Source organism: Novosphingobium sp. 17-62-19 (assembly GCF_002256775.1).
Taxonomy (GTDB): Bacteria; Pseudomonadota; Alphaproteobacteria; order Sphingomonadales; family Sphingomonadaceae; genus Novosphingobium.
Genome location: NZ_NCII01000012.1, coordinates 1 through 48,497 on the forward strand (window position 1 = coordinate 1; position 48,497 = coordinate 48,497).

The window sequence follows — 48,497 nt, forward strand, 5'->3', positions numbered from 1 at the left end:
CATAATCCCATCGTCAGCCTGCCCGCCGTGGCAGCCTGACCTGATCCCGATCCTACCTTGGATCGACGGCTCTTACACCACCCAGTGGGACACGACCCTCGATGCGACCCGAACCTAACTTTAGATGCGTTCACAACCTAACTTTAGTAAACTAACGTTACGGCTGTGCGCCCATAGTGGCAAGGCAGTTGGACTGCCTTTCGCCACCAAATTGGGCGAGTTTCCGCATCTGATCGCTTACGTAACGCCGTGCATAAGCTTTTTCAGAGGGACAGCTATGACGAGCAGCACAGCTCCGATGCCGACGGAGACCCAGCCGATGGTTGTGAACACCCCGACATAAGTATCGAGACTGACTTTAAGGTTGGTGACCTGGCCGCCAACTGTCTCTACGCTGGCAACCTGAGCGACCATGCCCGCAACATATTGCGCGACCGCAATGGACAGGAACCACACGCCCATCATCATGCCGACGATGCGAGCCATCGACAGTTTGGTGATCATCGACAGGCCAACCGGCGAGATGCACAATTCGGCCATGGAGTGGATCAGATAAAGCCCTGCAAGCCACATCAGGCCAACTTTGAACTGCGCATCGGCGAACTGTGCGCCCCACACCAACAGCAGGAAACCACCACCAACGCCCATCAGCGCAATGGCAAACTTCACCGGGATTGAAGGCTCCACCCCGCGCCGCGCCATGGCATTCCACATCACGCTGAACAGCGGGGCGAGCGTGACGATAAACAGCGCATTGAAGATCTGCGTTTGCCCCGCAGGCATGACATAGACCGGGTCATTTCCGAAGCCGAGGCTGCGGGCATAGGCCATACCGCCGAAGCCTGCGAGCATGACCAGACCAAAGGCCATTGCCATCTTACGCTTGGTTTCAGGCGTTTCACCATTGCCGAAGAACCACGTCAGCGCCCACCCAAGCCCTCCGAGCAGCAAGGCGAAGAACAGGTAGTAACTGGCCGGCATTTCGCGGAACATCGCGAAAAGGGGCCGCGTCCAGCCCACTTCGAGCATGGTGTTGCGTTCAGCGAACAAGGTGAGCGATGATCCGGCCTGCTCGAACAAAGTCCAGAACACCGTGTTGAATACGATCAACACCATCGCAGCCAGCATCATCTGGAATTCGACCCGGTTGCCCGCAGTCAGCGCCCAGATCAGAATGCCGGGAACCGCGATCAGGAAAGTGCCGAACATCATCTTGCCCATAATCGGCAAGCCGAAGAAATAGCCGACAAGGCCCTCGCCCGCTTCGGGCGGCACATAGGCCATCAAGTTGGTGAACAAGAAAAAGAACAGCGGCACACAGATGACTGCCGCACCATAGATCAGCCAGTCTTTGCGCGGATCGGCCCCGGCAGGGCGCTCGCCATAGCCATCAAGGCGGCCACCATCGAACTGGAACAGCACCCACGAGAAGGTCATGCCGAGCGCCGCAAGGCCGAAGCCCGCCCACCAGCCGACAGCTTCTGCAAGGATCGGGCAGAAGAACTGCGAAATCAGCGAGCCGAGGTTGATACCCATGTAGAAGATCGTGAAGCCGGAATCGCGGCGGCGGTCTCCATCGGCGTAGAGCGTGCCGACGATGGTGGAAATATTGGGTTTGAAAAAGCCGTTGCCGACAGTGACCAGCGAAAGGCCGATCAGCAGAATGCCGATGTGGAAGGGTGAGCGTTCGCCATCGGATTCAAAGCCTCCGGGCGCCACACGCTTTGCTTCGGCTCCATCGGCTGCCTTGAGCGAGACTGACTTGTCATCGTTGCCGATGATTTCGAGCCGCTGACCGCTCATTTCAAGGGAGCGCACTTCCTTACCGGCGACTTCAGCTACGGTCACTTCATAGCGCTGCCCCTCGATTACCGCATAAGGCTTCGCCGCCTCACCACCGAAGCACAGCATGAAATAGCCAATGGCCATCATGATCGCGCCGAACTTTACCGAGCGTTTGGAGCCAAGGTAGCGGTCTGCGATCAGTCCGCCGATCAGCGGGGTGAGATAGACCAGTGCGGTGAAGCCGCCATAGATGCCAGTGCTGGTGGCATCGTTGAACAGGAAGTGCTTGGCGAGATAGAGCGTCAGGATCGCTCGCATTCCGTAGTAGCCGAAGCGTTCCCACATTTCCGTGGTGAACAGGCGCTTCAGTTGCGCCGGGTGGCCGAACCATTCGCCAGAAGCAGGGCCAGTGGCCGGTTGGGCGCCGTTGATCGGGGCGGTCGTCAAGTTATCCTGAGCCATGCGGGCGAGCGGCCTCGTGGTTGTTGTGTCAATTGTGCAGGCACTGCGCCTCTCCCGCGCAGCAAAGCCAGGCGCTTTAGTGCCACGTTCGGCAATGGCAAGAAACTATTTTCATTCGCAACCAATTGGCGCGGGCAATTGGCGCGGGCAACTGGTGCAGGCAGGGCTGCCGGGTGCGCAATAGCATGAGACCTGTGGGCATTGTGCGCCTGACTGTATTATGGCAGTGCATCACCGTGAGCCAAATCAAATCATGAATCAGGCCAGCCGCCCGGTCTATCTGCGTCTGCGCGACGAAATCTGCGCCGCCATTCTTGATGGCCAATATCCCGAGGGCGCGATGCTGCCATCGGTGCGGGCCTATGCTGCGCAGCAAGGGGCCAATCCGCTGACCGTAGCCAAAGCCTATCAGCAGTTTCAGGATGAGGGGCTGGTGACCGTGCAGCGCGGTATCGGCATGTTTGTGGCGCCCGGCGCGGTAGCCGCCCTGCGCAGCCGCGAGCGCGAAGTATTTGTGCGCGAGGAATGGCCTGAGATTGCGAAGCGAATGCAGCTACTTGGACTTACGCTACGTGACGTAACAGAAAAGGCCTGAACTGGTCCATTTTTGGGCACGGGTGATACTATCAACCGATTGTAATGATCGTTCTATCGTGGCAAGTGGACAAAACGCGCCTGTAACGGGGGTTCAGGCGCGGGGATCGTCAATAACTTGGGGGGCATTCCACAGGAATGCCAGGCGGAGGGAATATCATGATACGATCGGAGCTGCTTCAGGCACTCACCAAAGAGAGCCCGGGGATGCGCAGCGAAGAAATCGAGCGCGTTGTCGACGTCTTCTTTGACGAGATCGCAAAGCGTCTCGCCGATGGAGGGCGCGTCGAACTACGCGGCTTTGGCGCCTTTTCCACACGAGAACGCGATGCCCGCAAGGGCCGCAACCCGCGCACCGGCGAAACCGTGGAAGTGCCGGGGAAGCGCGTTCCCTATTTCAAGGCTGGCAAGGAAATGCGGGTACGGCTGAACGCCGACTGACGTTTATCTGTCGAAAAAACAGCAACGGGCGCGGTGACGAAAGTTGCCGCGCCCGTTGCGCTGTGGCAGGCGCATAAATGCGCGGACGTGGCGGAATGGTAGACGCCAGGGACTTAAAATCCCTTGATCCTTGATCGTGCGGGTTCGAGTCCCGCCGTCCGCACCACAACCGGCACGCATGAAAAAGCCCGACACGCAGAAGCGTGCCGGGCTTTTTCATGAAACCATAGTCCAATCAGAAGTTGGCGCGCACGCCGCCCTTGAAGGTCCGCTGGTAGGTTTCGAACTGCAGCAAGCGGCGCTGGGTTGGGCCGTTGCGATAGGCAGTGAAATCAGCGTTGTTGAGGTTCACCACTTCAAAGAACAGCTGGAACGCCTTGTTCACGCGATACTTGGCCGACAGATCGATCTGGAACAGCGGGCGGACATAACGATCTGCTTCGGCATCTTCGCCCAGTTCATCAAGGAACTGATCGCGATAGCTGGCGGCAGCGCGCAGCGAGATCGGGCCCTTTTCATAGCCGAGCACGAAGTTTGCGGTGTGCTTTGATGCTTGGGGCAGCGGGATGCGACGGCCAAGAATTTCGCCGCGCGCATTGGTGTAGGTGTAGTTCACACTGGTGACCAGGCCATCGAAAGGCGCTGGCAGCGTTGTGAAGGCCTGACTGTAGCTGAATTCGGCACCGAACACTTCGGCATCATCACCATTCAGCGGAATATCGGCTTCGGTAAAGTCAATCCCGGCGAACGTGCCATCAATCTGGCGCGTATCGACGATGAAATCCGTTATCTTCTTGTAGAACAGCCCCCCCTGAATCACTGACTGGTTGGAGAAGTAGTATTCCAGCGTGGCATCGAAGTTCCATGCCTTGTAGGGGCGCAGATCAGGATTGCCGAAGGAGCCTTCACGTTCGCCGTCCTCGTTCTCTGAGAGGGTGAAGCGCGGAGCGAGCTTGCCGAAGCTGGGGCGCGACAACGAGCGGAAAGCGCCGAGGCGGGCCACGACCTTCGGCGAAAGATTGGCGCGAAGATTGAAGCTCGGCAGGACATTGGTGTAGCTGCGCTGGAAGTTGACCGGGGTGACGAAGAGCGTGTCTTCATCCAGCACCACGCCATTGCGGGTGCCGCCTTCTTCGACGATATCAGTACGGCTGCCGGTCAGGTTCTGCTTGGTGTGTTCAACGCGGACCCCACCGATCACACGAATGGCCCCGGTATCAAGGCGGCCCTGCACATAGCCTGCGTAGATATCTTCCTTGGCGCGGAAGCTTTCCGACGCGCCCACAAAGTCGCTTTCGAGGTCGTTGCGTTCATACTGCGAATCCGGCGTGCTGGCAGCAAAAGCGCGCACCAGTGCCAGATCGGGCAGCGGGCCAAGGTCTGCCAGAGTGTAGGTCTGACTGCCAAGCACGTCGGCCAGGGTCAGGCCGCCGTCGACATCTTCGAACAGATCGATGATGAAGTTCTGGCGCTTGTCACGCAGGCGCACCTTGCCGCCTGCCTTGATTTCGAGATCACCGCCATCAAGTGCGATTTCGCGCGCGATGTCGGTGCGGAAGCTCCATTCCTTGTCCTTGGCATCTTCACGCGTGGTGCGTTCGAGCAGGGTCAGGCCGTAACCGCCAGGATTGAGGAAGCCGGCGCTGCCGAAATTGATGTTGTAGGCAGGGCGCTGCAGATCGTCGTAGTCTACCGTGACGCCAAGCGCGCCCGGCGTCTGGAAACGACGCTGGAAGCGGATTGGATCGATCGAACCGTTCTCCTGCTGATCGGCGTAGGAGCGTGCAACGTCATACGTGATGGTCCACGGACCGGTTTCGGTCTTGCCGCCGGCCGAGACGGTGGCGATCGACTGGACTTCGCGGCGATCCTTGAGATCGCGGCGAACCTGAATGCGACCGTCCGCTGAATCGAAGGTGACGGCGTTGTCGCTCGACGAAGCCGGTTCGGCATCGAAGCCGAAGACAAGGCGGCGGCGCAGTTCGGTATCATCAAACTTCGAGTAGAGCCCGCGCAAATAAAGCGTGGTGGTGGACGAAGGACGCCAATCGAGGCTGAGGTTTCCACCCCAGCGATTACGCTGGACGTCGTAGTCACGGTATTCGAGGTCTTCGGCGTAATCGACGCCATTGTCGCCGGTTACCCAGCCGTCTGCTTCGATATTGTCAGTGGCATAGCGGCGACGATTCCAGCTCGCGCCACCGGCGATTCCGAAGTTTTCGGTGATCGGTTGCGAGAAGTTGCTGGAGAATTTGGGCGACCACTCTTCGGAAAGCTCATTGTAGCCGCCTTCGGCAACAAGGCCGATGAAGCCCTTCTTGCGGTCGAAGGCCGAAGTGGTCTGGATGTCGATCGAGCCACCGATAGTATCGCCATCCATGTCGGGCGTGAGCGACTTTTTGATCTCGATCGATTCGATCAGTTCGTTGGGCACCACGTCGAGCGCCACATCGCGGTTGTCACCACCGGTGGACAGCACGCGGTTACCGTTGATCGACGAGGAGTTCAGGCCGGGAGCCAGACCGCGGACCGAAACGAAGCGGCCTTCGCCCTGATCGTTCAGCACGTTGATGCCAGGCGCGCGGCGCAGCGATTCGGCCACGTTCTGATCGGGGAACTGGCCGATCGAGTCACGCGTGAGCACCGTCGTGACAGTATCTGACGTGCGCTGGCGGGCGATAGACGACAGCAGCGTTGCCTGCTGGCCCATCACGAGGATCATGGAACCCGCGCCTTCTGGTGCCATTGCGAAAGCGAGCGCTTGTTCGCCACCATCGACCACAGTTACGGACTTTGTCGATGGCTCCGCACCGGCGAAGCGCACGGTGACATCATAGGTGCCAGCGGGCACGCCAGTGATGCGGAAGCGGCCTTCGCCATCGACCTGAGCGACGCGATCGACGCCGCTGATGCGCACTTCGGCACCTGCCAGCGGACGGGTGCCGGTATCGTCAACAACAGTGCCGGTAATAGTGTTAGCGAGTGCGGGAAAGGCAGACGTTGCCATAAGCACCGCAAGAACCCGGCTTGCGATGCGACCTTTGCGCATGTTCATCGTTGGAAACTCCCTGTGTTCCGGGAGGCCTATGACGGCATTTCATGACAGCCATGGTGCAGTTCAGTGACGAACTGGCGACGTTTTTGTGATCAATTCGTGACGGCACGTGGGTATTCTTTGGATTTGCAGACCTTGCGGACCATTTGCCACGATCCGATTTGAAAAAAGGGCTTTCCTATGCGCTACATCCTTGTTCTCGGTATCGCATCGACACTGGCTGGCTGTGCCGGAATGCAAGAGCCGCCTCGTCCGTTCTACCCCGCCGCCGATATCCAAGCCACGGGCGAGACTGCGCCAGTGGGCACCGGCAACAAGGCCGATGCTGCGGACGATCCAGCGATCTGGCGCAATGCGGCCAATCCCGCCGCCAGCCTGATCTTGGGGACCGACAAGAAGGCCGGGCTTTATGTCTATGGGCTGGACGGCAAGGTGCGCGATTTTGTGGCAGCCGGGCTGCTCAACAATGTGGACCTGCGCGAAGTTGCGCCGAGCCGCATTCTGGTGGGGGCGAGCGACCGGACCGATGGCGCGGTGCCCAAGATTGCACTGTTCACGCTGGATGGGGCGACAGGCAAATTGACCGCGCTTGGGACGCAAGCCTTTATGGCTGCGGGACGTCCGCCGGTGGAAGCCTATGGCTTTTGCATGGGCAAGGCGCTTGGTGCCGGAGAACTCGCGCGGGCCTATGTGGTGCTGAAGGACGGCGAGGTGGCCGAAAGCCGTTTGGTTGAGGTGAGCGGAACGGTCCGTGCGGAATATGTGCGTTCGGTGAAGTTTGCCACGCAATCCGAAGGCTGCGTCGTGGATGACCGGACAGGCATTCTTTACGTCGCCGAAGAAGACACTGGCATCTGGAAGGTCGATCTGAAGCCTGCAACGCTTAACGCAGAGGCCTTTGCCATGGTTGGGCCGGACAAGGGACTGGTCGATGACGTGGAAGGCCTTGCACTGGCCCCTGAGGGCGAGCGCGGCGGGTTCCTGGTGGCATCAAGCCAGGGCGACAACGCCTATGTGCTGTTTGATCTGGCCACCGCGGCACCGGGTGGACGGTTCCGCATCTCCGCCGGGCGTTTTGGCGCGACAAGCGATACCGATGGAATCGAACTGGCTTTGGGCGATTTTGGCCCAGCGTTTCCGGGGGGGCTGTTCGTGGCGCAGGATGGGGACAATGCCCCGGCACCACAGAACTTCAAGTTGCTTGGCTGGAGGGAAGTTCTTCAATCATTACAAAGATAAACTACCTTAAAATCTCCCAAAATGTGCGCTGGGTAACTTCACGGTAGGACTTTGTGGGTTAGCTTCCCTTGTCCGAGACTTGCGCGAGTCCCGGAATCGGGGACCTGTGCGCAAGGGGATAGGGCTTGGCCCAGCCAGAAGACCACATACCGGAGGCCACAAACGGCGGTGAAGACAGCCGGGGAGCGGACCAGCGCGCCGCCCCCCGCTTCATGCTGTTGATCCGGGCTGCCAAGCTGATTGCTGACGATACGAGCGAATTTCTTTGCGTTATCCGGGACGCTTCATCCACCGGTCTGAAAATTCGCCTGTTCAACCCGCTGCCACCCCATCGCACGCTGGCCGTGGAGATGAGCAATGGTGACCGCTATCCGATAGAACTCGTCTGGAGCGAAGGCGAATTTGCCGGCTTCCGTTTTGGCGACGATGTGGATGTGCACCGCCTGCTGGATGAAAGCCATGGGGCCTTTCCCAAACGTCAGGTGCGATTGCGCATTCTTCTGGATGGCATCCTGCATTCAGGCGGTGAGGCCGTGCGCGTGGCGTTTCAGGACATTTCGCAACAGGGCGCGTGCATCGAAAGCGACAAGTGGCTGCTGATGAACGAACTGGTGCGGATCGAAACCGATGTTATGCCGCCGCTCTATGCCAAGGTGCGCTGGCGTAGCCATCCGCGCTATGGTGTGCTGTTTGAACAGACCTTCAAGCTGGACGAACTGGCGCGGATCGCAGCGCCCCTGCAAACCGGGGAGCACGAACATGATGCGCGCAACCACCCGGAACGCTTTCGGCGAACTTGATCCGTGAGTCTCAGGCGTGATCCGCAAGATTTGGGTGAACGCTGCGACGTTCGCCAAACCCGCGCACATCGTTAACCATCCTTTATCCATTTTCCTCCACCTCTGATCCCGGCAAAGAGCGCTTTAGACGGGGGTTTTAATGGTTAACGGGACGATTCGCGCCACAAGTGCGACTTCAGCGAACCAGAGCCGCAAGGTTGACGTTGCAATCATCGGCGCAGGGCCGGCCGGTCTTACCGCCGGATACCTTCTGACGAAGCGTGGCTTCTCGGTGGCGATCATCGAAAAGGATCAGACCTACGTCGGAGGCATCAGCCGCACGGTGGAACACGAAGGTTACCGCTTCGACATCGGCGGGCACCGCTTCTTCTCGAAATCGCAGCAGGTGGTTGATCTGTGGAACGAGATCCTGCCGGATGACTTCATCCAGCGCCCACGCATGAGCCGCATCTATTACGAGGGCAAGTTTTACTCCTATCCACTGCGCGCGTTCGAAGCGCTGTGGAATCTTGGGCTCGTTCGCTCAACCCTGTGCATGGCAAGCTTTGCCAAAGCCAAGGCGTTCCCCAACCGCACGGTAAAGAGCTTTGAAGACTGGACGATCAACCAGTTCGGCAGCAAACTCTATTCGATCTTCTTCAAGACCTATACCGAGAAGGTGTGGGGGATGCCCTGCGATGAGATGAGCGCAGACTGGGCCGCACAGCGCATCAAGGGCCTCTCGCTCTGGGGCGCCGTCACCGATGGTCTCAAGCGCAGCCTCGGGCTGAACAAGCGCCCGAACGACGGGATGCAGACCAAGACCCTGCTTGAAACCTTCCGCTACCCGCGCCTTGGGCCGGGCATGATGTGGGACGCCGCGCGCGACAAGATCCTGGCCACGGGCAAAGGCGAAGTGCTGATGGGCCATTCCTTCAAGCAGCTTGCTGCCGATGGTCAGGGTGGCTGGCGCTTGTCTGCGACTGGCCCTGAAGGCGACCTGATGATCGAGGCGGGCCATGCCATCAGTTCTGCCCCGATGCGCGAACTGGGCGCGCGCTTACACCCGCTGCCAGCGACCTCGCTTGAAGGTAGCCGCTTGCGCTATCGCGACTTTTTGACCGTTGCACTGAAGATCCGGTCGGAAGAACTTTTCCCCGACAACTGGATCTACATCCACGACAGCAAGGTGAAAGTCGGCCGCATCCAGAACTTCCGTTCGTGGTCGCCCGAAATGGTGCCCGATGAAAGCGTGGCTTGCGTAGGGCTGGAATACTTCTGCTTTGAAGGCGACGATCTGTGGGATTCGACCGACGATGATCTGATCGCGCTGGCAACAAAGGAAATGGCGATCCTTGGTCTCGTCAGCCCGGACAAGGTGATCGGTGGCGTAGTAGTGCGTCAGGAAAAGGCCTATCCGGTCTATGACGACGAATATGCCGCCAATGTGGCTGCGATGCGTACCGAACTCGAAACGGCGCACCCCACGCTGTACCTGGTCGGCCGCAACGGTATGCACCGCTACAACAACCAGGATCACGCCATGATGACCGCCATGCTCACGGTGGAGAACATCGCGGCGGGCGCACGCATCTTTGATACGTGGTGCGTAAACGAAGATGCCGAGTATCACGAAGCGGGTGACGAGGGCGCGGAAAACGCGATCCCGGCGCGTGCCGCACTGAGCGAGGATCAGGCTGCGGCTTTGGCCTCGGTGCGCGCTGTGCCTGAGCGGATTGTACCTGAAAAGCCTGCCAAGGCTGCCTGACTGTAACTCTGGTGTCTGAATTGAACGGGATGATCCTGCCGATGATCGACCGCCTGCGCCGCATCACGCTTTTGCGCTACCTGCTTGCCAGCGTGGGCGCGCTGGCGGTGGACATGGGTTCATTCCTTACGCTGCTTGCATTAGGGACGATACCCGTTGCAGCATCGGCTGCGGGCTATTCGCTGGGCATCGTGGCGCACTGGCTCTTGTCCAGTCGCACCGTGTTCACTGACGAAGTTGCTTCGGAGCGCGGTGCACGCAACCGGCAAAAGGCGTTGTTCGTGGGGTCTGCGCTGTTGGGATTGGGCCTGACAACGCTGATCGTGGCAGCAGGCACAATGATCGGCGTGGATTCGCGCCTTGCCAAAATTGCAGCAATCGGCGCCAGCTTCACCGCGACATGGCTATTGCGCAAGCGAGTGGTCTTTCAGTGAGGCTTTGCCGATGTGGGGGGTGATCGACGGTCCTTCGTCTAGGAGTTCCGACACATCCACGCCATGGGCTGCCGTGCTTGCGGTATGGCTGCTGGGTACCGCGCTGATGCTGTTCGCGGGCTGGGGCGGTTTCTCGCCCGCACACTTCCTCGATGGCGATGATGCGTTGCGATTGCAGCAAGTCCGTGATCTGCTGGCCGGGCAAGGCTGGTTTGACCTTACACAGTATCGTATCGCGCCGCCAGATGGCGTGCCCATGCACTGGACGCGCGTGGTGGACTTGCCGATTGTGGCGGTAATCGTACTGCTGCGTCCGGTGTTAGGTATGGCGCAGGCCGAAGTGGTGGCCATCGTGCTGGTGCCTCTGCTGACTTTGCTGGCGGCAATGGCGCTGACAGTCCGGCTGGCCGCCCGCCAGTTCGGAGCCAGGGCAGGCGCCATTGCGGCGCTGCTGGTGCTGACTGCCGTGCCCGCATCGTTCCGCATGATGCCGCTGCGGATTGATCATCACGGCTGGCAATATGTGCTGGCGCTGGTGGCGCTCAACGGCATGGCGTCTCGTTCAGTTCTTGGCGGCGGCGTGGTGGCGGGGTTGGCGCTGGCCCTGTCGCTGTCGATCTCGCTGGAGGCCTTGCCGCTGACGGTGATCTTCGCGGCTGTTTGCGCGCTGCGCCTGCTGCGCGGCGATGACCGCTGGCTGGTGAGTTTCATGGCGAGCCTGGCACTGGGCGGGCTGGCGCTGTTCCTGATGACACGCGGATGGGGAGATGTTGCTGACTATTGCGACGCGCTTTCGCCTGTTCATCTGGCGGTGTTTGCGTGGGTTGCAGGCGTGTGCGGGCTGCTTTTGCCCCGGTTGAGGGCGCGGCCTCCGGCACTCAGTGTTGCTGTGCTTGCCATTGCCGGGATCGGCGGTGCCGCGATCATGGGCCTGCGCGCACCGCAGTGCTTGTCTGCCGATGCCTTTGGCGCGCTTGATCCTTTGGTCAAGACTGTCTGGCTGGGGTCGGTGGTAGAAGGGTTGCCATTCTGGCGACAGGGGCTGGTTCTGGGCGCAACTATGGTGTTGTTGCCAGCGCTGGGCCTGCTGGCCTGCTGGCGGCTGTGGCGCATGGCGCAGGGCAAGGATGTGCGCGAGTTCTGGATGGACATGGCGCTGCTATTGGCCGGGGCCACGCTGATCGGCCTGCTGGTGGCGCGCGCCTCTGCGGTGGCGTGCCTGTTCGCAGCGGTTCCGGCGGCGTGGCAGATTGAGGAGCAGATTGCCCGCTGGTCGGCTGACCGCCTGTTGCTGCGCCGCCTTGCACGCGTGCTGCTGATCATGGCGCTGTTCGTGCCGGGGGCGGTAGTTGGAGTGGCCGGGTCGACGTTTGATACCGCCAAGCCCAAAGCGACGTCGGCCACAAAGGCGTGCAATTTCGCCGCGCTCGCGCCCGAAATTGCAGCCATGCCGCAGGCAACAATCCTGTCCGGGCTGGACATAGGGCCGACACTGCTTGTTACCAGCAATCACACCGTAATCGCCACCGCGCACCACCGCGCAAGCGCCGCGATGCGCGACCTGATTGTTGCCTTCCTCGGCCCGGATCATGGCGCGCGCGCAATCATGGCGCGGCGCGGCGCGACGCTTGTGGTGATCTGTCCGAGTGGCGGCGAAGCAGGTGTCTATCGCAAACGTGCGCCGGACGGTTTCATGGCCCACCTCGTGAAAGGCCGCACGCCTGATTGGCTGGAGCCGGTACTGGTCGATCCGAAATCCGGGGTAAAGGTTTGGCGAGTGCGCTGAAGCGCGGTCAGCTTACCATTGTGGCCACGTCAAACGCCACGGACATCCGCTCACCCGAACCGAACCGTCGCGTACCGTGATAGAACGTGCTGGGGAACAGCACCGCACTGCCCGCCAGCGGGGCGAACGTGGCAAGGGGGGGCAAATCCAGTCCGAGGTCTGGCGGCGAACGACCAAGTTCGAGGCACCCGGCACCGTCCGCCCCGGCATCGGGGGGCACCACCAGATGCGCGGCGGATGACAATATGCCTTGCGGATGGATATGCTCGGTATGACGGCCCCCTTCTGTCATGCGGATCGACCAACTGCCGCGCAGGAACCATGGACGGTCACGGTGCCGAAGGAGGGGGTGGGTTTCATCGGCAGGTGGCAGGTCCGCGCGGAAATCGGCAAGCATGTCGTCGATTGCCGCACGCAGGGTGCGCAGTTCCGGCTCCATCCGATCGAACAGCCCCCCCCACGTCTGGCTGCCACTGCGCACTGACTGGCCGATCGGGGGGAGTGAATTTGCGTGCAAATCACGCAGGAGCGTGACCAGATCTGCCAGAAACGCAGGCGAAAGGCCAAGCGAGCGCTGCGCATAAAGGCCGGGCTGGCAATGCAGCCACTGCGCACGCGGGTCGTCCAGCATCCGCCACGCCAAATCTCGCAGCGCCCATGCTGAAATCATGTCCGGGCTTTGCGCAACAATTTCTGCCAAGAGCACCTCGGCGCGGTCAGGTGTGCGTTGGCGCAGGCGATGACGGGCTTCCGCCAGTTTGAATTCCGCGGTTTCCACGGTGAACGCCGAGAAGATTTCGTCGGTCCGCGCAAGATCACCTGCCGCACCGGCGTGTTCCGCCTCCGCAAGTGCAAGCGCCAGATCGTCAGGCTGCGCCGAAAAAGCGCGTCCGGCTACAGCGGCAGCCTCGGCGTGACGGTCGGTGCCGGAAAGCGCAGCGGCCCAGGCGAGCGGAATGGCCGGATCATGTGGAGCGGCGGCAGCGGCCTGTGCAAAGTGATCGCAAAACCGGTCGGTCTCTCCAGCACCCCACCGCAACTGGGCGAGAAAAAGAAGGCCATCGGTCCATGCCGGCAATTGGCTGACCAGCGTTTCGGCAAGCTCACGCGCTTCGACCATCCGGCCCGAACAAGCCAGAGCCTGCGCATAACCCAGAAATGCGGCTGCATCCGCACGATTGTGCGGAAGCGCCTGTTCAAAGCGGGCGCACATGTCCGTCTCGCCGCGCTCCAGCGCCACCCGTGCACGCCCATGCAGGCCACGGGCATGGCTGGCTTCGATCCTGAGCAGCGCGTCATAGGCGCGGGCGGCTTCATCCAGCTTGCCCAGTTCCCGCGCGGTCGCCGCCCGGACGGCCCAATATCGTGAAGCCTTGGCGAAAGACTTTTCCTGCCTGACCAGCAATGCCAGCGCATCAGTTGCACGCCCCAGACGTGAGAGCGAAATGGCGCTGTTGCACAAGGCTTCCGCGTGATGTGGATCGGCAGCCAGTGCGGCCTCAAAACGAATCAGCGCGTCATCATGCCGGCCTGACGAGGCCAGAAAGCTGCCGAAGCTGTTGAGCAGCGGAGCGCTCCCGGGAAAAGCAGCGATGCCTTGCGCAAAGATCGCATCGGCCTCTGCCAGATCGCCCGCAGCCTTTGCCGCCATCGCGCGATCACGCCATTGCTGCGCAGTAAGCGTCATCGGTCCCGTAGCCAGCCCGTTATCGCATAGCGGGCGCGGGGAGCGAACGGCGGGACATACGTCACCTGATGCAATTGAGGCACACGAAGCAGGTTGAGCGTGTTGAAACGGGGCTTCCAGCCGCAGATCACATCGCCGTCCTCGTCAAGGAAGTTGAGGTAACCACCCCAGTCTGGCTGCCAGTCTGCTGATGTCAGGTTAAGGACATAGGCAACACGCCAGCCCTCCATGACATGACTGTCGTTGTGCACGGAAAGAAAATCGCCCGGTCCGTAAAGCGTCGCCTGCGCATCGGCTTTCACCAGTTCGGGAATGCCGGTCACCTCGCGGACAAGGTCAAGGAACGGCGTATCGTTGAGATGCTCCAGCACCAGATCATGCGGCCCCGAGGCACCCCCTGCCTGCAAGTAAGCGTCGAGGATCGCGTACTGGGTAAAACGCACGGCATATTCACCTTTGGCGGCGGAACGGTGGATCGTATCGATCAGTTCGCGCTGCTTCGGCGGCGGCATGACCGAAATCTGGCGCGCATCAATCCGCTGCGCCCCGCTACGGCCGACTTGCCACGCAATGCCCCAAGGCGTTTGCCGAGCAATGATGTCCTGAAGGTTCGCCGCGGATTCAGGCGTTAACAGGTTGCGAATCTGTACACGGCCATCGCGGGCAAACCGGCGAGCGGCCACACCACGGTCGATCCCGGAATCGAGGTCGAATATCCGGATCATCTGTTGCAGGGCTTCATGGTTTGTTGATGCTAGTCCGGCGTGACTGCGCAAGTCAATTGTGCACGCAAATGTACGCAGGGTGGTTGCAGATGAAATTTAACCTCACCGGGAAAGATTTGCGAAGATGCACCGCACCTGAACGCAATATTGTGGCTAAAATACCCGCCCTTGCGCGCCAAATGCTGTCAATGCGGCAATTTGGCAGGATTCGCGTGGTGTTGCACGGTTGCAACATCCCATTGCCTTAGGCGGTTTGCCATGTTGCATTAGCTTTACAGCATTCCCGCAGTGTGGCGAAAGAGTCGATAGTTTGCGGGCGGTCGGTTGTTGCAGGCGAAACTTTTCGTCAAGGACCCAAGCCATTGCAATCTACAAGACAGGGTTGGGCTGGCGCTTCCATCGGGCGCGCTGTCAGACTTAACAGGAGGACTGATTAGTGATTCAATCTAGCATACTCAAGCGCGCGGCGCTGAAGCGCTCGACGGCGGTTGCCGCCGTCACCCTCGCGCTGGTATCGCCAGCCGCTTTTGCACAGGAAGCTCAGGCTGAAGGTGAAGAGCCGGCACAAGCCATCGTCGTCACCGGTTCGCGCATTGCGCGCTCTGACGTGACCAGCGTTGCCCCGGTTTCGATCGTGGGTGCCGAAGAATTTCGTCTTTCTGGTACGGTAAACGCTGAAAACGTCCTCAACGCCCTGCCGCAGGTCATTCCGGGCACCACCTCGTTCTCGAACAACCCCGGTGGCGGCGTCGCCACGCTTGACCTTCGCGGTCTGGGCGCCCAGCGCACCATGGTGCTGGTCAATGGTCGCCGCTACATGTTCTACGGCACTGACCAGACCGTCGATCTCAACACCATCCCGACTTTCCTGCTGAAGAATGTTGAAGTTGTGACCGGTGGTGGTTCGGCCGTGTACGGTTCGGACGCACTCGCTGGCGTCGTCAACTTCCAGCTGCGCGACAATCTGCAGGGCCTCGAAGTGGGCGTGCAGCAGAGCCTGACTGGCCAAGGTGACGGCCGTCGCTTCAACGCCAATATCGCACTTGGCACCGAATTTGCCGACAATCGTGGCAACGTGACGGTCTACGGCGAATACAACAAGCGCGGCAGTGTGTTCCAGTCGGCGCGCGATTTCTCGCGCGTTGCATTGGCCGACAGCGGCGGTGCTCTTGCTGTGCAGGGGTCGCCCGGCGTGCCGCAGGGACGTCTGGTTGCCTCCCCGAACCTTCCAATTGGCACTGGTTCAAATTGTGACTCTACCCGAGGGGCCGTGGTAAACTGCTTCCCGATCGCTGCCGGGACCAATTACCCAGGCCTTGGCGCGTTCTTTGCGACGCCGGGCACGAGCCGTCCCTATACCGGCGCAGACAGCTATAACTTCGCACCCGTCAACTATCTGATGGTTCCGCAGGAGCGCTGGCTGCTTGGTGGCTATGGTGATTACGAAATCAACGCAAACGCCAAGGCCTACTTCGAATTCTCGTACGTCAACAACCGCGTCGAGAACGAACTGGCCGCAACTCCGGTCACACAGAATGTGGACTTCCAGCTGAGCGCTATTCAAGGCCTCGTTTCGGCCAGCGATTTTGCCCAGATGACGCAGATCGCCAATAACCAGCAGGCTGCGATCGCAGCGGCTGCAGGTCTTGGTGCGGCCAATCCTTACGGCGCATTCACGGCAGGCACCGGGCAGTTTGGAGCGCTTCAGCCAGGTTCGGTCCGCCTTCAGGTGAACACCCGCACCACCGGCATCTCCTCGCGTAACGCTTCAGACGATCGCAGTGCATTCCGCGCTCTTGGCGGTGTGCGTGGCGATATCACTGACAGCATCCGCTACGATGCCTACTACATGTACTCGCGCACCCGGAACTCGCAGATTCAGGAAGGCAACGTTTCGCGCAGCGCCTTCACGCGTCTGGCCGGCAACGGTACCTGCAATGTGTTCGGCTTTGAACAACTGAGCGATGCCTGCCTCAACTCGATCGCAATCCTTGCTCAGAACACCGTGATCTCGGAACTGCAGGTTGCACAGGCCAGCGTCACCGGTGACCTGTTCAAGTTTGGTTCTTCCAACGAACCAGTCCGCTTTGCTGTAGGCACCGAATGGCGTCAGATGGGCAGCGAGTTCATTCCTGATACTGCACTGTCTTCAGGCGACGTTGTCGGCTTCAACGCCGGTCAGCCCACCGAAGGCAGCTACACCGCGACCGAATTCTTCGGCGAACTTTCGGTGCCGCTAGTCCAGGACAGCTTCATCCACCGTCTCGAAATCGATGGTGCGGTCCGCTACTCTGACTATTCGCTTCAGGCAGTTGGTGGCGTGTGGGCTTATTCGGGCGGTGTTCGCTTCGCTCCGGTTCGCGACATCACGTTCCGTGGCCAGTATCAGCGCGCCATTCGTGCACCGAACGTGGGCGAACTGTTCGGCGGCCAGTCGGTCGGCTTCCCGACGGCAACCGATCCTTGCGCGACACCGACCGCAGAAACTGATCGCGCCACTTGCATTGCAACCGGTGTGCCGTCCTCTTCGTACGGTGCCGGTCTCGTTCTGCAGCCGGCAACGCAAATTCAGGGCGCATTCGGCGGAAACCCGAACCTGAGCGAAGAAGTTTCGGACACCTGGACGGCTGGTGTGGTCATTCAGCCGAGCTTCGTGCGTGGTCTGACACTGCAGGTAGATTACTTCGACATCAGCATCGACAAGTCGATTGCGACCGCTGGCGGTGGTGTGAATAACATCCTCAACCTGTGCTATAACGTCATCAAGAACGCCAACAGCGCAATCTGCGGCCTGATCAGCCGTGACAGCCAGGGCATTATTTCTGGCCCGCCGTTTGTGGTCAGTGCCAACAACGCGAACCTCGCGTCGTTGGAAACGCGCGGTGTCGACTTCCAACTCGACTATGCCACCCGCGTGGGCTTTGGCATGTTCGGTGAAGAATCGCGCCTCGCCTTCAACCTGCTGGCAACCTACACCGACAAGTACACGTTCACTCCGCTTGTTGATCTGCCAGAAGACAACGTGCAGTGCGCAGGCAAGTTCGGCCTGAACTGCGGCGATCCGATCCCGAAGTTCAAGGCGAACAGCCGTCTGAGCTGGATCGACGGCCCGCTGACCACGTCAGTCCGCTGGCGCCATGTTGGCGCTACGGATGATGACACGGGTGGCCGTGTCGTTAATCGCATTGGTGCCTACAACGTCTTCGATCTGAGCCTGTCGGCTGAAGTGTCCGAAGGCGCAACCATCAATGTTGGCGTCAACAACCTGTTCGACAAGGCTCCCCCGATCATCGGCAGCAACGCGCAGCAGGCCAACACCTACCCGAGCACCTTCGACGTGCTTGGTCGCGACTTCTTCGTATCGGCTCAGTTCCGCTTCTGATCTGATTTGAAGTCTGCATAAGGAGGGGCGCCGAACCATGGTTCGGCGCCCCTTTTTGCGTTTGAAGGTATGACGCTACGGCGAGAGCTGGTCGTAGCCCGGCGGATCAGGCCGCAGGGTTCAGCAGCAGCAGCGGATCAAGGCGGCTGCCACCCCACTTGATCGACCAGTGCAGGTGCGGCCCGGTGGCGCGGCCCGTAGCGCCGATGCGGCCGAGCGGATCACCTCGCTTAACGCTGTCTCCTTCCTTCACCAGCAGCGACGATCCGTGCAGGAACGCGCTGTTGAGACCCATGCCGTGATCGAGCATCAGCAGGTGGCCTTCGAGGCTGAACGCCTTGTCCGCCGCTGCGAGAATCACCACGCCGTCAGCAGGGGCGACATAGACCGTACCGGCGCCACCTGCGATATCGAGGCCCGAATGGTAGGCGGCAGGCTCACCCTTGTAGATGCGCTGCGATCCGAAGCGGCCTGACAGGCGTCCGGGGGCGGGGCGCACGAAGTTCTGCCGCCACCCTTGCGCGCCGGTATCAAGGCTGCGCGCCGCGCCGATGCGCGCGAGTTCTGCCTTGCGCAGACGCATATAGGCCTCGTCGGTCACCCCACCGGGTTTGCGTGCGACATTGATGTGTTCGATGTTCCATGCGCGAGGGGCGATGGTCAGCGTCTCTGCTGCGGGTTTGCCGTTGGCGAACGATGCAACGAGATGGGCTGAGGTGCCTGCGTCCCGATCAAATGCAACCAGGAACGCACCGTCAGGGGCAAAAGGCACTGGTTTGCCATCTAGCGTGAGTGCCGACGCGCCGGGCGCAAGGCGTCCGCGCAACCAGCCGCCTTGTGTCAGACGGCCGCCGGGTTCGAGCGTGATCGGCCTAACCGGCGTATTGCCCAGCGTAAGCCCGGCGAGCAGCGTGGCAGACCCGGTGAGGAACTGGCGGCGCGGGAGGATCATATCCTGCGGTTTACCCCTCAAGGTGGCGCTTCGTCGAGATTTCAGCCGTGGCATAAGCCTCCTGCCGCTGCGCGCACCAGTAACGCAAGGCGTCGAGCGGGATCTGTGCGCCGCTCACCGCGCACAGAACGTGATCACCGCCCGAAAGCTGGCGGAAGCTGCCGGGGAGGTAGTGAAGGCGCGCAAGGCGACCGGATTGGGACATCAACATGAGCACAATGTAGCGGCTCTGCGCGCTTAGAACAATTCCTGCTGTCCGGCGCGCGGCGCAGGCGGACGCGGTTTGGGTGCTGGGCGAGGTGTGGGGGCCGTTCCACCAGTGCTGACATCAAGCGTGCCGTCTGCGAATTTCAGCGTCAGGCTAGGCCGATTGGCGGCAGTCGCGCGGTCCTTGACCAGTTGACCGTCAGCGTCGGTGACAAGCACATAGCCGCGCTTGAGCGGGGCTTCCGGGTCCAACGACAGGCGCAAGCGGTCCAACGCCATCACCTTTGCACGCGCATGTTCGATGCGCTGGAGCAAAACTTCGGGACGCAACCGGCGAGCGGCGAGCCGTTCGGCCTCGCGATCCACTCGCGCGGTGAGCAGTGAGGGCCTCAGCGCTCCGGCATGGCGGGCCAGCAATGATCCGGCAATTTCGGTGCGGTGCAGCAGCGCGCGACGCAAACGCTCGGCCAGATCGTCGACGCGCTGGGCCTGACCTTGCAGCAAGGTCTGCGGCTGAGGCAGCCGCTGGCTGCGGGCCTCAAGGCGCTCCTTGGCCTGAGCAAGCTGGCGGGCAAGGGCGCGACGCTGCCGGGCATTTAGATCGGCAACGAAGGCCGCAAGTTCGGCTTGCACCGGCACCGCCAGTTCGGCAGCAGCAGTGGGCGTGGGTGCGCGCAAATCAGCCGCGAAATCGCTCAGCGTTGTGTCCGTCTCATGCCCCACGGCGCTGATGATCGGGATGGTGCAATCCGCCACGGCGCGGACGACTTCCTCTTCATTGAAGCACCACAAGTCTTCGATGGAGCCGCCACCGCGCGCAACGATGACCAGATCAGGGCGCGGGATGGAGCCCCCCTCTGGCAAGGCCGAAAAGCCACGCACGGCATTGGCCACTTGCGCACCTGCGCCCTGCCCCTGTACCAGCACCGGCCAGACGACGACCCGCGTGGGAAAACGGTCCGACAGGCGGTGGAGAATGTCGCGAATGACTGCGCCGGTGGGCGATGTGACTACGCCGATAACGCGCGGCAGGAATGGCAGCGCCTTTTTGCGCGCTGGATCAAACAGACCTTCGGCCTCAAGCCGCGCCTTGAGCTTTGCCAGCAGCGCCAGCAGCGCGCCTTCGCCCGCAATCTCCATGCGGTCGATGACGATCTGGTAGTTCGAACGACCGGGATAGGTTGTCAGCTTGCCGGTGGCGATCACTTCCACGCCGTCTTCAGGGCGGAAGTTCAGGCGCTGCACATTGCCGCGCCACATCACGCCATCAAGCCGCGCACTCTCGTCCTTCAGGCTCACGTAGAGATGGCCAGAGGCGGCGCGTTTAACGCCCGAAAGCTCGCCCCGCACGCGCACGAAGCCGAAACGATCTTCAACCGTGCGCTTCAGCAACGCCGAAATCTCGGAGATGGAAAGCGCCGGAGCGTTGTCGCCAGCCGATTCCCTCGCTAGTAGCCCGCCCGAGCCACTTGTATCGTCGTCATCATAGGGCGCGGAAGGGAATGCCATGAATATCCTGCTGCTGGGATCGGGTGGGCGCGAACATGCCCTCAGCTGGAAACTGGCGCAATCGCCGCTGCTGGACAAGCTCTATGCTGCACCCGGCAACCCCGGCATCGCCGATCATGCACAGATCGTTGTCTTGGACGTGACCGATCATGCGGCGGTGGTGACCTTTTGTGAAACAAATCGCATTGGCCTGATTGTGGTCGGCCCGGAAGCACCACTGGTGGATGGGCTGACGGATTCGCTGCGCGGAGCAGGCTTTTCGGTGTTCGGACCAAGCCGCGCAGCGGCGCAGCTGGAAGGGTCTAAGGGCTTTACCAAGGATCTGTGTGCGCGGGCTGATATTCCAACTGCAGGCTACGTCCGCGCCAGATCGCTGGACGAGGCACGCGCCGCCTTGGCCGATTTTGGCGCACCGGTGGTGATCAAGGCCGATGGACTGGCAGCGGGCAAGGGCGTGGTGGTGGCCATGACCATGGCCGAAGCCGAAGCCGCCGTGGACGACATGTTCGACGGCGCATTCGGGTCTGCGGGCGCCGAAGTGGTGATCGAGGAATTCCTGACCGGCGAGGAGGCGAGTTTCTTCGCCCTGACCGATGGCGCAACGATCGTATCGTTTGGCTCAGCGCAGGATCACAAGCGCGTGGGCGATGGCGATACGGGCCCCAATACCGGCGGCATGGGCGCCTACAGCCCGGCCCGCGTGCTGACCCCCGAACTGGAAGCGCTGGCGATTGCGCAGATCGTGGCACCCACTGTGAAGGCCATGGCGGACGAGGGAACGCCCTATTCCGGCGTGCTCTATGCCGGATTGATGCTGACCGAGCAGGGTCCAAAGCTGATCGAATACAACGCACGCTTCGGGGACCCCGAATGCCAGGTGTTGATGATGCGGCTTGAGACCGATCTCGTTGAACTGCTGCTGGCCTGTGCCGACAACAAGCTTTCCAGCATCCAGCCTCCGCGCTTTTCGTCCGATGTGGCGATGACTGTGGTGATGGCAGCGCAGGGCTATCCGGGCACGCCGAAGAAGGGCGGCAGGATCGATCATATTCCAGCAGCGGAAGCGGGCGGGGCAAAGGTGTTCCACGCGGGTACTGCGCTTTCAGCCGACGGAGTCCTTTCGGCCAATGGCGGGCGCGTACTGAACGTGACGGCCAAGGGGCAAAGCGTGAAAGCTGCGCGCAATGCAGCTTATGCAGCGGTCGATACCATCAGCTTCCCCGAAGGCTTCTGCCGCCGTGACATAGGCTGGCGCGAGATTGAACGGGAAGAGGCAGAGGGCTGACGCCCTCCTGCCTCAGATCACTCCGTTGGCTGCCATCGCAGCCAGTTCTGCCTCGCTCAGCCCGAGCAATTCGCCATAGATCTCGGCATTGTGCTGGCCTACCTTCGAAGGCGCAGGCCGACGCACCGAGCCGGGTGTGGCCGACAGTTTAGGGAAGCTCGACTGCATCTTGAGCGGGCCGAAGCGTTCGGTCTCCACCTCGATGATCGCCTCGCGCGCCTGAAAATGTGGATCGGCCAACATGTCGGGCGCGCGATAGACGCGGCCTGCGGGGATCGAATGCTCGATCATCAGCGCATCCACCTCCTCAATGGTAAGGGTGCGCGTCCACGCGTTGATCAGGGTATCCAGTTCGTCCTGATTCTCGCCACGGGCAAGGTGGGTGGCATAACGCGGATCATCCCCCAGTTCGGGGCGACCCATCGCTGTGGCAAGTCGCTTCCACAGCGAATCCTTGTTCGCGCCGATCATGAATTCGCCGTCCTTGCAGGAATAGACGTTGGACGGGGCAATGCCCTTCAGCACAGAACCGGAGCGTTCGCGGATATACCCGCTCCGGTCATATTCGGGCACAAGACCTTCCATCACCTGCAGCACGGATTCATACAGGGCGGCATCGACCACCTGCCCGCGCCCGGTCTGCGCGCGCTCGTGCAGCGCCGCCAGAACGCCCATGCAGCCGTATGTGGCGGTCAGCGTGTCGCCGATGGAAATGCCCATGCGACTTGGCGCGCGGTCGGGCTCGCCCACGATATAGCGCCAGCCGCCCATCGCTTCGCCAATGCCGCCGAACCCTGCGCGATCCGAATAAGGGCCGGTCTGGCCATAGCCCGACATGCGCGCGATGATCAGGCCCGGCTGTTCTGCCAGCAGAACGTCTGGGCCAAGGCCCCATTTCTCCATCGTGCCGGGCTTGAAGTTCTCGATCAGCACATCTGCTTGGGAGATCAGCTTGCGCACAAGTGCCTGCCCCTCGGCCACGCGCAAGTTGGCGCTGACTGAGCGCTTGTTGCGCGCGATCACTTCCCACTGCACCTTTTCCGCGCCCTGGCCCCATTCGCGCATGGGGTCACCGGTTACCGGCGGCTCCACCTTGATCACATCGGCACCCATATCGCCCAGCAACTGGCCGCAGAACGGACCTGCGAGAAGCTGGCCGAGTTCGACAACGCGGATGTTGCGCAAAGCGCCGGGGTTATTGCCGGAATTGTGGGCAGTCATTGTAATTACTCCGCCGCTTCCAGAAGCGGCCATTCAGGTTGGATCGGCGCAGGGAGGCCAGTTTCCGCCTCACAATTGGCGCGCAAAGCTTCGATCCCCGGCCCGTAGTTGAAAAGCGGAAGTTCACCACGGCTGCTGCGAAGTTCGGCGCGCAAAGCCTCGGTTGCCTCTACATCAATCACGCCATTATCATCTGCGACCACGCCATAAGCCTTTGCGCCTTCAACGGTGACCAAGCCCTGCCGGATTTCGAGACCAACGAGAGCGGGATCACGCGCCAGAGCATCGCCCCAACCGCCGCCGCCCCATGTGATGAAGTGCAGCATGTCGCCAGCTTCCACGTCTACGTCTTCGACCTTGTTGCCGACGATGATCTGCGAGCCATCAGCCTTTTCGAGAATCTTGCGCGCGCGTGCGCCCGGCTCGCCACCATTGACGCCCCATGGCGGCACGAACCAGCGGTCATCGTGGATCGCGATGGTGCCTTTGGACAGGAACCGGTAGGTCATGCGGATGCCGTTGCCGCCGCGATGGAGGCCCGCGCCGCCCGAATCCGGCTCGCACTCGTAGCGTTCGATCACCATCGGGAAGTAGCGCTCAAGGAATTCGTTGGGCACGTTGGTAAAGCCCGGCCAGAGCGAATGGCCGTCCGGCCCATCGCCCATCGGGCGGCCCGGAATGCCGCCGAAGCCGATCTGGAACAGTTGAAACCATTCGGCATTCTTGCCCGCGCGCTCATCATCGCCCGAATAGAACAGGTGCGGGCTTGAAGAGAACCCGGCAGCGTTGAGGAATTCGGGCGTCTTCTGGCCGAGCAGTCCCCCCAGAATGTCAAAGATACGGCCAAGCGCGTGGGTGCGGCCTGAAAGCGCGGCAGGGAATTTGGGCTTGAGCAGCGATCCTTCTGGGATGCGCACATCGATCAGATCGTAGAACCCGTCGTTGAACAGGATCTGCGGATCAAACACCATGATCATGTAGATGCCAAAGAACATCTTGAACATGTTCTCGTTCAGCAGGAAATTGATCGAGGCGACCGATTGCGGATCGGTGCCCGTGAAATCAAGCACAACGCGGCCGTCCTCTCGCCACATCGTGCATTTGATCTTGTAGGGGCCAAAGCCCATGCCATCATCGCAAATGTAGTCTTCGAAGCTGACCGGCTCTTCCGCGATGGCCATGCCGATCAGCGCCTTCATTGCGCGATGGTTGCGCGCCAGCAGTTCCTGCGTGGCCGAGACATAGACGTCATCGCCGAACCGCTCGGCCATTTCCACCACGCGACGCGCTGCCACGCGGCAGGCGGCGATCAGAGCGTTAAGGTCTGCCGCGCACCAGTCAGGCTTGCGGGTCTGGTGCATGACGAGGCGGATCAGGTCTTCGTTGTATTCGCCCTTCCTCCAGATCTTCACCGGCGGGATGCGCACGCCCTCTTCGAAAATTGAGCGCGCGTTGATCGGCATGGAGCCGACGACCTTGCCCCCGATGTCGGACTGGTGGCCGAACATCGACGTATAGGCGATCAGGCGTCCGTCCTTGAACACCGGCAGCAGGACCAGCCAGTCGTTCGAATGGCTGACCGCGCCGCCGACCGAATAGGGATCGGACAGGAAGATCATGTCGCCGTCTTCGAGCGTGCCTGCATAGTTATCGAGGAAGCCGCCGATGAAGCTGCCGAACTGGCCGACGATCATCTTGCCGGTGTGATCGGCAATCAGCGGGAAAGCATCGCCCTGCTCGCGGATGCCGGGCGACATCGCGGTGCGCACCAGCGTGGCGTCCATCTCGATGCGCGCGTTGCGCAGCGCGTTCTCGATAATGTCGAGTGTGACGGGGTCGATGGGGATGCGGTTGAAGGGCGTTTCGTTGGTCTGGATGATGGTTGCAGGCATGGCTGATGCTCCCTCAGGCCAGATGAATCAGGATGTTACCGACAGCGTCGACCGTGCCGGTGCAGCCGGATTCGATCAGCGTTGTCGAATCCATTTCACAGACGATGGCCGGGCCGGGGATCACATCTCCGGCCCGCAGCTTGGCGCGATCGTAGATCACGGCGGGCTGTTCGCGCCCATCCATCCACAGCACGTGATCGCGCATCTTGGCAGCGATGGGATTGCCATCGCCCTTCTCCAGTTCCGCTGCGGGCAAATCGAGTGCGCGGCCCATGGCGACGGCGCGCAGGTTCACGATCTCGTGCGGGGTGTCCATGTTGAAGGTGAACAGGCGTTTGTGTTCGGCATCGAAGCGCGCGAGGATTCCCGCGATGCCATCGCTGGTGAGCACATCGGCGGTGATCGTCAGCGGCACTTCGAAGGCCTGTCCTGCATAGCGGACATCGACTTCGAACGCGCTGGTGATCTCGTCCTCAGGCACGCCATCGGCGACAAGTTCGGCGCGGGTCTGCGCGGCCATTTCGTCGAGGATCGCGATGAGGTCGACCGCTTCGGTCTGGCTGGCAAGGCGGCTGAACGAACGTGCGGTTTCGGTGCGCATCCGCGTGGTGGCATCGCCCAGCGCGCAGAGCACGCCGGGGCTGACCGGCGAGATTGCAGGCCATGATCCCATAAGGCGGGCCACCGCGTTCACGTGGAGCGGCCCCGCTCCACCAAAGCCCATCAGCGCAAAGTCTCGCGGATCGTAGCCCTGCTGCACCGAAATCATGCGCAGCGCGCCGAACATGTTCTCGTTGACGATATCGATGATCCCGCGCGCGGCGGCCATCAGATCGATGCCGAGTGCATCGGCAATGGTCTGCACCGCCTTCTTTGCGCCCTCTCGGTCAAGGTTGAACGTGCCGCCAAGCAGGTTCTCGGGCAAGTAGCCGAGCACCACGTTGGCGTCCGTCACCGTGGGCAGCGTGCCACCTTTGCCATAGGCCACCGGCCCCGGCACCGCACCCGCGCTCTGCGGGCCGACGCGTAATGCGCCGGTCAATTCAGGTACATAGGCGATGGAGCCGCCCCCAGCGCCTACCGTCTTCACATCCAGAGCAGACGCGCGGACGGAGAGATGGCCCACTTCGGTGGTGCGCTGGCGACGCGCTTCCAGGTTCTCGATCAGCGCGACGTCGGTGCTTGTGCCGCCGACATCGAGCGTGAGGATGTTCCTGATCCCGGCATTGCGCCCGACCCAGATCGCGCCGGTAACGCCGCCCGCAGGCCCGGACATAAGGATATTGACCGGATGCTCCTCGGCCTTCTGCGCGCTCATCAATCCGCCGTCGGACCGCAGTAGCGAGAGCTTGCCCTCCATCCCCGCATCGGCAAGGCGCGAGCGCAAGTTCGAAACATACTTGCTGACGATCGGGCGCACGGCGGCGTTGGCCACGGTGGTCAGCGTGCGCTCGTACTCCTGCATTTCGGGCAGGACTTCGTGGCTGAGCGAGACAGGCAGGCCCGGCAGGATTTCGGCGGCGAGTTCGCCCACGCGGGACTCATGCGCGCCGTTGGTATAGGCATTGATCAGGCTGACGGTGATCGCCTCCACGCCATTGGCCTTCAGGACTGAAAGCTGCGCGCGGATATCGGCATCGTCGATGGGGCGGATTTCCTCGCCCTCGGCGCTCATGCGGCCCTTGATCGTAACCGTATCTTCCAACGCGGCGAGCGGCTGCGGCTTGGGCCAGACGATCCAGCCCGCCAGCCCGCCCGGCACGAAGCTGCGCGCGATCTGCATGACATGCCGGTAACCCTCGGTGGCAACAAGACCAACTCGCGCGCCCTTGCCTTCCAGCACAGCGTTGGTCGCAACGGTGGTGCCGTGGAGGAAGAAGTCCACATCGCCGGGCGTAATCCCCGCCGCCGCGCAGATCGCAGTGACCCCGTTGAGGATGCCCTCGGAGCTGTCATGCGGCGTCGATGGCGTCTTGTGCCGCCAGAACGCGCTTGATGCCGTGTCGAACAGCAGGAGGTCGGTAAACGTGCCGCCCACGTCCACGCCAAGGCGATAACCCATGCTCTCAGTTCTCCTGAACAGGTTTCGGGAAGGCAGGCGCCTGCGCCACCATTCCGGGAAGTTTTCGGCCCATGACCCCTGCGAGCCAATGGTTGGCCTCGATCAGTGCGGACAGGTCCATACCGGTCTGAACGCCAGCGCGGTGGAGCATATAGACCACGTCTTCACTCGGCACATTGCCCGCCGCGCCCGGCGCAAAGGGGCAGCCGCCAAGACCGCCCAGCGCCGCATCCACCACACTCGCGCCGGCTTCGACCGCCGCCCAGACATTAGCGATGCCGGTCCCACGCGTGTTGTGAAAGTGGACGCGCACCGGGGTCGGAGCGACCGCCTCAACAACGCGGCGGACAAGCCGTGACACTTTCGCCGGATCAGCCACGCCGATGGTGTCAGCCAGCGCTACCTCGATGGGCTTGGCTTCTGCCAGTGCGCAGGCCATGGCAACGACACGGTCCTCGCTGACTTCACCCTCGAACGGGCAACCGAATGCTGCGCCGATCGTCGCCTGTCCTTTCAGGCCAGCGGCCTGCGCCATGCCGACAATGGCCTTGGCCGCCACAACCGATTCGTCACTGGTCTGGCCCTGATTGGCAATCGCGAAGCCATCGGTCGAAACGCAGACCGCGCCCAGCTCATGGAGCCGCCTCGTGGCAATCGCCCGCTCTGCTCCGCGTTCATTAAGCACGAGGCCGATGTAGCTGACCCCGACCTCGTCAGGCAGCCCGGCGCAAACCTCCTCGGCATCGGCCATCTGCGGCACGCGTTTGGGATTGACGAAGCTGGTCACTTCGATTCGCCGCGCGCCCGCCGCAATGCTGCGCCGAACCAGCTCAAGCTTGTCCGCCGTCGAGATCAGGGTCTTCTCGTTCTGCAACCCGTCACGCGGGCCGACCTCGAGAAAAGTGATCGATTGCGCAGTCATGACAGCGCCCCGGCCAAGCAGAAAGGGTGATCAGAAATCATGGCTCTCCACATCACTTCGTATGCAAACTCATTCTGCGTCCATCCCAGATAGGCCCGAAACCTGCACATACGCGCATGAATCTTGGCACCTTGACCGCAGCACTTTGTATACAATAAGCTGCCCTTGTCACAAGCGTGCGTCAAGAGGGGGCAAAAGCCCGGACATGCGCGAAACCATATCAGGTCGTGATCGAACCAAAAGGGAGGTTTGAGAATGCGTGCCAATCGTTTTCTGCTGAATACCGCTGCACTTGGCCTGCTGGCTGCGACCACACCGTCCATCGCGCAAGAGGTGCCGCAAGACACTGCGGCAACTGAAGACACTGGCGATGCCATCATCGTCACCGCCCGCCGCCAGAACGAGCGGTTACAGGACGTGCCCGCCTCGGTCTCGGTCCTCACCGCCAGCGCGCTGCAGAACACCGGCGCGGTCAAGGCGGAGGATTTCACCCAGCTTACCCCCGGCGTCACCATTGTTACCGGCACGGCCGAAGCGGGCGATACCCAAATCAACATTCGCGGGATCAACGGTGCGCGCGATGCCGAAAGTTCGGTGGCGCTGGTCGTTGACGGCATCCTCAAGACCAACACCGCGCAGTTGAACCAGCCGCAGGGTACGCTCACGCAGGTCGAAATCCTGAAAGGCCCGCAGGGCGCGCTCTATGGCCGCAATGCCGCAGCCGGTGCCATTGTCCTGCAAACGATGAAGCCGACCGAAACACTGACCGGCGGCCTCCGCGCATCCTATGCCAACGAGGCGACATACGAGGCGACCGCGCACATTGCGGGACCGCTGGGCGACAACGCGGGCTTTGTGCTTTCAGGTTACTATTTCACCACCGATGGCTGGTGGCGCAACACCTTCCTGAACAATTCCAAGACGGTCGATGACAAGGAAAACTGGGCCGTTGATGGCCGGTTCATGCTGGGCCAAGGCACGGCCACGCAACTTGACGTGAAGGCGCGTTACGCAGAGTTCAAGGGCGCTTCGCTGCCGTTCAACGCCGCCTTCCACCTGCCGCTGTTCGGCGGCGCGTTCTATGAAGACGTGAACAAGCACCCGTTCAACTTCTACAACAACATCCGCGCTACCAACGATCAGAAGAGCATCGACGCCTCGATCAAGCTGGACCACGAATTCGGCAATGGCATGAAAGTGGTGGCCTGGGGGCTTTATTCAGATGTCGATCAGGATCTTGTCGCCGATGGCACCTCGGCAGACTTTGCCCGCTTCATCAGCGCAGCGGACCCCGCAGTCGCCAGTTCGGTGAACGCCTGCTTTGCCAGCACGGCGGCGCTGACGGGTTTCCCGGTAAACCCGCCGGGCGGCATCGGTCAGATCCCGGTTCCGTTCATCTTCGCGCCGACCAACGGCTCCACATTCGGACCCTACAGCCCCACGACCTGCGACGGCACGCAATACCAATTGCGCCAGCAGGAAGACGTTTCCGCTGAAGTGCGTTTGCTTTCGAACACCGATGGCCCGCTGACATGGCAACTCGGCGCCTATTTCCTGCACATCGACCGCAAGACTGGCGTCAGCCTTGGCGCAGACACCGGGCAGGGCGTAATCAAACAGCTCTACAATGCGCCGAATTCAGCGAACCCCACTTCACTGCTGCTGGCCGACAAGTTCAGCACCAATGTCTATGCCGCGTTCGGCGCGACCGAATGGAAACCTTCGGAGCAGTTCACCGCGGGCCTTGCGCTGCGCTATGACATCGAGGACCGCTCGGCCAATTCGCTCGTGCCTAATGAGCTTGATCCTTTCACCGGCGGGCCGATCAACCCCGGTCTGGCCTTCGGTCCGTTCGTGGCAAAGAACGCCACGTTCAAGCAGCTTCAGCCCAAAGTCACGCTCAGCTTCCGGCCAACGCCGAACCTGAACATCTATGCCAACTGGGGCATCGGTTTCAAATCGGGCGGCTTCAACAACCAGGGCTCGTCCGCCGTGGTCAATGCCAGTTTCAACGATGGCGTGACGCCGGGCACGATCGATGCCGATGTCACGATCAACGACCTTTACCGAAAGGAGCGGTCGAGCGCGTTCGAAGGCGGCGTGAAAGGCCAATTGTGGGACGGGCGGATCACATTTGATCTGGCCGGATACTACACCCGCGTCACCGATATGCAGTTCTTCGAATTCTTCGTCGGCAGCTTTGGCCTGCTGCGCGTAGTTTCGAACATCGATCAGGTCGACATCAAGGGTGCCGAGATCAATCTAACAGGCAAGATCGTCGATGGCTGGAAGGTCTTCGGCTCGTTCAACGTGACCGACAGCGAGATCAAGAAAAACGCCTCTCGCCCTTACACTGTGGGCAACAAATCGCCCTATACCGCCGACTGGACGCTGAACATCGGCTCGGAAATCAACGCACCACTGACGGACAGCGCCAAACTGCTGTTCCGCGCCGATTATCGCATCACCGGGCCAACATGGTTCCATTCGGTGCAGGATCAGGAGCGGCCGACGATCTTCTCGGCGCTGCTGCCGATCTCGGCCCTCGGGGCGCCCGGATTCGTCGGCAATGCGCGCTATGACGTCGCCAAGCGCGAGGCCTTCGGCGTGCTCAATCTGCGCGCAGGCATAAACATGGAGCGCTATCGCATTGCCGTGTTTGCCGAAAACCTGTTGGATCGCCGCTACATTTCCGAGGCCATTCCGGCGATCGAATTTGGCGGATCGTTCATCACGCCGGGTGCGCGGCGTCTGATCGGGGTTGAAGTGGGCGCCACGTTCTGATGAGGGGGTCTGGAGGCGGGCTCACCGGCCCGCCGCCAGATCGATACAGGAGCAGCCGTGTCCAAAGCCTCTCAGGAAGCCTACCGCAAGATTCGCGCCGGGATCCTGTCGGGCCATTTCCCGGCCGGGCAGTTCGTCACCGAGGACGAATTCGCGCAGTTCTGCGCCCTCTCCCGCACGCCGGTGCGCGAGGCGATTGCCGAACTCGTGAGCGAGATGCTGCTCCAGCGTTCAGATACAAACCGCGTGTTCGTGCCGGTCTGGTCCGATGACGACGAGGAGGAGCTGTTCAGCCTGCGCGCCATGCTGGAAAGCCACTGCGCCGGCCGCGCCGCGCGACTGATCTCGGACGAACAGATTACGGAATTGCGCGGTCATTGTGATTTCATCGACCGCGCGATTGCCGAGGCGGACGGGCCGGACGTTTCAGGCTTCGTCGAAGGCAACCGCCATTTTCACGCGGTTATCCTGGCTGCCGCGCAATCCGAACGGCTGGCGCAACTGATGAAGTTCGTGGTCAGTCAGATCGTCGTCCACCGGACGGCAGAACAGTATTCGCGTGCTGACATGGAGCAGAGCCAGCGCGACCACCGCGATCTGGTCAGAGCTTTCGAAACCCGCGACGAAGACTGGGCGCGCGCTTTGGCGAATACGCACATCCGCCGCGCCGCCAGCGTTTACCGCGCGATGCGGGGATAGAGCTTCACCCCGCCAAGACGGGTGGTTTCAGACGGAATTCTTCGACCGGAACACCACCGATCACGTGTTCCTGCAAGATGCGCTCCAGCACTGGCGGAGTGCACGAATGATACCATACGTTGTCGGGATAAACGACCGCGACCGGCCCGACCAGACACACGCGCAGGCACCCCACCTTGTTGCGCAGCACGCCCTGCGGCCCGCCCAGCTTCAACTCGCCAAGGCGCTTCTTCAGATAATTCCAAGCCTCGTCCCCCACTTCGCGCGGGGCGCACTTGTCCTTGTCCGGCCCGGCGCAGAGCAGGATATGGCGCTGCGGGTTGAAACCACCCAGCTTTGCCAGTGCGACTTCGGCTTGCAGAATTTCTTCGGATGGAAAGCTCACTTACTGTCCTTCTTGAGCCAGCGATCGAGCCAGTTGAAGGTGGTCTGGTGCCACTGCAACGAATTTTTCGCTTTCAGCACCCAGTGATTTTCATCTGGGAAGACTAGCAGTTCAGACGGAATGCCCCGGCGCTGCAACGCGGTGAACGCGGCAAGTCCCTGCGTGTAAGGGATGCGGAAATCCTTCTCGCCGGTGATCACCAGCATTGGCGTTTTCCACTTGGCCACATGGCTCACCGGGTTCCACTTTTCGAACTCTTGCGGCGCTTCGTAATAGGGGTGCCCGCCATGTTCCCATTCGTCGAACCACAGCTCTTCGGTCTCATAGGCCATAGCGCGGGCATCGAACACGCCGTCATGCTGGACAAGGCACTTGAACCGGTCGGGCCAGACGCCCGCGATCCAGTTCATCATGTAGCCGCCATAGGACGCCCCGGCGGCGCAGGCATTGTCGCCATCGATCTGGCTGTCGAGCGCGATGGCGGCGACAAAGCCTTTCTGCAGATCTTCCAATGGCTTTCCGCCCCATTGGCGGTTGATCGCATCGGTAAAAGCCTGCCCGTATCCGGTCGATCCGTGGAAATCGATCGAGACTATGGCATAGCCTTGGCTTGCCCAGACGCGCGGGTTCCAGCGGTTGGACCAGCTGTCGTTATAAGACCCCTGCGGCCCGCCATGGACGTAAAGGATCGAAGGCATCTTGCCCTTCACCCAGCTCGGCTTGGTGATCTGGCCCCACACCACATCGCCGTCTGCGCCCTTGAAGCTGAAGCGCTGCGTGACGACCGGCGCACGTGTTGAAAGGGCCGTCGTCGCAACGTCGGTCAGGCGCACACCTGCCTTGCCCGGTTTGCCCACGAAAAGCTCCGCCGGGGCATCAAGCGAATCGCGGGTATAGAGCAGCCGACCATCGTTCAGCGGCACCACCCCGCCGATGTGCCCTTCCCGCCCCGGGTTGAGCACCAGCCGCGTGACCTTGCCGCTTGCCGGATCGATGCGGAAGGCGGGGTTATCCAGCACGTCCTGCGCCGTAGCGATCAGCGCCTTGCCATCAGGGGTCCATGTCAGCGATGCCACGGAACGATCCCACGCGCCGGTCAGTTCGCGCCGCGCGCCGGTTTTCAGGTCGATCAGGTTCACCACCAACCGGTCGGCCTCGTAACCGGGCCGTGCCATCGCCGCATAGGCCAGCCACTTGCCGTCGGACGATGGCGCAGGTGTGTTGTCTGTGGCCTTGTTGGCCTCGGTCAGGTTGGTTGGCGCGCCGCCATCCAGCTTTGAATGCCAGATGTCGAGATTGGTCGAGGTCGGCTCATTCCGGTCAGCCTGCCGTGCAACGAAGAACAGGGACTGCGAATCTGCCGCCCACGCCACATCCTCACCGCCGCCAAAAGGCTTGTTCGGGCTGTCACCGGTGAGTGTGCCGACAGGCCCATCCGCCGCCTGGCCTTCACCACTTGCCTTGCCATCCGCGCCCAGATCGAAGGCAAAGACGCGGCTGTAATTGCCCGGCGTTTCCCACGCATCCCAGTGCCGCACGAAGCCCGCGCCGTCCTTGTAGTGACGCCCGGTGCCGGGGCCGGGCTGCGCAGTGTTGCCGTCGCTTTCGCAACCGAAAGTCGGGCAGGTTCGCGCAATGTCACCCCACACCGCGATCCGTTTGCCATTGGGCGACAATTCGAACCCGGCAACTTCCGTCTTGAACGCGGTAACCTGCGTGGTCACGCCGCTGGCAGGATCGACTTTCCACACCTGCGTCGTCTCTGCCTCGCCCACCTTGCGGTCTGACAAGTAATAGAGCGCGCCGTCAGGACCAAAGGCCGGGTCGCTCACGCTGCCGCCGGTATCGATGCGGCGCGGCGCGTCCTTCCCATCGGCACTGCGCGCCCACAGCGCAGGTGTGCGTTTGTAGCTGACCGGGTCGGTTGTGGTGACCACGTAGGCGACCAGCTTGCCATCGGAGGAAATCGCGCTGCCACCAAGACGGCTCAGCGTGACAAGATCTTGCGGAGAAAGCGGCGCGGCCTGCTGGGCAACAGCAGGTGCAGCGAATGCGACGGCCAGTGCAGCCGCCGACAACAACGAGTTGGTTTTCATGGAAACAGGATTAGCGCCACATGTGTGCAGCGCAAACCGCTAAATCAGCCGCGTTTTCCGGCAATCCGCGCGATCTCGACCGAAACCATCTTTTCGACCATGGCAGGCAGGTTTTTGTCCAGCCATTCGCCCAGCAAGGGCTTCAGCATTTCACGCACCAGTCCTTCCAGCGAGGTTTCGCCCGAACGGACGATCTGCGGCGCAACGCCGGGCTGGGCCAGCATGGAAAGCGCAGCCAGCGATTCACGCATGGAGGCTGCTGCGGCATCGGCGATCAGTCCACCGGCATCCGCGTCGTCTTCCTCGTCGGTCTCGGTAAGTTCGAGAATTTCCGCACGGGGCGCGGGCCGGGGTTGTTCGGCACGGGCGCGCGATTGCACCTCGGCACGATTATCACGCGCGATCACCTTCTTGATCGATTCGAGGATTTCCTCGACGGACGGTTCACCGGCCTGACGCATCGAACCCTTTACCCCCAACAAGCCCTGTTACACCGATTCTCTATCACGGACGCGGCGTCGGGGGGATTGTCGCATCCTGCGCGGGCGTGTCAACGGTGCGCGTCGAAACTGCCTGCGGATCAGGGTCGCGATCCCAATCCCAGATGCGCCCCCTTACGCGTTCGTAATTGACCTGTGGATCGTAGAGCGCTCCGCCATCAAGGCCAAGATCATCCGCATCCGCCTTGCCCATGGCCGAAAGCAGGTTGAAGCCTGCAACATAGGCATTGCGGCGCGCGGCAACGAGTTGCACCTGCGCACGCAACAGCTCCTGTTCGGCATCGAGGATGTTCAGGATGGTGCGGTTGCCCACGCTGTTTTCAGCCCGCACGCCTTCGAGACTGAGCGCCGCAGCATCGACTGCGGTCTGGTTCATCGCGATGATTTCGTTCGCGGCGCGCCATGAGGCAAACGACGAACGCACCGCGGCAATGACCTGGCGCTCTACGCCAACTTCCTGTTCGAGCGTTGCCGATTCGCGCGCTTGAGCCTGTCGGGTCTGTGCGCCGGGACCACCGCCCTGAAACAGCGGCACCGAGAGCGTCACGCCGGTTTGCGCGGTGGTATTGGCCTCTCGCAGCACTTCGTTGGTGCCAAGAAAGCTGCCCTTGAATTCCTGACGGCTGCCATTGGCCGAAACCGAAACGGTCGGCTTCTTCGCGGCTTCCGCAACTTTCACGTCGAAAGCCGCAGCTTTGCTGCGCTCGCGCGCAGCGAGGAGATCAGGATTGTTCTCAAGCGCGAAAACGACTGCATCGTCCGGCGTTTCAGGCAGCCCGGGAAGCGGCGGCGGCGGTGCGAGATCGACCGGCGGATTGCCCACCACCTGGATGAAACGCTCGCGGCTGGATTGCAGGTTTGCCTCGGCCGTGCGCAGATCGCTGCGGGCCAGAGCAAGGCGGGAATTGGACTGGGCGACGTCTGTGCGCGTTACATCGCCAATATCGAACCTGTCGGTGGTGGCCGAAAGGTTCACCGAGAGAACTTCGACATTGTTGCGGTTCAATCCGACGATCGCGCCATCACGGATGACGTCCATATAGGCCGCAACCACTTCGCTGAACACGCCCGCTTCGGTGCCCCGCAGATCCTCTTGCCCCGCTTCGACGCGAGTCTTGGCAGCGCGGATCGAATTCTTGACCGATCCGCCAGAATAAATCGGGACCTGCAGGCTTAGATCAACACTGGTGGACCAGTCGGTGATCAGGAACGAGTTGGGGTTAGCCTTGAGTGTGCGGTTGTAGCTGCCTTGGCCAGACAAGCTCGGCAGCGCGCGCGCCCGGGCAATCGGCACGCCTTCATCGGTCGCGCGCTGAGTGGCGCGGGCAGCTTGCAGCGTCGGGTTGGTGTTGTAGGCACTGGTCAGCGCTTGACGCAGATCATCGGCGAGCGCGGGTGTTGCCAGCAGAGCGGCGGCGCTGGTCGCCAGCAGCAAGCTCAGCGCCTTGTATTTTGCCATAAGGCTCAGAAGCTCCACGATTTCGGTGCAGCAAATTCGGGCAGCACCGCAAAATCGGCATCGCCAAGCGGGGTGGCAATGACTTTGGCCAGAACCTTGCGCGCAATGGCAAGGCGGGTCACGCCGCGATCCACAATCCCGGTGACAACGCGACCATCATCGGCAAGCAGCGTGGCCAGCGCTTCAGGCAGCACTTCGGCTGCGCCGTCAATCAGGATCAGCGAATACGGCCCACCCTGCGCCGTGCCAAGCGCATCCGCGCGGGTCACGTTGCCCGCCAGCTTCCCCGCCAGCGCCGCAAGATACCCGTTGGGTGACACGACCAGCACGCTGTCAACCGACGTGGTGCCAGCAGCTTCAAGCATCTGGCCATACGTCAGCGCCGGTGAGAGGAACTTGCCTTCACCCAGCGGCACGGCCCGATCCATGTAGGACACCGCGCGGCGGTCAGCGGGCACAAAATCCTCGCGCCGCACGCTGTTGAACGCAGCCAGAATGCCGGGTGCATTGACGCCGCTGACACGCAGCTGGCTATCGATCATTGCACGGCGCGCAACCTGCATTTCATCCACAGCCGGGCGGTCTTCAACCACGGTCATCGCAACCCTCATGTTTCAGACGGGAGCCGATCAAGGCATCGTTTCCCGCAATTGATCTCTGGCAAGTGCCTGTAGATTATCGATCTGCTGTTTCCAAGGGATTTGCATGTCGATTGTCGACGCGTAAGGGGCGTTCGCAGTTTCTCAGGCATTGGAGGGATTTCCGAATGGCCGAAATGGTGACGATCAAGGAAACAGACCTGATCGATAGCGTTGCCGATGCGCTGCAATACATCAGCTATTTCCACCCGATGGACTACATTCGCGCGCTGGGTGACGCCTATGAGGCTGAACAAGGCCCCGCGGCAAAGGACGCCATCGCGCAGATCCTCACCAACAGCCGCATGTGCGCCGAAGGCCACCGTCCGATCTGTCAGGACACCGGCATCGTCAACGTTTTCATCAAGTGGGGGCAGGATTGCCGCCTCGACAGCGACCTCTCGCTTCAGGACGTGGTCGATGAAGGCGTGCGCCGCGCCTATCTGAACCCGGATAACAAGCTGCGCGCCTCGGTACTGGCCGATCCCGCCTTCACCCGCCGCAACACGCGCGACAACACGCCATGCGTGCTCCACGTGGAAATGGTCAAGGGCAGCAAGGTTGTTGTCGATGTCGCGGCCAAGGGCGGCGGCAGCGAGAACAAGTCGAAGTTCAAGATGATGAACCCAAGCGATTCGATTGCCGACTGGGTGATCGAAATGCTGCCGCAGATGGGCGCGGGCTGGTGCCCGCCGGGGATGCTCGGCATCGGCATCGGCGGCACAGCGGAACATTGCGTTTTGCTAGCCAAGAAAGCGCTGATGGAGCCGATCGACATGGCCCAGCTCAAGCTGCGCGGCCCGCAGACCGACATCGAAAAGCTGCGCATCGAAATCTTCGACAAGGTCAATGCGCTCGGCATCGGTGCACAGGGCCTTGGCGGCCTTTCGACCATCCTCGACGTAAAGATCATGGACGCCCCCTGCCACGCTGCGGGCAAGCCGGTGGCAATGATCCCCAACTGCGCCGCCACGCGCCACGCACACTTCAGCCTCGACGGGTCCGGGCCGAGCTATCTCGAACGGCCCAAGCTCGATGAATGGCCGCAGGTCCACTGGGCGCCCGATTCGGCGGCCAAGCGCGTCAATCTCGACACGCTGACACAGGCAGACGTGCAGGGCTGGAAAGCGGGCGACCGTCTGCTGCTCAACGGCAAGATGCTCACCGGCCGCGATGCCGCGCACAAGCGCATCAAGGACATGCTGGCCAAGGGCGAGCAACTGCCGGTCGATTTCAAGGGCCGCGTGATCTACTATGTCGGCCCGGTCGATCCGGTGCGCGAAGAAGTGGTCGGCCCGGCAGGCCCCACCACCGCCACCCGCATGGACAGCTTCTCCGACCTGATGCTCGACCTCGGCCTGCTGGCCAGCGTCGGCAAGGCAGAGCGTGGCCCCGCAGCCACGCAGAGCATCGCCAATCACAAGAGCGCCTATCTGATGGCGGTCGGCGGCGCGGCCTACCTCGTCGCCCGCGCGATCAAGGAATCGAAGGTCGTGGGCTTCGAAGACCTTGGCATGGAAGCGATCTACGAATTCACCGTCGAGGACATGCCCGTGACAGTGGCAGTCGATAGCGACGGCGAAAACGTCCACAAGTCTGCGCCATTGGTGTGGAAGAAGAAGATTGCGGACGAAGGGTTGCTGCCTGCATAACCTTTCGCTTCGATGAACAGCCTATGCCGCCCGACCACCGTTCTGGTGTGTCGGGCGGTTGGCGTTTAGGGTTCTTCCAATGACGCCGTCACAAATCGATCCGGGAGTGCCGCATGTACCGGCCAGGCAGGTCATCCTGTCGGCTGCCGCGCTGTGGCTGTGCTATTTCGTGCTCATCACCGTGCGTGGGCTGGTGGTGGAACTGGGCGATTTCACCGATCTGTTGTGGCGGCGTGGATTGGTCACGCTGGCAGGCATCATCGTCACGGTTGCCTGCTGGCCGCTGCTGCGGCGCTTCGATGGACGGTCGCTGGTGGTGCGCGGAGGTGCGGCACTGGTGATCATGCTGCCTGCCGCGCTCGCCCTGGCCGCCGTCAACCAGTGGGCCTTTGCGCCGGTTGAAAAGCGTATGCTCGAAAATCTGGCGCATGATCAGGACAGCGATCGCGCATCACCTTCTGACGAAAACACCGCGGCTGACGGCAGCAAGGTGCCATCGGTAAACATCCGGCGCGACATGGCTGGCAACGTGCTGGTTGATGTGCTCGACGAAGGCATTGTTCCTCCTGAACCTCCGCCCGCTCCCCCAGCGCCTCGCACCCAGCGCGAACCCGCACCTGCACCCTCGCACAAAGCAACGCCCGCCTCCGATCCACTGCTGGACGAGGACGACCTTGCCGAGATTGAACAGTTTGCCGAAGATCGCGCCGAGGTGGCGCTGCGCATCGCCGGGATCGTGCGGAATGCCGATGGCAGCACGGTGATCACCCAACCAGGTATGGTTATCCGCCAATATGCAGATGGCCGTTCCGAATTGCGCACTGGTGGCAAGATCTATCGCGTTGACGGCGATGGCGAAATCTCAGGCGTGCTAACTCCGCCGCCAGCCCCGCCCGAACCACCACAGCCTGCCGCGAGTGCAGCGTCTCCCGCGCCGCCAGCCACACCCAATGCCGCAGCCACACGCGATACCGCGCGCCGCGATGCGCAGATCGCCCTCCGTCATGCCGAAGCCGCGCGCAGGGTAGCGCTGGCGCAGGCACGTGCAGAACTGGCTCGGCAACGCATTTCGCCAGAGCCACGGGAGCCCAATGCGGCCCCCTCGCCCCGTCCTTCGAGATCGCCTGTGGCTTCAACGGCAACACGGACCGCCCCTGCCAGCCCCACGCCAACGCCTGCGCCGTCCGCAAGCTCGCCCGCTGCGGAAACCGAAGAACTGACCACCGCCAGCAAGGTCACCGTGATCCGCAAACTGGTGGAAAAGGAGGGCCTGTGGCGCCAGCTCACCGACGTAGCGCTGGGACGTTATTTCCTGCTGATCGCCTGGGCTGCGCTCTATCTCGCGCTTGGCAATGGCGAACAGTTGCGTGCTGCCGAATATCGTGAAGGTGAATATCGCCGCGCCGCCAAGGCTGCCGAACTGCGGAGCCTGCGCTACCAAGTGAACCCGCATTTCCTGTTCAACACGTTGAATTCCCTGTCAGCTTTGGTCATGGTCGGCCGGGCTGAACAGGCAGAAAAGATGATCCAGTCCATCTCCCGCTTCTATCGCCACAGCCTGGCCGGCGACCCGACCACCGATATGCCACTGGAGGACGAGATTGCCTTGCAGCGCCACTATCTGGAAATCGAAGCGGTTCGCTTCCCCGAACGTCTGCGCTGCGAATTCGATGTGCCAGCCGATCTGATGAGCGCCTGTGTGCCCGGCATGATCCTGCAGCCGCTTGTCGAAAACTCGATCAAGTACGGCGTATCCACCACGATCCGCCCTGTCACGATCCGCATTTCCGCGCGCGAGGCGGGCGGCTTTCTGGTCCTTACTGTGGCCGATGACGGGCCGGGCGAAGGCCTTGTGAGCGGCAGCACGGGCATCGGTCTTGAAAACGTGAAAAGCCGGTTGATCGCCCGTTTTGGCGAGGATGCGAAGGTCGAGAGCGGGCCGCTTCCTGCGGGCGGATATGCCACCGTGCTGACCATGCCAGTAGTGCGCCATGAGTGTTGATGGAGACGGAATGCGGACGCTGATTGTCGATGACGAACCGCTCGCGGTAGAGCGTATGCAAATCCTCTGCGCGCGCATCCCCGCGCTGCAAGTGGTGGGCACGGCCAGCGATGGTGCAGCAGCCTTGCGCCTGATTGCGGCCCTCACGCCCGATCTCGTGCTGCTCGATATGACGATGCCCGAGGTGGATGGCCTCGGCGTTGCCCGCGCCCTTTCGGGGCAGGTAAACCGCCCCGCCGTGGTCTTCGTGACCGCGCACGATGATTTCGCGGTCGAAGCGTTCGATTGTGACGCGGTGGACTATGTCCTCAAACCCGTGGCGCAGGACCGATTGGAGCGCGCCGTAGAACGCGCACAGGCCCGTCGTACCGCGCCGTCCGAAACGCCGCTCACCCCGGAAAAGCCCGCTAGCGAATGGATCGAGGAATTCTGGGTGCCGCACCGCTCCGAACTGATCCGCGTAGCGGCCAGCGACCTTGAACGCATCGATGCCGAGCGCGATTACGTGCGCCTCCACGTGGGCCACCAGAACGGCAATGGCCGGTCATACATGATGCTTCACACCATTGCTGGGCTGGAGGCACGGCTTGATCCCGAATGCTTTATCCGCCTCCACCGGTCCACCATCGTGCGGCGCGATCGCATCGCCGGGCTTAAGCACGATGGCCTCGGGGTGTGGTCGGCAGAACTGGTGGATGGATCGATGCAGCGCATCGGCCGCACTTACCTGCCGCGGGTCAAGGCGATGGCAGGGCGGTAGGCGCTCCAATCATGCCTTGTACAGCGCATCCACCCGCGCGCCGTAACGCTCACGAATCTTGTGCCGCCGAATCTTCAAACTCGGCGTCATTTCCTCGTTGTCGATGCTGAACGCCTCATCGGCAAAGGCGAACTGGCGGACCTTCTCGATCACCGAAAGCTCCTTGTTCACCCGGTCCACCGCCGCACGGACTGCGTTGCGGAAGGCGGGCAGATCTTGCAAAGCCTTGAAATCGAACGTCTCGCCCTGCGCGCGCGCCCATTCCAGTGCCCATTCAGGATCGGGCACGATCAGCCCGACGATATAGGGCCGCTTGTCGCCGCTCACCATCGCCTGCGCAATTTCGGGCTGAAGCGTCAACATGCCCTCGATCTTCTGCGGAGAGACATTGTCGCCCTTGTCGTTGACGATCATGTCCTTCTTGCGATCAGTGATGACGATACGGCCCTTGGCATCCACGTGCCCGATGTCGCCCGTGTGCAGCCAGCCCGCGTTCGGCCCTTCCTTGGGGATCGCGCGCGCGGTTTCGGCTTCGTTCTGCCAATAGCCGTGCATCACCAGTTCGCCACGCACCAGAATTTCGCCATCCTCGGCGATCTTCAGTTCCACGCCCTTCATCGGCGGGCCGACCGTGTCCATCCGCAGACCTGCTCTGGGGCGGTTGCATGAAATCACCGGCCCGGCCTCGGTCTGGCCATAGCCTTGCAGCATGGTCAGCCCCATCGCATCGAAGAACACGCCAACATCGGGATTGAGCGGCGCCCCGCCCGAAACCATCGCCTTCATCCGCCCGCCAAAGCGTGCCTTGATCTTGGGGCGCAACGTACGATCAAGGATCAGGCTCATCGGCAGGTCAACGATGCGGCCTTTCCCCGCCGCCTTGCGTCCGCCGATGGTCAGCGCACGGTCCATCAGGTAGTTTGCCACCTTGCCCTGCTTTTCCACTTGCTTGATGATGCGCGTGCGCAGCACTTCAAACAGGCGCGGAACAACGACCATGAGCGTCGGACGCACTTCCTCGATGTTCGAGGCGAGCTTCTCCAGCCCTTCCGAATAGTAAATCTGCGCGCCCATACCAATCGGCAGATATTGCCCGCCGGTATGCTCGTAAGCATGAGACAGCGGCAAGAACGAGAGGAACACTTCCTCACCCCAACCCAGATCCTCGGCAAGAATATAGGCCGCCCCTTCCACGTTGCACAGGATCGATCCGTGGTGCAGCCGCACCCCGCGCGGACTTCCGCCAGTGCCGCTGGTATAGATCAGGCAGGCCAGATCGTTGCGCCCCACGCCCGCCATGCGCGCATCCACAGCACACCGCGCCACCGCGCCATCACCCTCGGTCAACACGGCCCAATCATGGAACGCCAGTTTCCCGGCTTGCATCTGCCGCAGCGGCTCCATGCCGATCACATGTTCCACCCCCGGCGCAGAAAGCGCGGCGGGCAGCAAAGGCTGTGAAAGCTTGGCGGTGGAAACAATCACCGCCCGCGCGCCGGAATTCTCCAGAATATGCAGGTGATCGCGCTCGGTATTGGTGATGTAGGTCGGCACGGTCACCAGCCCTGCCGCCATGATCGCATGATCCGCGATGCACCATTCGGGCCGGTTTTCCGAAACCAGCGCCACCCGGTCCCCTGGATTGAGTCCCAGCTTGCGCAACGATTCGGCCAGCACGCAAACCTGCCGTGCGGCTTCAGCCCAGCTGATCGATTGCCAGTTGCCTTGCTTCTTGGCCCACAGAAACGGGCTGTCACCGCGATGGCCCGCACGGTCCAGGAACATCGCAACAAGATTCGGAAAGCCTGCGAAATCGGAAAGCTGCACGTCTGGTTCCTCGGCCCAATTGCGGTTCGGGCGGCCATTCCGGTCCGCTCCTGATGGTTGCAGTGGAACCTAGTGACGCACCGCCCTTACGGCAACCTGTGTTGCATCACGTCAAGGTGCAACAGCCGCCCCTTCGCTGCGCGGATCGGCAGCACCGCGCCACACCCATTTGCCGCCCACGCGCACCCGCTCGATCGCATTGGCCTTGAACGAGGGGCCGCGCGCCGTCACTTGCGCATGGCCCAGCGCCTGCAAAGCCGGGATCATGGCTTCCAGACTGGTGCCCTTTTCCACCGAAACCGCATTGCCCGGCGCATAGATCACGGGCAGCGCAATCGCCTCGCGCGCAGACAAGTCCCAGTCGATCACGCCGATGATCGCCTTGGCCACTTGTGCCGGGATTGTCGTTCCACCCGCCGCGCCCACGGCCAGCCGCAAGGCACCATCCGGGCCATAGACCAGCGTGGGAGACATTGAACTTCGCGGCCGCTTGCCGCCTTCCACGCGGTTGGCCGTCGGCTTGCCATCCTTGTCGGGCACGATGTTGAAATCGGTCAGCTCGTTGTTGAGGTAGTACCCTCCCACCATCAGGCCTGATCCGAATGGCCCTTCGATGGTCGAGGTATAGCTGGTCGAATTGCCCCAGCGGTCCACCGTCACAAAATGCGTGGTACCATGTTCTTCTTGGTGCGCTGGCCGCGCGAAGGCCAGCTTGGCGCCAGCAGGCTTGCCCGGCAGCGCGGTGGCCATCGTCGCACTTTCGGAAATCAGCGCAGAACGTGCAGACAGGTAGGCAGGATCGATCAGCCCCGCCACCGGCACGTCCACAAAATCGCTGTCAGCCAGATATTGCTCGCGGTCTGCATAGGCCAACCGCTGCGACTCCGCGATCAGATGCCACGCGGTCGGACTCGCAGGGCCGAGCGCCTTCATATCAAACCGCTCCAGTTGCTTCAGAATGGCGAAAACCGTGGTCGCCCCCGAACTCGGAGGCCCCATCCCGCACACGCGATATTGGCGATACTGCCCGCAAACCGGAGGCCGCTTCACCGCCTTGTAGGCAGCCAGATCGGCTGTCGTCAGCGGGGAGGGATTTTTAGGGCTGGTGCCCACCTTGCTCGCCAGCAGCATCGCATTTTCGCCGGTATAAAAGCTGTCCGCCCCGCGCGCCGCAATGCTTTCCAGGGTCGCCGCCAGCGCGGGATTGCGCACCACGGTGCCCACCGGCAGTGGCTCACCACCTGCGTCATAGAACAGCGCCCGCGCCGCCGGATCAAACGCGCCCGTGCGGCTCGCCGCGCTCAACGTCGCGCGCATACGCGGCGTGATGGCATATCCGTCACGCGCCAGCTTGATCGCTGGCTGAAACAGCGTGCGCCACGCGATCCGGCCCTTTTCATTGTGCGCCATCGCCGCCAGCCGCAAGTTGCCCGGCACGCCAACGCTGCGCCCGCCGATCACCGAATCCGGCCAGACCAGCGGCTTGCCATCGGCATAGAACCACTGTGGCGTTGCCGCCTTTGGCGCAGTTTCACGCCCATCAATCGTCTCAACCTTGCCCGCAGCATCGCCCATCACAAGGAACCCGCCGCCCCCGATCCCGGAGCTTTGCGGCTCCACCACGGTCAGCGCGAGCATCGTCGCGATGGCAGCATCGGTGGCGCTGCCGCCCAGTCGCAGCATCTGCACGCCCGCCTCGGCCGCGCGCGCGTCGGCAGCAGATACCAGTCCCGGACCGTCGACCGACACCCCTTCTGCGGCAGAGGCAATCGGCGCCGGATTGGCCGGAGCCACCGAGGCACTCGGCGGCGGTACGCAGGCTCCGGCTAGCAGGACGGCGGAAACGGGCAGGAAGCGAAGGGTGCGCATGAATGTCATGCACACAAGGCTATTCGCTGCCGACCGCCTCGGCAATGGACGTCATGCCCGCCTCACGTACCTTTTTTTCAAGGCCAGCCACGATCCGCGATGCCAGCCCCGGTCCTTCATAGACCATCGCGCTATAAATCTGGATCAAACTCGCTCCAGCCCTGATGCGCGCCCAAGCGTCGTCCACCGTGGCAATTCCGCCCACACCGATCAATGGAATCGCCCCGCCGCTGGCCTTGCGAAAATCACGCAGCCGCTGCAGCGCCAGCTCCCGCAAAGGTTCACCCGAAAGTCCTCCCGCTTCGATGCCATGGCGCGACTTCAGCGCGGGGCGTGTGATCGTGGTGTTCGATACGATCAGCGCGGCCAGTTGCTTTTCCAGCGCGATCCGGCAAATCCCGTCGATGTCCGAAGGCTCAAGATCCGGCGCAAGCTTCAGGAAGATCGGCACATTGATATTGCCCCGCGCCTCGATCACAGCATCGAGCAGCGCCGAAAGCGCGCCTTCGTCCTGCAAAGCCCGCAACCCCGGTGTGTTGGGCGAGGAAATGTTGACGGTCAGATAAGATGCCAGCGGCGCCATCAGCCGGGTCATCTGCGCATAGTCGGCAATGCGATCGACCGAATCCTTGTTTGCGCCGATGTTTACGCCCACAATCCCCGGCAGTCCGCGCAGCCCCGCCTCGCGCCGCCGCACCAGCCGGTTGGCCACCGCCTGCGCGCCTTCATTGTTGAATCCCATCCGGTTGATCACCGCGCGGTCTTCTACCAACCGGAACAGGCGGGGCTTGGGATTGCCCTCCTGCGGCTGCGGCGTAACCGTGCCCACTTCCACAAAGCCGAAACCCAACCCCAACATCGCGTCAGGCACTTCGGCGTTCTTGTCGAAACCGGGAGCCATGCCGACCGGATTGGGAAAGGCGATCCCGGCCACCCGCTGCGCAAGGCTTGGCGTCGGAGCTTTGGTGCCCCCGGCGTGGCTCAACGACAGCGCCTTGATGGTCAGGCGATGGGCAGGTTCAGCCGGAATGCGGAAAATCAGCGGGCGCAGCAGCGAATAAGGCGTCACGGTCAAACGGTTCCGGTTCTGCGAACGGATGAAGGATGTCGAAGCGAATCAGGGTAAGTCCAGCGTGCAATCCTCAAGACCACACGCACACCCCGTGTTGCACCATTGCGACGTATTCCGCCGGGGGCCAAGTTCGAATCTGTCGGAAATGACGGCAATTGTAATTGAATGATCGGCTAATGTTGCCAGAATGCCACCGAATTTGTCGAATCCATACAATTCTTGAACCGGGCTTCTGCCTAGGAAGGCGCTGCGACCCGAAGGGCTCGGTGCAGCGATGTGCTGGGTTCTCGACTTTCAAGGCGGCCGATGATCCTTTGCGGATCGCGGCCGCCCTTTTTTTGGCCATCTCCCCAGCCACAAAGCCCGCCCTTGCGCCTTGCATCACCCGCGCCTAGATAACCGGAACGATTCGGTCTGATTTGCAGATCGTCATTTCGGGACACCCGCCGATGCGCCTTTCCAGCATGGCCGATTATGCCGTCGTCACGATGAGCGCCGCCGCGCGCCATTGTGGTGGGCACCGTGTCTCGGCCCAGCAACTGGCCGATGAAACCGGGCTGCCTGCCCCTACCGTGCAGAAACTGGTCAGCAAATTGTCCGCCGCAGGCCTGCTCAAGGCGGTGCGCGGCGCACATGGCGGGCTGAAACTGGCCCGCCCCGCCGCTGCAATCACGCTCGCCGATATTGTGGAGGCGGTCGAAGGCCCTATTGCGCTCACCCCCTGCAGCGATCATGGGCGCCATGATTGCACGCTCGAAAGCGCGTGCACCGTCCGCCCGCACTGGCCCGCGGTTGACGCCGCACTGCGCGGTGCGCTGGCCGGAATCCCGCTCACCCAATTGTCCCGTCCTGCCGCAACTGCGGCCTTGGGGGCGGAGGTTATGGCATGACTGATAACGTAGAACTCAAGGATCAGGCGCCCGCGTCGCCGACTACGAACATGGCTGGTCGTCTGACATCGAACAGGAATACGGCCCCAAGGGCCTGTCCGAAGATACCGTCCGCTATATCTCGGCCAAGAAGGACGAGCCGGAGTGGATGCTCGAATGGCGGCTCAAGGCCTATCGCCACTGGTTGACCATGCCCACGCCCGATTGGGCCAAGCTGAACGTCCCGCCGATCGACTATCAGGACGCCTACTATTGGGCCGCGCCCAAGGCCAAGCCCAAGCTCGGCAGCCTTGCCGAGGTCGATCCCGAAATCCTGCGCATCTACGAAAAGCTCGGCATTCCGTTGGAGGAGCAGAAAGTGCTCGCCGGTGTCGAAGGCGCGCGCAAGGTCGCAGTCGATGCGGTGTTCGATAGCGTCAGCGTCGCCACAACCTTCCGCAAGGAGCTGGAACAGGCAGGCGTCATCTTCCGCTCCATCTCCGAAGCGGTGCGCGAATACCCAGATCTGGTGAAGAAGTGGCTGGGCAAGGTTGTGCCGATGCACGACAACTACTTCGCCACGCTGAACTGCGCAGTCTTTTCGGACGGCACTTTCGTCTACATCCCCGAAGGCGTGCGCTGCCCGATGGAGCTGAGCACCTATTTCCGCATCAACGCGGAAAACACCGGCCAGTTCGAACGCACCCTGATCGTGGCCGAAAAGGGCAGCTATGTCAGCTACCTCGAAGGCTGCACCGCGCCGATGCGCGATGAAAACCAGCTCCACGCCGCCGTGGTCGAACTGGTTGCGATGGACGATGCCGAGATCAAGTATTCCACCGTCCAAAACTGGTATCCCGGCAACGCCGAAGGCCTTGGCGGCATCTACAACTTCGTCACCAAGCGCGCGCTGTGCCAGGGTGCGCGCAGCAAGGTGTCTTGGACGCAGGTGGAAACCGGCTCAGCCATCACGTGGAAGTACCCCTCGTGCGTGCTGAATGGCGATGATTCGGTGGGTGAATTCTACTCGGTCGCCGTCACCAACAACCACCAGCAGGCCGACACCGGCACCAAGATGATCCACAACGGCAAGCGCACCCGCTCAACCATCGTGTCGAAGGGCATCTCTGCGGGCAAATCGAACAACACCTATCGCGGCCTCGTCCGCGTGGCCCCTCAGGCCGAAGGCGTGCGCAACTTCACCCAGTGTGACAGCCTGCTGCTGGGCGCAGACTGCGGCGCACACACCGTGCCCTATATCGAAGTGCGCAACCCCAGCGCCACGATCGAACATGAAGCGACCACCAGCAAGATCAGCGATGACCAGCTCTATTACGCCATGCAGCGCGGGCTGGATCAGGAAAGCGCCGTCGCCCTGATCGTCAACGGCTTCGCACGTGACGTGCTGAAGCAGTTGCCGATGGAATTTGCAGTCGAAGCGCAGAAGCTGCTCGGCATCAGTCTTGAAGGGAGCGTGGGGTGATGCACGGTCCTATATTTCACCGTCACCCCGGCCCCCGAGCCGGGGTCCCGCTTCCTCTCGCAGCGGACGAAACAAAAAGCGGGACCCCGGATCAAGTCCAGGGTGACGAAGATATGAATGGCAAGGCGTACGCAGAATGAAAAAGACCCTCACCCTGCGCCCCGCCAGCGAGCGCGCCGACGCGCCGAAGATCCAGAAAAAGGGTCGCGGCTGGG

33 protein-coding genes, 1 tRNA gene and 2 pseudogenes are annotated in these 48,497 nt (G+C 61.9%); 17 read left to right on the top strand and 19 right to left on the bottom strand.

Translation table 11 applies throughout. From position 1 onward, the window contains the following. Positions 1-237: 237 nt before the first annotated feature. Positions 238-2,247: a peptide MFS transporter gene (locus tag B7X90_RS03310; RefSeq protein WP_292621649.1), complete on the bottom strand. Its 2,010-nt coding sequence runs from the start codon at positions 2,245-2,247 to the stop codon at positions 238-240. A 253-nt stretch (positions 2,248-2,500) separates the two neighbouring features. Between B7X90_RS03310 and B7X90_RS03315 the strand changes: the two genes are divergently transcribed. The 3 genes from B7X90_RS03315 to B7X90_RS03325 all read left to right on the top strand — a co-directional run bounded on the left by B7X90_RS03315 (position 2,501) and on the right by B7X90_RS03325 (position 3,448). Beyond that, entirely contained in the window at positions 2,501-2,842 is a 342-nt protein-coding gene (locus B7X90_RS03315; RefSeq protein WP_292621651.1) for a GntR family transcriptional regulator, read from the top strand. 158 nt (positions 2,843-3,000) lie between these two features. Continuing rightward, entirely contained in the window at positions 3,001-3,282 is a 282-nt protein-coding gene (locus tag B7X90_RS03320; protein ID WP_292621652.1) for an integration host factor subunit beta, read from the top strand. A gap of 81 nt (positions 3,283-3,363) precedes the next feature. Further along, positions 3,364-3,448, top strand: a tRNA-Leu gene (locus B7X90_RS03325). Between the two features lie 69 nt (positions 3,449-3,517). Here B7X90_RS03325 and B7X90_RS03330 read toward each other — a convergent pair. Beyond that, positions 3,518-6,337 carry a TonB-dependent receptor gene (locus B7X90_RS03330; protein WP_292621653.1) on the bottom strand — a complete coding sequence of 940 codons (2,820 nt, stop codon included), beginning with the start codon at positions 6,335-6,337 and terminating at the stop codon, positions 3,518-3,520. Between the two features lie 180 nt (positions 6,338-6,517). Between B7X90_RS03330 and B7X90_RS03335 the strand changes: the two genes are divergently transcribed. The 5 genes from B7X90_RS03335 (at position 6,518) to B7X90_RS03355 (ending at position 12,343) form a co-directional block, all read left to right on the top strand. Next, positions 6,518-7,576 carry a phytase gene (locus B7X90_RS03335; protein ID WP_292621654.1) on the top strand — a complete coding sequence of 353 codons (1,059 nt, stop codon included), beginning with the start codon at positions 6,518-6,520 and terminating at the stop codon, positions 7,574-7,576. A gap of 125 nt (positions 7,577-7,701) precedes the next feature. Continuing rightward, positions 7,702-8,376 carry a PilZ domain-containing protein gene (locus tag B7X90_RS03340; RefSeq protein ID WP_292621655.1) on the top strand — a complete coding sequence of 225 codons (675 nt, stop codon included), beginning with the start codon at positions 7,702-7,704 and terminating at the stop codon, positions 8,374-8,376. 139 nt (positions 8,377-8,515) lie between these two features. Continuing rightward, positions 8,516-10,123, top strand: a complete 1,608-nt coding sequence (locus tag B7X90_RS03345; RefSeq protein WP_292621656.1) for an NAD(P)/FAD-dependent oxidoreductase — start codon at positions 8,516-8,518, stop codon at positions 10,121-10,123. A gap of 11 nt (positions 10,124-10,134) precedes the next feature. Continuing rightward, positions 10,135-10,557, top strand: a complete 423-nt coding sequence (locus B7X90_RS03350; RefSeq protein WP_366409660.1) for a GtrA family protein — start codon at positions 10,135-10,137, stop codon at positions 10,555-10,557. 10 nt (positions 10,558-10,567) lie between these two features. Continuing rightward, on the top strand, positions 10,568-12,343 hold the full coding sequence (locus tag B7X90_RS03355; protein WP_292621658.1) for a hypothetical protein: 1,776 nt from the start codon (positions 10,568-10,570) through the stop codon (positions 12,341-12,343). A 7-nt stretch (positions 12,344-12,350) separates the two neighbouring features. On the opposite strand, the gene B7X90_RS03360 is transcribed toward B7X90_RS03355, so the two are convergent. Both B7X90_RS03360 and B7X90_RS03365 read right to left on the bottom strand, forming a co-directional pair. Beyond that, positions 12,351-14,030, bottom strand: a complete 1,680-nt coding sequence (locus B7X90_RS03360; protein ID WP_292621659.1) for a tetratricopeptide repeat protein — start codon at positions 14,028-14,030, stop codon at positions 12,351-12,353. Continuing rightward, positions 14,027-14,755, bottom strand: coding sequence for a 2OG-Fe(II) oxygenase family protein (locus B7X90_RS03365; RefSeq protein ID WP_292621660.1), 729 nt, complete (start codon positions 14,753-14,755; stop codon positions 14,027-14,029). The genes B7X90_RS03360 and B7X90_RS03365 overlap by 4 nt, the downstream gene beginning before the upstream one ends. Before the next feature lie 436 nt (positions 14,756-15,191). Between B7X90_RS03365 and B7X90_RS03370 the strand changes: the two genes are divergently transcribed. After that, complete coding sequence (locus B7X90_RS03370) at positions 15,192-18,137, top strand: TonB-dependent receptor (protein WP_292621662.1); 2,946 nt, start codon at positions 15,192-15,194, stop codon at positions 18,135-18,137. Between the two features lie 106 nt (positions 18,138-18,243). Here the strand turns inward: B7X90_RS03370 and B7X90_RS03375 are convergent, their stop codons facing one another. The 3 genes from B7X90_RS03375 to xseA are packed head-to-tail and all read right to left on the bottom strand — an operon-like array spanning position 18,244 to position 20,805. Continuing rightward, the gene (locus B7X90_RS03375; RefSeq protein ID WP_292621664.1) at positions 18,244-19,089 is read right to left on the bottom strand and encodes a M23 family metallopeptidase; all 846 of its coding nucleotides are present in this window, start codon (positions 19,087-19,089) and stop codon (positions 18,244-18,246) included. A 10-nt stretch (positions 19,090-19,099) separates the two neighbouring features. Further along, on the bottom strand, positions 19,100-19,300 hold the full coding sequence (locus B7X90_RS03380; RefSeq protein WP_292621666.1) for a DUF2093 domain-containing protein: 201 nt from the start codon (positions 19,298-19,300) through the stop codon (positions 19,100-19,102). 26 nt (positions 19,301-19,326) lie between these two features. Further along, a complete protein-coding gene (xseA, locus tag B7X90_RS03385) occupies positions 19,327-20,805 on the bottom strand; it encodes an exodeoxyribonuclease VII large subunit (RefSeq protein ID WP_292621667.1) in 1,479 nt (492 codons plus the stop codon). On the opposite strand from xseA, the gene purD reads away from it, so the two are divergent. Further along, positions 20,804-22,090 carry a phosphoribosylamine--glycine ligase gene (purD, locus tag B7X90_RS03390; RefSeq protein WP_292621670.1) on the top strand — a complete coding sequence of 429 codons (1,287 nt, stop codon included), beginning with the start codon at positions 20,804-20,806 and terminating at the stop codon, positions 22,088-22,090. The genes xseA and purD overlap by 2 nt on opposite strands. Before the next feature lie 12 nt (positions 22,091-22,102). Here purD and B7X90_RS03395 read toward each other — a convergent pair whose 3' ends face one another. From B7X90_RS03395 to B7X90_RS03410, 4 genes are read right to left on the bottom strand one after another with little or no spacing between them, the layout of a single operon-like run. Continuing rightward, positions 22,103-23,311, bottom strand: coding sequence for a CoA transferase (locus tag B7X90_RS03395; protein WP_292621672.1), 1,209 nt, complete (start codon positions 23,309-23,311; stop codon positions 22,103-22,105). 5 nt (positions 23,312-23,316) lie between these two features. Next, positions 23,317-25,203 carry a hydantoinase B/oxoprolinase family protein gene (locus B7X90_RS03400; protein ID WP_292621673.1) on the bottom strand — a complete coding sequence of 629 codons (1,887 nt, stop codon included), beginning with the start codon at positions 25,201-25,203 and terminating at the stop codon, positions 23,317-23,319. Between the two features lie 13 nt (positions 25,204-25,216). Then, a complete protein-coding gene (locus B7X90_RS03405; RefSeq protein ID WP_292621675.1) occupies positions 25,217-27,265 on the bottom strand; it encodes a hydantoinase/oxoprolinase family protein in 2,049 nt (682 codons plus the stop codon). Positions 27,266-27,269: 4 nt separating this feature from the next. Next, positions 27,270-28,187, bottom strand: coding sequence for a hydroxymethylglutaryl-CoA lyase (locus tag B7X90_RS03410; RefSeq protein WP_292621676.1), 918 nt, complete (start codon positions 28,185-28,187; stop codon positions 27,270-27,272). Between the two features lie 255 nt (positions 28,188-28,442). Here B7X90_RS03410 and B7X90_RS03415 point away from each other — a divergent pair, with 255 nt between their 5' ends. Then, positions 28,443-30,971, top strand: a complete 2,529-nt coding sequence (locus B7X90_RS03415; RefSeq protein WP_292621678.1) for a TonB-dependent receptor — start codon at positions 28,443-28,445, stop codon at positions 30,969-30,971. A 57-nt stretch (positions 30,972-31,028) separates the two neighbouring features. Further along, complete coding sequence (locus tag B7X90_RS03420) at positions 31,029-31,670, top strand: GntR family transcriptional regulator (protein WP_292621680.1); 642 nt, start codon at positions 31,029-31,031, stop codon at positions 31,668-31,670. A gap of 4 nt (positions 31,671-31,674) precedes the next feature. On the opposite strand, the gene B7X90_RS03425 is transcribed toward B7X90_RS03420, so the two are convergent. From B7X90_RS03425 to B7X90_RS03445, 5 genes are read right to left on the bottom strand one after another with little or no spacing between them, the layout of a single operon-like run. After that, complete coding sequence (locus B7X90_RS03425; RefSeq protein ID WP_292621681.1) at positions 31,675-32,055, bottom strand: (2Fe-2S) ferredoxin domain-containing protein; 381 nt, start codon at positions 32,053-32,055, stop codon at positions 31,675-31,677. Beyond that, positions 32,052-34,151: a S9 family peptidase gene (locus tag B7X90_RS03430; protein ID WP_292621683.1), complete on the bottom strand. Its 2,100-nt coding sequence runs from the start codon at positions 34,149-34,151 to the stop codon at positions 32,052-32,054. The genes B7X90_RS03425 and B7X90_RS03430 overlap by 4 nt, the downstream gene beginning before the upstream one ends. 44 nt (positions 34,152-34,195) lie before the next feature. After that, the gene (locus tag B7X90_RS03435; protein ID WP_292621687.1) at positions 34,196-34,612 is read right to left on the bottom strand and encodes a DUF2497 domain-containing protein; all 417 of its coding nucleotides are present in this window, start codon (positions 34,610-34,612) and stop codon (positions 34,196-34,198) included. A 43-nt stretch (positions 34,613-34,655) separates the two neighbouring features. Then, entirely contained in the window at positions 34,656-36,110 is a 1,455-nt protein-coding gene (locus B7X90_RS03440; RefSeq protein WP_292621689.1) for a TolC family outer membrane protein, read from the bottom strand. A 5-nt stretch (positions 36,111-36,115) separates the two neighbouring features. Further along, positions 36,116-36,709: a protein-L-isoaspartate O-methyltransferase gene (locus B7X90_RS03445; RefSeq protein WP_292621692.1), complete on the bottom strand. Its 594-nt coding sequence runs from the start codon at positions 36,707-36,709 to the stop codon at positions 36,116-36,118. Between the two features lie 176 nt (positions 36,710-36,885). Between B7X90_RS03445 and B7X90_RS03450 the strand changes: the two genes are divergently transcribed. The 3 genes and pseudogenes from B7X90_RS03450 (at position 36,886) to B7X90_RS03460 (ending at position 41,162) form a co-directional block, all read left to right on the top strand. Continuing rightward, complete coding sequence (locus B7X90_RS03450; protein WP_292621705.1) at positions 36,886-38,400, top strand: fumarate hydratase; 1,515 nt, start codon at positions 36,886-36,888, stop codon at positions 38,398-38,400. A gap of 1,282 nt (positions 38,401-39,682) precedes the next feature. Continuing rightward, positions 39,683-40,402: pseudogene (locus B7X90_RS03455) on the top strand (histidine kinase); the annotation flags it as partial. After that, a complete protein-coding gene (locus B7X90_RS03460; RefSeq protein ID WP_292621694.1) occupies positions 40,392-41,162 on the top strand; it encodes a LytTR family DNA-binding domain-containing protein in 771 nt (256 codons plus the stop codon). The pseudogene B7X90_RS03455 and the gene B7X90_RS03460, both read left to right, overlap by 11 nt. 9 nt (positions 41,163-41,171) lie before the next feature. Here the strand turns inward: B7X90_RS03460 and B7X90_RS03465 are convergent, their stop codons facing one another. The 3 genes from B7X90_RS03465 to B7X90_RS03475 all read right to left on the bottom strand — a co-directional run bounded on the left by B7X90_RS03465 (position 41,172) and on the right by B7X90_RS03475 (position 45,927). Further along, complete coding sequence (locus tag B7X90_RS03465; RefSeq protein WP_292621696.1) at positions 41,172-42,989, bottom strand: long-chain fatty acid--CoA ligase; 1,818 nt, start codon at positions 42,987-42,989, stop codon at positions 41,172-41,174. A gap of 111 nt (positions 42,990-43,100) precedes the next feature. Next, on the bottom strand, positions 43,101-44,858 hold the full coding sequence (gene ggt, locus B7X90_RS03470) for a gamma-glutamyltransferase (protein ID WP_292621698.1): 1,758 nt from the start codon (positions 44,856-44,858) through the stop codon (positions 43,101-43,103). Between the two features lie 19 nt (positions 44,859-44,877). Next, a complete protein-coding gene (locus B7X90_RS03475) occupies positions 44,878-45,927 on the bottom strand; it encodes a quinone-dependent dihydroorotate dehydrogenase (protein WP_292621699.1) in 1,050 nt (349 codons plus the stop codon). Between the two features lie 452 nt (positions 45,928-46,379). Between B7X90_RS03475 and B7X90_RS03480 the strand changes: the two genes are divergently transcribed. Together B7X90_RS03480 and sufB are read left to right on the top strand one after the other, a co-directional pair. After that, a complete protein-coding gene (locus tag B7X90_RS03480; protein ID WP_292621701.1) occupies positions 46,380-46,820 on the top strand; it encodes an SUF system Fe-S cluster assembly regulator in 441 nt (146 codons plus the stop codon). Further along, positions 46,817-48,282: pseudogene (gene sufB, locus B7X90_RS03485) on the top strand (Fe-S cluster assembly protein SufB). Before B7X90_RS03480 ends, sufB begins: the two are co-directional and overlap by 4 nt. Positions 48,283-48,497 lie beyond the last annotated feature (215 nt).

What these genes read in the sequence shown, in the direction of transcription:
- B7X90_RS03430 (WP_292621683.1), bottom strand. Translation starts at nt 34,151, where the DNA reads ATGAAAACCAACTCGTTGTTGTCGGCGGCTGCACTGGCCGTCGCATTC.
- B7X90_RS03400 (WP_292621673.1), bottom strand. Translation starts at nt 25,203, where the DNA reads ATGCCTGCAACCATCATCCAGACCAACGAAACGCCCTTCAACCGCATC.
- B7X90_RS03315 (WP_292621651.1), top strand. Translation starts at nt 2,501, where the DNA reads ATGAATCAGGCCAGCCGCCCGGTCTATCTGCGTCTGCGCGACGAAATC.
- B7X90_RS03410 (WP_292621676.1), bottom strand. Translation starts at nt 28,187, where the DNA reads ATGACTGCGCAATCGATCACTTTTCTCGAGGTCGGCCCGCGTGACGGG.
- B7X90_RS03375 (WP_292621664.1), bottom strand. Translation starts at nt 19,089, where the DNA reads ATGATCCTCCCGCGCCGCCAGTTCCTCACCGGGTCTGCCACGCTGCTC.
- ggt (WP_292621698.1), bottom strand. Translation starts at nt 44,858, where the DNA reads ATGCGCACCCTTCGCTTCCTGCCCGTTTCCGCCGTCCTGCTAGCCGGA.
- B7X90_RS03330 (WP_292621653.1), bottom strand. Translation starts at nt 6,337, where the DNA reads ATGAACATGCGCAAAGGTCGCATCGCAAGCCGGGTTCTTGCGGTGCTT.
- xseA (WP_292621667.1), bottom strand. Translation starts at nt 20,805, where the DNA reads ATGGCATTCCCTTCCGCGCCCTATGATGACGACGATACAAGTGGCTCG.
- B7X90_RS03450 (WP_292621705.1), top strand. Translation starts at nt 36,886, where the DNA reads ATGGTGACGATCAAGGAAACAGACCTGATCGATAGCGTTGCCGATGCG.
- B7X90_RS03345 (WP_292621656.1), top strand. Translation starts at nt 8,516, where the DNA reads ATGGTTAACGGGACGATTCGCGCCACAAGTGCGACTTCAGCGAACCAG.
- B7X90_RS03310 (WP_292621649.1), bottom strand. Translation starts at nt 2,247, where the DNA reads ATGGCTCAGGATAACTTGACGACCGCCCCGATCAACGGCGCCCAACCG.
- B7X90_RS03380 (WP_292621666.1), bottom strand. Translation starts at nt 19,300, where the DNA reads ATGTTGATGTCCCAATCCGGTCGCCTTGCGCGCCTTCACTACCTCCCC.
- B7X90_RS03395 (WP_292621672.1), bottom strand. Translation starts at nt 23,311, where the DNA reads ATGACTGCCCACAATTCCGGCAATAACCCCGGCGCTTTGCGCAACATC.
- B7X90_RS03440 (WP_292621689.1), bottom strand. Translation starts at nt 36,110, where the DNA reads ATGGCAAAATACAAGGCGCTGAGCTTGCTGCTGGCGACCAGCGCCGCC.
- B7X90_RS03445 (WP_292621692.1), bottom strand. Translation starts at nt 36,709, where the DNA reads ATGACCGTGGTTGAAGACCGCCCGGCTGTGGATGAAATGCAGGTTGCG.
- purD (WP_292621670.1), top strand. Translation starts at nt 20,804, where the DNA reads ATGAATATCCTGCTGCTGGGATCGGGTGGGCGCGAACATGCCCTCAGC.
- B7X90_RS03405 (WP_292621675.1), bottom strand. Translation starts at nt 27,265, where the DNA reads ATGGGTTATCGCCTTGGCGTGGACGTGGGCGGCACGTTTACCGACCTC.
- B7X90_RS03480 (WP_292621701.1), top strand. Translation starts at nt 46,380, where the DNA reads ATGCGCCTTTCCAGCATGGCCGATTATGCCGTCGTCACGATGAGCGCC.
- B7X90_RS03415 (WP_292621678.1), top strand. Translation starts at nt 28,443, where the DNA reads ATGCGTGCCAATCGTTTTCTGCTGAATACCGCTGCACTTGGCCTGCTG.
- B7X90_RS03355 (WP_292621658.1), top strand. Translation starts at nt 10,568, where the DNA reads ATGTGGGGGGTGATCGACGGTCCTTCGTCTAGGAGTTCCGACACATCC.
- B7X90_RS03320 (WP_292621652.1), top strand. Translation starts at nt 3,001, where the DNA reads ATGATACGATCGGAGCTGCTTCAGGCACTCACCAAAGAGAGCCCGGGG.
- B7X90_RS03360 (WP_292621659.1), bottom strand. Translation starts at nt 14,030, where the DNA reads ATGACGCTTACTGCGCAGCAATGGCGTGATCGCGCGATGGCGGCAAAG.
- B7X90_RS03365 (WP_292621660.1), bottom strand. Translation starts at nt 14,755, where the DNA reads ATGATCCGGATATTCGACCTCGATTCCGGGATCGACCGTGGTGTGGCC.
- B7X90_RS03460 (WP_292621694.1), top strand. Translation starts at nt 40,392, where the DNA reads ATGAGTGTTGATGGAGACGGAATGCGGACGCTGATTGTCGATGACGAA.
- B7X90_RS03335 (WP_292621654.1), top strand. Translation starts at nt 6,518, where the DNA reads ATGCGCTACATCCTTGTTCTCGGTATCGCATCGACACTGGCTGGCTGT.
- B7X90_RS03435 (WP_292621687.1), bottom strand. Translation starts at nt 34,612, where the DNA reads ATGCGTCAGGCCGGTGAACCGTCCGTCGAGGAAATCCTCGAATCGATC.